Consider the following 57,671-nt stretch of genomic DNA (forward strand, 5'->3'; position numbering starts at 1 on the left):
GGCCTGAGAAGAAGAGAACCATCAACGTGAAGATGATGACTAGAATCACTTCCCACTTGGTAAAGAACTCGATAAGCCGGTTCTTGACCGACATTTCGTCGATGAGTCGGCTTTTTGCAACTAAATCCTGTCTATCAGCCATAGCCTACCCCCTCCTCTGTGCCAGCAATTTGGCACTCTTGCGTTGGTCGGACAGGGTATTCAGAGCCAGGGCGACCAGAATGATCAAGCCTTGGACGAAGGTCTGCCAGAATACCGACAAGTAGATTACCGGAAGCGCATTGGTGACCACTCCCAGAAAGAGGGTGCCCAAGACCACACCGATGATGCCCCCGGCTCCACCGGAGAAATTCACGCCTCCAAGCACGCAGGCAGCCACTGCCTGCATCTCGAAGCCGGTGGCCATCTCATTGACGGCCGAAGCATACCGGGCCGTCCACAAGGCCCCGGCAAGGCCGCAGAGCGTTCCACTGATGAGAAACACCACAACCCTGACCCGGTTCTCATTCACTCCTACGAACTTTGCCGCTGTGGGGTTGCCTCCGATGGCATACACCTCACGCCCGGTTCGGGTATAGCGACTGAAATAGTACAAGACGGTAATGACCACAAAGGCTATCCATAGGAGATACGAGAGCCCGAGGAAGGTGGTGCGGGGAAAGCCGATGTAGGAAGGAGACATCTCATGGGCGGTGACCCAGGTGCCCTTGCTGAGCAGAAAGGTAAGACCGCGATAGATGTTCACCGTTCCAAGGGTGGTGATGATCGGAGGAATCTTGCCGTACGCCACCAGTACACCATTGAAAAGGCCCATGAGAAGCCCGATGCCCATGCCCACCAACAGAAGGACAACCGGAGGCACCGATGCATACGATTCGTTGATCATGCCACAGGCCATGCCGGTGAAGGCGATGATGGAACCGACCGAAAGGTCGATGCCGTTCGAAAGGATGACGAAGAACTCACCGATGGCAACAATCGAGAGAATGGCCATATCGTTGAGGATTCGATTGATATTCTCCCCTGAAAGGAACTGGGGGGAACGGATGGTGATGGGAACCAAGAGGACCAACAACAGGAGCATCAGGGTCAGCTCCCTGCGCTCGAGGGCCTTTTTCAGCAGGGAGGATGGAGAGCGTTCAAGCATGGGCGGCCTCCTGGGCAACAGTGGCAATGGCGTAACGCATGACCGTCTCGGCAGTACACTTTTGAGCATCGAGAATGGCGGTCTGATAGCCTTCATGCATGACCAGAATCCTGTCGCTCATTCCCATTACCTCAGGCAGTTCACTGGAGATGAGGATGACAGCCACTCCTTTTGCAGCCATATCGCAGATGAATTGGTGCACCGCTGCCTTGGTGGCGACGTCGATTCCCTTGGTCGGTTCATCGAGAATGAGAATCTTGGGCTTTGTTCCAATCCATTTGGCCAGAACGACTTTCTGCTGGTTGCCGCCCGAGAGGGTCTCGGCATCGACATGGTAGCCGGCCGACTTGATCTCCATCTGGTTCCCATGCTCCAACACATAGGTTTTCTCAGCCTTGGAGCGGGTGACCATCCCCTTGAAGGAGAGAAGCTTGAGCACCGGCAGGGAGATGTTGTGCGTCAGGCTCATTTTCAGCACCAGACCCTGCTTCTGCCTGTCTTCAGGAACCAAGGCGATGCCCTTATGCATACTCTGTCTCGCACCTTTAGGCATAAAAGCCTTGCCCTCGAGATACATGGTACCTTCACTGGCCTTGTCAATGCCGAAAATGGTACGGACGACCTCACTGCGGCCGGCGCCCACCAAGCCGAACAGTCCCAGGATCTCCCCTTCATGCAGGGTGAAGGAGATGTGCTTGAAGGCACCGAGCTGGCTCAGCTTCTCGACCTTGAGTATCTCCTTGCCGAGAACCGGGGTGTGCTCGGGATAGAGCTGGTCGATCGAGCGGCCGATCATCATATTGATGATCTGGTCCTCGGTACTCTCCTTGACCTTTCCTTCGCCGATATACTGTCCGTCACGGAAGACGGTGTAATAGTCACAGATGGTAAAAATTTCATCAAATTTATGGGAGATGAACAGAATTGCTTTCCCGCTCTCCTTGAGGGAGCGAACAATGCGGAAGAGATCTTCAACCTCACGTCCTGTGAGGGCGCTGGTCGGCTCATCCATGATGACCAGTTTGGCATCGAGGGAGAGCGCCTTGGTAATCTCAACCATGTGCCGTTTGGCAACGCTGAGGTTCTTGACCAACGTATCAGGGTCGATATCCAGCTGCATTCGTCCAAGCAGTGCCTTGGTCTGTTCGGTCATTGCCTTCCAGTCAAGCTTCTTGGTCTTGGGATTACGCAGATGGTGCCCCATGAAAATATTCTCGGTGACGCTGAGCTCGGGAAACATCGAGGCTTCCTGGTGAATGGCTACGATTCCGGCCTGCTGGGCGTCGATGGCGTTCTTGAAGGAGATTTCCTTCCCTTCTAGCAGAATTTTCCCGCCGGTGGGGATATATACACCGGTGAGGATTTTCACCAAGGTTGACTTCCCCGCCCCGTTCTCACCGATGAGCGCATGCACCTCGCCCGAGCGCAGGGACAGCTTCACATCGTCCAGGGCCCGGATGCCGGGAAATATCTTGGTCAGATTGGTTACTTCCAACAATGCGTCCGGCATTGTTCCTCCTTATGCAAGCAAAACAGATGGCTCCCACCGAAAGCGGCAGGAGCCGAAGATGATGATTCTTAGAAAGTGAACTGTTCTACGTTGTCCTTGTTGAATACGTACGGATAGCCCATGAAAATGATTCCGTCCTTCTCAACCTTCATGGAGTTCATGCGGCCTGCGGGAATGGACTCGCCGGCAGCTCCCTTGACGGTACCGTCAATGAGGCCGTTGAGGATGTAGGTGGAGGTGTAGCCGAGGTCGACCGGATTCCACAGAGCCATCTGGCGGCAGGTGCCGTCGAGGATGTAACCCTTCATTTCCGAAGGCAGTCCAAGACCGGTGACTTCCACGATACCGGCCTTGCCGGCATCCTTGACAGCCTGTGCGGTTGCAAGCAGACCAACAGTGGTCGGGCAAATGATCGCCTTGAGGTTGGGGTACTTCTGCATCAAGGAGACAGCTTCACGATAGCTCTTGTCCGGGGCGTCGTCGCCATAGACGACTTCCACGAGCTTCATGTTGGCATACTTGGCATCCTTGATCTCTTCCTTCATCCAATTAATCCAGAGGTTCTGGTTGGTAGCCTGGGCGGAAGCGGAAAGAACAGCAACATCACCCTTGGAGCCGGTAAGCTCGGCGGCAAGCTGAATCTGCTGGCGACCGATGAGCTCGGCATTGCTGGGAAGCAGGTCGACGATGCGTCCGCCTACGTTGATACCGGAGTCAAAGCTGATGACCTTGATGCCGGCTGCCATGGCCTTCTTGGTGACGGGAATCAGGGCATCGGCGTCGTTTGCGCTGATGGCGATTCCGGCGACTCTCTGTGCAATGAGGGTCTCGATGATCTCGATCTGGCCTTCAGCAGTTGCCTGGGGAGGACCCATGTAGGTGGTCTTGATACCGCCAAGCTCGGCAGCAGCTTCCTGGCTGCCCTTGAACACTGCATCAAAGAAAGCATTTCCCATGCTCTTTACGAGAATGACAATTTCCTTCTCCGATTTTACTGCCTGTTCCTTGGCTCCCTGGGCGAAAAGACCAGTGACGACCAAGCTGGCGATGAGTACAAACAACAACGCTTTCTTCATACAAACTCTCCTTTTGCGATATCATTCCGGCAGTACCGGAATCTATTTGTACCTGGGCATGCCAGGGCAAACAGCACGATTCGATATAGCTGGTTGCTATATCTTATCTATAAGTGTGACAGCTTTTTGGAATTCCGCAATAACTGTATAGTCATTTTTTAGCACTATTTTATCATGCCGTGGGATTGCCCGACACTTCGACCGGAATCAAAACGAAAGGGATATGAAATTATAAAGCCAGCAAATGAAGGTCGGTTGATACGTCACCACGCATCCTTGGCAAACAGTCGTGATCCTAGAATCCCTACAAATGTTTGCTGCAGCAGAATGCCGATGACAACAGGCAAAGCTGTTGCCGCGTCGAAATAGGTGGTTGCCAGCACCAGGGCTGCGCTGATGTTGCGCATTCCACCTGTAAAGGTCATCGAGACCACCGATGATCGGTCCTCATGTACTCCATATCGACTGAGTGTGTAGATCAATGTAAAACCCAAAGCTATGACCACAAGGTTCATGAGGATGAGTGGTATGTATGCAACCGAGAACTCGAGCATCCCCGAAAGGGTTGCGACATGCAGGATGATGACCAACAGCATGCAAACCTTGGTGACTGGGTTGAGGTACACCCGTGCGTTATTGCATGCATCGGAGGCCGCGTGCTTGACCAGCATACCCAGGATCGAAGGGATGACGATCATGAACAAGAGCGAGACCATCATGCCCTGGAAATCCAAAGCAACCGATGAGTCGGCCAAAAGGCGGATCGTAAGCGGGGTCAATATCGGGGAAAGCAGGGTGTCGAGCAGGATCAAGGCCAGTGCCAGCGCAGCATCGCCTTTATGGATGGTGGTCCATACAAACGAGGTGACTGCGATGGGAATGGAAGAGAGCAGGATGAAGCCGGTTACATAGGAAGGGGAAGCGGGGAATGCAAGGGAGGCAAGCAGCTTTACCATCAGGGGAATAAGCACATGTGCACACACAAGCACCAAGACGATCGTCCGCAGCCGCTTCAAGGCCTTGGCCACCTGAGCGAAGCTGATCTGCAGAGCTCCGATGAAGGTGATGCAGGCAAAGAAAAAGGTCCCCCATCCCTTGTAAGCGGCGATACGGGAACCCAGGGCCAAGCCTATCACCACCCCGATCGGAGTGATGACGGGCATCGCCTTGTCACTGAGTGCATTGAAGGTGCTCAGCTTCATTTACGTTGAGGAGACCTTGGAACGGTACTTTTCCACTTCCCAGTTGCGGATGAAATCAATCATCGGCTCATCCATGAAAAGAGGTCCTCCGAAGCTCTGTGCATACACGCTTATCGCAACGCTGTCCAGAAAGAGGGGCATCGGCTTCTCGCCCAGCGAGAATACTCCCAGGTTCTGTACACATACAATCTTCGCCCTCCCGCCGTTTTGCGTTTCGAAAGCCTCGAAAGCCTTCGCCACATCTTCGTTTTCTCCAACCCAAAGCGGCTTGAACCCGGCATAGACGATATGGTCGGGCGTGAAGGAGGAGGAAACATCGACGAATGAAGCCTCGTCCTTGAGGCAGCGCTCATACTCCTTGTTCATGGCAAAGAGGATTCTCTCGCTTGTATAGCGACCGAGCACATGCTTTACAGCCTCAACCTTGGCCTGATCAGAAGCGACAGGTGTAAAATCAGGTTTTCGCACCAATACCGATTCTATACGACCCATCACGCTCTCATACTGAGAGGCAATCTCCTCAAGAGTTGCCCCCCCGACAAAAATGCCGTGGTTCTGCAGGAAAATCAGGGAACACACCGCTCCGGTCTGCTTGGTATGGACGGCCATCCTCTCTCGCACGATATTGGCAAGGATGAAGCCGGGCTTGACCAATTCAATCCAGAGGGCTTCAGGGAAAAGTCTTTCTACGGCGGATTTTCCTTCCTTGGCGCAGGTCACCCCGTTGACCATGGCAGGATGCAGATGCACCACATAGTCAAACGGCAGCAAAGCGTGAAGCAACGCCTCGACCGACGGGCGGGCGGTCTCGCCTTCCAGGCGGCAGGCCATCATGTCCTTCAACACCTCATCTTCCCGCGTATCGTCATCCTGACTGTACTGCTTGCACCATATGCCTTCCATTTTGGCAAGGTCCATGCGTACAAAGCCCGATTTTCCAATGGTTCCCAGTGCATGCCCGCTGGCCTTCACATACATGACTCCCTGCTCCTTACAGGAGGTGTTTCCACCTCCAAGCAGGACAAATGAAGCATCCGAGCCATACCGGCGCGAATGCTCGATCAATGTTTGCAAACTCATGACCGCTCCTTCAGAACGCTCTCTTCGTAGTCGCTGATAATGTCGATCAGCTTGCTCTCCTGCGGAGCATTGAACCGGGTGCAGAACTCATTCCAAACCGCGCCGAAGGGCAATACGCTCTGCAGCTCCAGCAGTGCCATCGTTGCATACCCGTTTCCCGACTCCTCGTATTCTATCAGCTGGTCGATCGGCTCAAGCAAGGCGAAAAGCAGGGCTTTACGCATGGCGCGGATACCGGTGACCCAGGCCCCGATGCGATTGATCGAAGCATCAAAGAAATCCAAGCCGATGTGTGTGGATTCAAGCTTGCCGCTGCGAACCAACTCCTCGGCAACCATCTTCACCTTGTCGTTGAACAACACCACATGGTCGCTGTCCCAGTGCATAGGCCTGCTTACATGCAGAAGCACCTCGTCATCAAAGAGAAGAATGGAAGAAAGCTTGTCGGAAATATCCTCTTCAGTGTGAAAATGCCCCATATCGATGCACAGCATCTTGTTGTTTCGCGCAGCATAGTTCATATAGAACTCGTGCGAGCCCACTACGAAGGATTCACTGCCGATGCCGAACAGCTTGGTCTCCAATGCATCGCGCATATACTCTGAGGGATACTCGGTTTGGAAAATCTCGTCCAGGCTCTCTTTGAGAATCGAGCGGTATCCGAACTTGTCCACGGTATGGTTCTTGGCCCCGTCGGGCACCCAGGTGTCCAGAATGCAGGGAGAACCCATCTGCTGTCCGATCCAGGATGCAATCTTTCTACAGCGCTTGGCGTGCTCGATCCAGAAACGGCGTATTCTCTCGTCCTTACTGGAGAGGGTATACCCGTCGTCGGCCATCGGGTGGCTGAAGAAGGTGCCGTTGAAATCAAAGGCAACCCCTACTTTCTTGCCCCACTCCACCCAACCTTGGAAATGTGCTTCCTCGATCTGGTCGCGGTCGACGAAGGCCGAACCGAATTCGCCATAGCTTGCATGAAGATTCACCCGGTGGGTGCCGGGTACGAGAGAGAGCACTTTCTCCAGGTCCGAACGCAGCTGCCCAATGGTTTTTGCCTTGCCGGGATAGTTGCCGGTGGTTTGAATGCCGCCGCCGCCCAGTTCAGCATCGGGTCGTTCAAAGCCCCCTACATCGTCGCCCTGCCAGCAATGGATCGAGATGGGAATTGCCGCAAGCTGTTCCAATACCTCATCGGTATTCACGCCATACTCGGCGTATATGGTTTTGGCTACTTCATACTCTGACATGATAGGCCTCCTCAAGTACGTTGCACTATATACAATAGTGTGACATTTTTCTAAAGATTTACCTTGACAGAATAGTCAATTTCTAGCACGATTTTATCATGTCGAGTTTCACCCTGTCCGAATCCATGTTCTTCCGGGAAAACCGTCTTCCCATCAAGGTGCTGCTTCGGGACCCGGAAATTCCCTTCTCCTTGCACAGCCACGATTTCTATGAGCTTGTGGTAGTGGTTTCAGGGAAAGGCACCCATCTCTTGTCCAATGACAGCCGGCATTTGCAGGAAGGCATGGTATTCTTCATCAAGCCGGGGACGGCCCACGGCTATACGGATATTGACAATCTCGTTCTCTACGATGTCCTGATCGGGCGTAAAGCCCTCAGCGGTCACCTCAGCGACCTGAGCGAGGTTTCCGGCTTTCAGGAAGTCTTTTTACAAAGCAATGGTGAAATACCTTTGGTGCGAATGAACTGCCACCAGATTGCGGAAATCATCGCCCTGGTCAGTGCAATAAAGGAAGAGTCAGAAAAACTGGATTACGGCAACGGGGCTTCAGCGATGGCCTACTCCAAGCTGCTTCAGCTCTTGATCCTCATCAGTCGCTTCCACACCGCCCGAAAAGGAGGCGTGTTCCAGCCCGACCAACGCCTGGAGCGGGTCATCGCCTTCATGGAACAAAATATCGACCGGAGTCTTTCATTGGAGGAGTTGGTCGCCTATTCCAACATGAGCGCGAGCACGCTCAACCGACAATTCAAGCTCTCAACCGGCTGGTCGCCGGTAGATTTTCACATCCACCGGCGCATCGCCTTTGCCTCCACATTGCTGCTCACCACAAACCTGAGCATCGAGCGCATCAGTGAAAAAACAGGCTTTTCCGATGCCAATTACTTTGCCAGGCAGTTCAGAAACCACATGCAGATGAGCCCGAGGCAGTATAAACAGCTGTGGACGACCCCCCATCCTTGATCAGACCACTACGCCTTTCTTGAGAATGATGTTTGCGTACAGCGCCGATTCCCCGGTAGCTACGACGGCATACGCCTTGCGGCTGCGCTCATAGAAGGCAAACCGTTCCAGATGTTCAAAGCCCTTGAATGCAGGATCGCCGGCCTTGGCTATGGTCTCATACGATGCCCAAATCGGAGTTTGGACAGTGTCGCCGGCAACCTTCTCCATCAAGAACGCATTGGGGGCATAGCTGTCCAAGGGGAAAAGTTGAAGGACGGCCTTCAGAATTTCTTCGACACCATGACCGTCGAGGCGAACCACACGACTGTTCATCGAAGCAGCGGGAAAGTTTCCATCACCGATGACCAATTCATCACCGTGACCCATCTCCATGAGAATCTTCAAGAGTTCGGGACTCAGAATGGAAGGAATAGTTTTCAGCATAGGACGCTCCTGTACAATTTGGATTGCAATTGCCTCAATCGTGTGCCATACTACACATGATGTAAACGATTACATTCCTATCATATACCAAGGGGGACAATATGGCAAATATATCTGGAATGAAAAATGTAGGTCCTGAGAAGCGTTACGCTTCCTCACTTCCCAAGATCGGAATCAGGCCGGTTATCGACGGAAGACAGAGGGGTGTGCGCGAGTCGCTTGAAGATCAGACCATGAACATGGCCAAGGCGGCTGCAAAGCTGATCAGCGACAATGTGTTCCATGGAACCGGAGAGCGTGTTGAATGCGTCATCGCCGACACCACCATCGGCCGCGTCCGCGAGAGTGCAGACTGTGCCGAGAAGTTTGCCAGGGAAGGGGTTGCAGTAACCTTGACCGTTACCCCCTGCTGGTGCTATGGAACGGAAACTTTCGACATCGATCCGATGACCATAAAGGCTGTCTGGGGTTTCAACGGCACCGAACGGCCGGGTGCCGTGTACCTTGCGGCGGTACTTGCCGCCCATACCCAGAAAGGCCTGCCCGCGTTCGGCATCTACGGTCGCGATGTGCAGGACAACAGCGACACATCCATTCCCGATGATGTTTCAGAGAAAATCCTCCGTTTCGCCCGTGCAGCCCTTGCAGTGGCTACCATGAGAGGCAAGAGCTACTTGTCCATCGGCGGCATGTCAATGGGCATCGCAGGTTCGCTGGTCGACCAGGACCTGCTGCAGAGCTATCTGGGCATGAGAACCGAAGTCGTCGACATGTGCGAGATCGAACGGCGCATCGCCGAAGAAATCTACGACCCCGAGGAGTACAAGAAAGCCATTGCATGGGTTCGTGAGAACTGTATTCAGGCCGAGGATACCGTCAACGCTCCTGAAAACCGCAGAAGCGAAGAGCAGTTGAAAAAGGATTGGGAATACTGCACCAAGATGACCATGATCGGCCGCGACCTCATGATTGGAAACAAGAAGCTCGAAAAGCTTGGATTCAAGGAAGAGGCTCTCGGTCACAACGCCCTGTTTGCAGGCTTCCAAGGCCAGAGACAGTGGACCGACCACTGGCCCAACGGTGATTTCATGGAGACCATGCTCACCACCAGCTTCGACTGGAACGGAATCCGCGAGCCCTACATCATGGCCACCGAGAACGACCACCTCAACGGCATCGCCATGCTCTTCTGCAAGCTTTTGACCAACCGAGCGGCAATCTTCAGCGATGTTCGCACCTACTGGAGTCCCAATGCCGTCGAGCGTGTGACCGGTTGGAAGCCAGAAGGCTTGGCCAAGGATGGATTCATCCACCTCATCAACAGCGGTGCCACGACCTTGGATGCCGCCGGGCAGATGAAGAACAAAAAGGGCGGGAGCGAGATGAAGCATTATTGGGAAATCACCGAGGAGGATGTAAGAAAGACCCTCGAGAATACCCGCTTCAGTGTTGCAAACTGCGGCTATTTCCGCGGCGGCGGATTCAGCTCCACCTTCCTCAGCGAGGGGGGCATGCCGCTGACCATGGTTCGCGTCAATCTGGTCAAGGGCGTCGGCCCGGTACTGCAGCTCGCAGAAGGCTGGACCTGCGAAGTCCCCGAGCAGGTTTTCGATACCATCAACAAGCGGACCGACCAGACTTGGCCGACCACGTGGTTCGTGCCCAGGACCGATGGCAAGGATGGTCCGTTCAAGGACGTATATTCGGTGATGGCGAACTGGGGAGCCAACCATGGCGCACTCAGCTACGGACACTTCGGCGCCGACTTGATCACCCTCTGCTCGATGCTGCGCATCCCTGTATGCATGCACAACGTTGAAGAGGACCAAATCTTCCGCCCCAGTGCCTGGTCGATGCTCGGCATGGACAAGGAAGGAGCAGACTTCCGCGCCTGCTCCACCTTCGGCCCGTTGTACGGCAAGTATTGATCAGCGTAACACTTCGTGTGCAGGGTCGGCGGTTGTGCCGGCCCTGTTTTTTTCGAAGGTGGTCGAAATGCATGCTTTTGCCTGTACAAGCAGTACAACCAGGATTATGCTACACAACTGGAGAAATGTATGGAAACAATGATTACTGCATGGAAGGAAGACCTTGCCCGTCAAGGGAAAACCGAGCAACAAATTGAGATTGTGGCGCAAGAGCAGCAGGCATCTGCTTCACAATTGCAGGAGTACCTTGATCAAGAGGAAGCAGAGCTGGTCTCCCTCAAGCGCATGGGCGCAAGGTTTGAGCTGGTAAGCCAGGCAAATGGTGCAACCTTGCACACCAAGGCTCTGATCCTGCTGGCCATCCAGTTTGCCATCTCCCGACTGCCCTCTCTCTTCGGCTTTCCCGTCACCGACGCCTCATTACCCTATTACCTGCTGAATGTCTCATTCCTTGTCTTTCCCTTCATGGCAATCTATCTCTCCCGTAATTGGAACAAGCAGATCCTCATCTACCTTGGGGCGCTTGCCTTGCTCTGCCTTGTGGTGAATCTTCAGCAGGCGAACAAGGCTGTCGTCAAGGAAACAACCTTCATTCTCAGCTCCCTTCACCTGCCTCTGCTCGGAATCCTCAGCCTCGTAATGTTTCAAACACCACAAACATTCAGCCAAAAACTCAGCCGGCACCTGCGCTTCATCGGCGAGGCAGGCTTACTCACCTTCCTGCTCTGCTGTGCCACCTTTGTGGTGATGATGCTCTCGGTCACCCTCTTTGAGACGATAGGCATCCGGATCGAGGATGGCGTGGCTCAGTTCCTGGTCACATCAATCCTGCCGTTGCTGCCCTTGCTTGCCGTGCATCTGGTCACCGTCAAGGGCCGGAAGCTGGGACAGCTGACCCGTCTGCTCGCCTCACTGTTCCTGCCGGTATTCACTGCAGTAATGCTCATATTCCTTGCATTCATGGTGCTCGAAGGAACAGCCGTCAAAGAAGATCGCACGCTGCTGCTCGCCATCGACCTGCTGCTTGCATTGCTGCTGTTGATGATTCTCTATGCAACGGACCTTCTGGAAGAAGAGCAGAACTCCCGCTTCTGGCGCATGATGGTCTTGGTCTCATCCATAACGGCGCTTGTACTTGACTGCGTCGCCTTGGCGGCCATCGGCACGCGCCTGCTTTCCTATGGAGTGAGTGCGAACCGCCTGGCCGTACTGGCCGAAAACCTACTCCTCTTTGCCAATTTGGTGGCTCTGGTGGTCACCTTGGGGAGGCGACGGTCGACGGCAAGAATCCAGGCAGTGTTCCTTTGCATCTATGCTGCTTGGTTTTCCTGTGTCATCCTGTTCTTCCCCATCATCTTCTAGAGGCTCAGAATCTCCTGCCACACCCGCTCATCAATGGGAATACCCTCCCTGAGGTTCTCCTCCTTGATGCGGGTGCGCAACTGGCCGGGAAAGCGTACCGCAGCCGCTCCATCCGCCACCTCGGAATTCTGAAGATCCTCAAGACTTGCATGAATTTCCGCCTCAATCCGATCGCGGTCGGGAAGAGCTGAAAGATGTATTGCCATGAAAATCTGGCTGACCGAACTCTCCTTGCCCATCCGGCCCAATTGACGGGTGGTATTGCCTCCGCTGAGGGCGCTTACAATGAGATCGAGGGCAAGGGCAAGGCTGGTTCCCTTCCAGAATCCGATGGGCAGAGGCCGCTTTGAAGAGAGAATCTGCTTCGCATCGGTGGTAAGATTTCCATCCCGGTCGTAGCCACCTGGAACCGGAAGGCTCTTGTCCTCACGGGCATAGGTCTCAAGCTTGCCATAGCTGAACAGGCTCATTGCAGCATCGACGAGCACCGGCCCGTCCTTTGCAGGAATGCAGAGCACCAAGGGATTGTTGCCGACCTTTGCATCGATGCCGCCCCAAGCGGGCATCAAGGGCATGGTATTGGTCCAGAGTATGCCGATGCAGTCCGCTTCGGCGGCCATCAGGCCGTAGGTTCCCGGACGCATCCAGTGATTCGTATGAGCCAAGGCGACACAGCCGATGGTATGCTGCTTTGCAAGTTCAACGGCACGCTTCATGGCAGCATGGGCATTGAGATTTCCCACCCCCTGCCTCCCGTCCCACCGTTCAAGAGCACCAAAAGAGGCAACCAACTCGGGTTTTGCGTGCACATCGATGAGACCGTCGTCGATCATCCGAATCATGAACGGAAAGCGATTGGCCCCATGAGTGTAGACACCTTCGGCCGAAGTCTCCCCGACAAGGTGTGCGCATAGCTTGGCATCCTCTGCATGCATGCCGCGCCCGACCAATACCTTCTCAAATTGTTTCACCAGTGTTTCAAAGGGTATCCGCATCATTAGGTTTCTTCCTCCCATATCACGATATCCTGTACATCACGAAGATAGACCACACACCCTTTGACCGGGCATTGATGGATCCTTCTCATCGCCTGCATATAGGTCTCTACCTGGAATCGGTGGACCTCTTCATCACGGAACCTGTCGGTCTTGAAGTCGACAACCAGATAGTGGTCATCCCGCTTGACCAACAGGTCGATCGAACCTTCAGCCACCACCTCTCTGCCCTCATGCTCCACCACCGAGAAAAATCCCACCTCACTTGAGACCGAGTAGGGCTCAACTTCTTTTTTATACCATGAACTTGAAAAGAATGCATCGCAAAGCATTTGAGCATCCGCGATCACCTGCTTGTGCATCGAGCCGCTCAGGGAGGGAGGAAGCAACGCCTCAGGATTGACTGCTTTATCATGTTGTACCAACGCTTCACACAGAGCATGAACGAAGGTTCCGAAATCAGCAGCCAATGCTTCACCAAGCAACGCATCGGAAGGCAAGACAGGCAAGGCTTTGGCTGTTTCCGAGAAAATCGGCTCATGAAGGCTGGTTACCGCATAGCGAATCGGTCTGAGGTCATATGGCTCGTTCTGCTGGGCATACCAAGTACCTGCTGTTTCGATCCGCCTTGCAAAAGCCCCTTCATCCTCGCCTCCTTGGTCGTACAGGAAGGACTCTGCGATGGGAGCAATGCGTTTAACCGTTACAATTCCCTGCTCACATGCCGGATCATCAATGTCGATCCCCAACGCTTGGCAGAGCATGAGAAGCAATGTCGAGGCCCTGCCGTCATCTGCAAGGGATCGGTTGTTCCTGGAAAAACATCCACTGACCACCAGATGGGTTTCTGCACGCGTGAGGGCAACATACAAAAGCCTCTTCAGCTCGGCGCGGTTCAATTGGGCTTCGGTTCCCTTATCCAGCAATTGTCCGGCATGCCGGGCTGCCTCAATTTGGGTCTCACTGACGGAAAAAGGCACCGACAGATAATGAGGGATGGGGATACCTTGGTAGGTCGAAATCAGATCCTCCTCCGCCTTGCCCTTCGAGCCGGTATTGGCAACCACCACGATGGGGAATTCCAAGCCCTTGGACTTGTGAATGGATAGGATCTGAACCCCTTGCTCCTGCTCCTTGAGGATGTCCAGATCGTTGATCTTCTCGTTCTGGGCAAGATTATCTCTCAGAAAATCCACAAATTGGCTGAGACTCTTGCCCTGTTGCTGCTGCATCTGGGCAAGACGGTGCAGAAACGTATAGTGCTCGACATACACCTGATAGGAAGGTTTTGATACCAGACTGAGATAATATCCGCTCTCATACCAGAGCAAGGAGACCAAAGAGCTCAAGCTTGCAGTAGCACTGGCTTTCACCAGTCGCTCATAGAATGCTTTCAGGGCTTCCAAGCGATCTCGATCCTCCGATCCAATCGTATCAGGAGCTGCAAACAAGGCAGTATCCAAAACAAGGGTCATTGCCAAGTCGCTGAGATTGCAGAACGGAGAGCGCAGCACCGTCATATAAGCATGCCGGTCCTCCGGGTAGAGCACCAGCTGAAGCATGGCGTACATATCGTTTGCAGGAGCTTCGAGCATCAAAGAGCGGGCCGCCTGGACTGTATAGGGAATGGAAAACCTGCGCAGCGCTTTCTCAAAACTCAGCTGGCTGCCGGTGGTTCTCAGAAGCAAGGCGATATCACTGCTTTCCGGTCTTCGGGGCCCCTCTTTCGATGGAATGAGATAGGAGTCGGTATGCAGCATTTCATCAATCAAGGCAGCGATGGCAAACGCTTCTGCCTCGGCATCGGCGGCGTCATCCTCATCGGTCTTGGCCTCATACGGCTTGACCAGCAGGGTACACCTGCTTTGGATGCCTTCTGAGGCAGCACGATAGCCCAAGGCTGAGAAGTCAGCCTCAAAGCTCTCGCCATCGTTATGCATCACCGCCGGAAACAGCGTATTGAACCACTGGATCAAAGCCGGCTCGCTTCGATAGTTGGTATCGAGTTGGATGTGGCGGCCGCCTATCGCTGCAAGTTCCGAACTCAGACGCTTGAACACGCTTACATCCGATCCGCGGAAGCGATAGATCGACTGCTTCTCATCCCCGACGAAAAAGAGCTTGTCCACCTTCAAATCCGATGGCAGGGGAACTGTGTCCACTTCCCTATCCATTCGCTCGGAAAGCAGGTAGAGCAAATCCTTTTGTTGTTCGTTGTTGTCCTGAAACTCGTCAATCATAATGTACTTGTACGCCTGCTTGTAGTATCGGCGCAAATTCTTGTTCCGCTTGAGAATGTCTACGGCAAGAGAGGAGACATCGGAAAAGGTCAGCACCCCGCTTTGCCGTTTCTGCTTTTGATACGAGGCAATATACTCGTTCATGAAGTGAAGGACAGCCTCAAGTTTCGATTCACCCAGCAGAATGGAAAGGGCGATGCAGAGTTTCTTTCTCAACTGCACCAGCATATCAAGGGTGTCCTTGATGTATAGCAGCTGTTCAGCCTTCCCCCCTCCGGGCTTTCGGAAATATCCTAGATTCGAGCACAGGATGCGATGCGTCTCTGCAAGATTGGAACTACCCTCCAACGAGGATCGAAGCAGCAGGGCAGCGTCTCTGGCAGTCTGAACGGTCTTGGAAGAGTCGGTCAGGTTCGCGTAGCTATCCAGAAGTGTTGTGAAGGGCAGCCAGCTCTGGTCATACACAGAGCGGACGGCAGAGAGAATCTGCTGCTTCGCATCGGAAGGAAGCACTCCGGGAAGGCAGTAGCTGTAGCTGGCCAGTCGGACCAGTACCTCGTCAATCAGCTTGTCGGGAGTGTACAAGCCGCTGAGGAGCCGAGCACCTTCCTGCTGCGGCCAAGTGTCAAGCAATTCAGTGGCGCACCGTCGGGCATTTCTAAGGTTCTGCTCATCATCGATGATAAAATCCTGGGCGATGCCGTAGTAAAGGGAGTCACTTCGCACAATCTGGCTGCAGAAGCTGTCGAGGGTGGATATGGAGGCTTCACTAAAACCGGCGAGCTGGCGTGCAACCTCACTATCATTACGGCAGGAAAGCAGGTGGTGATGAATACGCTGGTGCATCTCTCGAGCCGCTTTTCGGGTAAAGGTGAGGGTGAGAATCTGATGTACCTCAGCCTTTGCTTCCAACACGAGACGCAAAAAACGGTAACTGAGGACGGTCGTTTTTCCCGACCCCGCCCCTGCACTTACCACACAGTTGACGTCACAATGCACAGCCTCAAGCTGATGCTTATCCAGATTTGCCTTGCTCTGCAGCAAAAAGTCCTCAAATTTGCTCATCGGGTTGCAAACCTCCTTCGACAAAGCGGGCGGTAGTCACAACCACTGCAGTGTTGCTTGGATGGCGTAGCCATAAAGGCACCACCCTCAAGTGCATCGGAAATGGAGCTCAAACATCCATCAAGCAGCTCCTCTCCGAGCAGAGCTTCTTCACTATCTTCATACGTCCAGAGACTTCGGTACCGCTCTTCCTTGATGCTGTAATACGCGGCATGGGAAGCATCTGCTTTGAGCACCTGCTGGACCAATACCCGATAGAGCGGCAGCTGATAGGATTCAAGCGGCTCCTTGAGTCTCGTCATCGGTGCCTCTCCTTTCTTGTAGTCGATGACTGCATAGTGCCTGCCATCGGGGGGATTGAGACAGATGATGCGGTCGATGCGTCCATGCAAAAGCATGGCATCACGCTCAAAGGAGAGCTCATGCTCGAACAGAATCGATTGGGTGTGGCTGAACAGCTTTGCTTCCTGCTCGAGAATGGCAAGCACCTTCTCCCTGTACTCGGCGATGATCCAGCTGCGGATCGAAGGAGTGGGGCCTTCACTGCCATATAGCTCGGTGAGCGTGCTGTCGAACAACGAAGCAAGCTGATTGCGATACTGATCAAGCAATGCAGGATCAAAGTTCCCAACTGATGAGAAGAACCGTTGATAGACCAGGTGCAGCAGGTTCCCGATCATCAGATGGTCGACCCGCTGTACGTCAAAATCCTCTTTTGTGACCTTATAGAGGTAGTGAACAAGCCACGCATACGGACAGCGGTTGAAGAGATCTATTTTAGTAGGGGACAATTCAAGCAGTGCTTTTCCCTCACGCTCCTCAAGAAGCCGACTCACCAAGGTTTTTGGAATCGGATGGCGGGTGTAATCGTCTCTGCGCGGCAGGAGGGAGGTTCTAGAGGCTTGCAGGAAAAACCGTATCTGACTGTCCAAAGAGCGAGCCACCGCTCGCTGATTTTGGCTGTAGAGTTCCAGCTCTTGCAAATAGGGATCCTCAGAAAGGTTGGGACTTGATTCATGATTGAGCAGCGCATCCTCCTCCATGAACAAAGACGGTGGCAGCATCTCACCTTCATACCGCTTGGCATGGCAGGAGAGAGTGACCCTTCCATCGCCCAAACTAGCAGCAAGCAAGTTGGCCCTGGTGGTATCGATTTCCTTGCGATATGATTCCTCAATCTGAGAGGGAAGAAACGCAAGAGGCCTTTCAATGGTAGCGGCACTCTCCCCGTCCAGAGCAAGTATGAAGAGATGGTCTGCGATTACCGTCGCTGCCTGCGGCCAGGCATAGACGGCGATACCGCCTTTGCGCTGTTGCGGTACGTAGAGTTTAGTCTGAAGATAGGAGAGCAGGTAGGAAAAAAGGTTTGGATACACTACGAGCGAACATCGCTGCATGGCACTCTTGATGTGGTCGATGGCATCGAGGCAGAAGGAGTATACATCCTCACCCTCGGTACCCTTCCACTGCTCGGGTGTGAAATAGGTATCCTGGAAGTGGTTGAGCTTGCGTCTGAGCATCTCAATGTCATTTGCAGTTACAATGTCGATGATGCTCTGCTTCAGGCCGCGGTACCAGGAACGCAGGTCATTGTCTGCAAGCATTTGTGTGAATTGATCGTGTGTTTTCAACGAGCCATGGACGATTGACTTGTCCACCGCACGCCTGAGGAAGCGGTGATGCAACTCGCGGTCCTTATAAGGGATGCCGGGGTCGAGCAACAGGGACTTCAGGCTCTCCAGGCTGAATTGATTGTCATAGACCTCCTGCAGGCGCTGAAGGAACCTGCCGCTGGGGTACTGCAGGGCAAGCTTGCCCTCCCGGATGACCAAGGGAACATCGTACAACGCCGCCTCTTCCTCAAGCACGGGCAGCAGGATGTCCGAAGCTGCACAGCCGATGACGATGGAATGAGCGGAAACTCCTTCAGATAGCAGGCTGCGGATCCTGCGCAATGTTGTCTTGATTTCCATCACATGGTTGCCAAAGACTTCCAAGGTGGCAAGCTTTACCGCCGGAGTCGGACGCAAGGTCAACCAAGCTGGACAACCCAATGAAGTGAAGAGGTCTTGCGCCCCTCCGATGGTGTCGGTAAACAAAATGCAGTACCGTTTGGAAAGGTCCCAATCACCGCTCAGGCATGGCTGTGCATATCGTGGTTCGAAGAGCGAGTGTTCGGCTAGAAACTGCTGATACAGCTGGTAGAGCAAAAGCAGATCCCGCTGCATCTCATCGGCGAGCAAGGGGAGAGCCTCTGCTTCGATGGCTTCTCTCAGTGAGGGCAGAATCGAGGAAATATAGCTGATGAAACGGCCGTTTGCCTCCGGATATCGCGGATTGACCAAGCTGGGCAGGGCAAGCCCACCAGCAAGCATTTGGTGTACGAACAAACTTCTTATCAGGGAATTGGCGGGGACAAGGTGTTCTTCGTGCTTAAGAAACATCGAGCGGAAGGTATCGAAGGAGATTGCACGCTCGGAAAGTATTGCACGCTTGTTGCTGTGCAAGGCGTAGTCGACCAGATATGAGCGAGCCGCCACTTCGGTGGGAAACACACACACAAATCCTTCATCAAATGCTTGTTGTACGTAGCTACGTTTACTGCTCACCATGCATTGCAGTATACCATGATTGTGTGTAGGATAAGCCTGTGTGATGAAAAAAGCGATGAAAAATCTCCCTAAACACAGTGAAGTCGACACTACCTATGAAGCTAAGCCGTTGGCTTTCGCCTTGTCCATGGTACTTTCCTTGCTTATGTGGCTTTTGCTGGGCCCTTCGCTTTCCCGCCTGCTCCGACCACTGGGTATCCCCTACCTCACCGCCAATGCTCCATTTCTTGCAATGGTCGGCGGTTTCCTGGCATCCAAGCAGATTTTGCTCAAGCAGCCGCTGAAAAGCCTTCTCACCGACCACCCCGTGTTCCAGACATCGCTGTTCATCAAATCTTTTCTCATCTATTTCCTATCGGCGACAGCATTCCTGCTGGTTGACGTCCTGCTCAACCCGCATTACTACCAGCCGATGACGGGCTCGTCTCCATCGACATACCTGTTGATGCTGCCTTTGGTCCTTCTCCTCACCCCCCTGCAGACGAGTGCAGAGGAACTGGTGCTGCGCATGCTCCCGGTAAGGGCAATCAACAAGGGTCGGTTGAGTCGGGATTCAAGATTACAACTGGTCACCAGCTTGGTTTCAGCACTCCTGTTCGCCGTCCCCCACCTCGGCAACCTCGAACTGACAATCGCCTCGAACCGCTTGGTGGTCGTCCTCTACTATGCCCTCTTCGGCTTTGTGGTCACCTACCTGTGCTTGAAACACAGGGGCTTTGAAATTGCTCTGGCAATCCATGCGGCGAACAACCTCTTCATCGCCTTGGTCTGCAACCACCCATCATCCTCCCTTCCCAGCCTTCCGCTGCTCGAGACAAGCAGGCCGATCGGAACCGTATACGACCTCCGCCAGCTGTGCATCAGCCTAGCCTTGGTAGCATTACTTACCAGAAACCAAAAAGAAAGCTGACAACCAATCACTCCTATGGTATGGTACAAACCATGTATTTCAGAATAAAGGAGTCCTTATGCGCAGCAAATCCACTATATTGATCAGCATCGTTCTCATCTCAAGCACGTTGCTGTGGGCAGGCAATCTGCAGAAAGTCCATCCGCTTGACAGCCCCTTGTACCGTAATCTTGCCACCCTGTACATCCTGCAAGGCAAAGCCCTGCCTTCCACCTCCCTTCCCTATAATGAGGATGAGGCCAAACGGCTGCTCGATCGAATAGACAAAACCAACCTTACAAGCGAAGCCGAACTGGCATTGTACGAGGCAATCAGGAAGGAACTGCAACCAAGCAGAAAGCAAGCAGGAAATTTAGGCTACGATATCAATCTCGATCTCACAACCGAGGTGTATGCTCATATCAATACCTCCGATTTCACTGCAGAACAAGACTGGACGTATGGCTATGGAGAAAGAAAGAGCTTGGGGAACCTCAGTTTCGAAACCTGGCCCGTTGACTCCTTCTACAGCTATTTCGAGCTCTCGCTGATGAACAATTTCGGGGTAGTTTCACAACCCGGATATGATCCTACAAATCCCAATACCCAGCCCAATACGCTGTATGGAAAGTCACCCCTCACCACCAACATCATCATGGTCGAACCCAACAGGATTGAGAACATCGACCTCAACTTCCCCTACCGGGCCTTCGTCAGTCTGGGCTCTGAGCATTGGAACATACAGGTGGGAAGGGACAAGCTGAGCTGGGGGGCCGGCAAGAGCGGAAACCTGATGGTCAGCAACAACATGCCCTACCAGCAGTTCGGCAGGTTCACCACCGGTTTCGACCGCTTCAAGTACACCCTGCTCTCCTCGTTCTATACACATCCCCAAGTATACACTTCCAATTATATAGGAGCCAACGCCCAGGACATTTTGGCCGACGGCATCAAGATGTTCTTGGCCCACAGGGTTGAGTTCAGGTTCCTTCAGGACAAGCTTGGATTGGCTGTCAGTGAGTCAATGATGTATCAGAGCGCAACAGGGTCGATTGACCTGCGCTTTCTCAATCCCGTGGGGTTCTACCACAACCAGTACATCAGGGGCAACTCGAACTCCATGCTGGTTTTCGAGGCAGACTACACCCCGGTCAAGGCATTGAACCTCTATGCCCAACTGGCCATCGACGAGATTGCCTTTGGTGAGGATGTACCTCCTGCAGCCAACTCAAAACCCAATGCCTTCGGCTATCTGGCAGGATTGCAAGGAGCTCTTGGAATTGGTAAGGGAGTTTTCACCTACTCGCTGGAGGGTGCCTATACCGATCCATTCATGTACATGCGCGAGCAGTACGATCCAACTACCAAGCAGTTCGGAGTCGGCTACGATGTCATCGTACGGGTGCTCTCCCACAGTATGGAGAACCTGCGCTACTGGCAGGGCTACCCCTACGGAGGGGATGCCATCGTCGCCCAGCTGAACCTAGGGTACGAAAAGCCCGGCAAGATTCGACTGGAAGCGTCGACGATGTTCATGGTGCATGGAATCCTGGATATCAACAGCACGTGGACCTTGTACAATGGCTCGGGGACCATCGTAACCACTCCTACAACCGAGAACCCCTTCGACAACACGGAAACAGGGTCCATTTCCTACACCCTGCTTCCCACCTTTCTTGCCGAATATTCGCTGAACGATAACTTCAGCGGCATGGTGAACATCGCCGTCCCGATGATCTGGAACAAAGGCAATGACCCAAAAGCCTTCACCTATGATGTACAGCTGAGCCTAGGAGTAACGTACTCGATCTAAAGGCGGAATTCCCTTGCCTTGATACAGAGATGGACAATCTTGCTTTGTGGTTGTATCTTTATACCGTAGCAATGATTGTCCTCTTACAGAGAGAAAGGGGGATGCATCGTGAGAGTGCAGAAACATTCGGTTTTCAGCTTCCTGGCCCTGTTGTGGTTCGTAGCCTCTTCTCTGGTCGATGTCCTTTTTCCAAAGGAAATCTATTTATCGCCTGAACTCTATGCCACCTTCTACCCCAACGATGTCATCAATCTCTTCCTGGGCGGTGTTGCGTTGCTGCTGTCTACACTCAAGACAGTAAGAAAGAGTAGATTCTTCCTTCCTTTCCGATCAGGTATGCTGCTCTTCATCCTGTACAATGCAATTGCATCGGCCTACGCAAACACGAACGGCATGGACATCGTTCTGCTGCTCCTTGCAATTGCAGCGGTGCTGACACTGGTTGAGGCTGAAGAGTACCAAAATCTGCTTACTCTGGGATTCTCCCCTGGCCATGCAAAACGCTATGCATCCCTGCTCATCGTCATGGCCGGCCTCTTCATCCTGCGGGCAGCACTGCAGCTTTTCGGCAAAGAGGTTTCTCCCGGTGAGAAAGGGGTATCCCTTGCAGACGTCCTGCTCTGCACGCTGTGGCTTGCCAATGGAATCGGATTTCTCAGAAATGCTGCTAAATGCTTTATCGCAGCCTTCATCTGCTATATCCACGGCAGCCTGCTGTTTCTCTCACTTTTATTGCTTTTCATACTCCAACCGCTTCTATTGGGGACAGCATTCCCATTTGTTGACTTTGTCGTAATTGCAATGATGAGCACAGCCTTCTTCATACCCTTGGCACTCTTGGCTAAGGAGATGCAACAGCTCCCTTGAGAATAATGAAAGGTTTACACTCTTAACGCAACAGAGGCCACCGCAGTTGCGATGGCCTCTGAATACATTGCAATACTAATCTTACAGAACGCGGAAAGCGTCACGACCAGCGTACTTGGCGGTATCACCGAGGTAGTCCTCGATGCGCAGCAGCTGATTGTACTTTGCAAGACGGTCGGAGCGGCTCATGGAACCGGTCTTGATCTCACCGGTCTCGAGGGCGACTACGAGGTCGGCAATGAAGTTGTCCTCGGTCTCGCCGGAGCGGTGGGATACGACGGAAGTGTACCCGTTGCGCTTTGCAAGGTCGATGGCTTCAAAGGTCTCGGTGAGGGTGCCGATCTGGTTCACCTTGATCAGGATGGAGTTGGCTACGCCCTTCTCAAGACCCATCTTCAGTCTCTCGACGTTGGTTACGAACAAGTCGTCACCCACGAGCTGAACGCGGTCGCCGATACGGTCGGTGAGCATCTTCCAGCCTTCCCAGTCGTCCTCGGCCATGCCGTCTTCGATGCTGATGATCGGGTAGCGGTTGCTCCAGTCTTCCCACAGGTCAACCATCTGAGCGCTGGTCAGCTTCTCACCGGTGGTCCACTTGAGGGTATAGGTCTTGGTCTTCTCGTCATAGAGCTCGGAAGCGGCGGGGTCAAGGGCGATCATGAAATCACCATCGCGACCGGCGGTGTAACCTGCCTTCTTGATGGCTTCCATGATGACCTCGAGGGCCTCTTCGTTGGACTGCAGGTCGGGAGCGAAACCGCCCTCGTCACCTACAGAGGTATTGTACTTCTTTGCCTTCAGAACAGCCTTGAGGTTGTGGAACACTTCGGCGGTCCATCTCAGGCCTTCGCGAAGGGAGGGGGCTCCGATCGGCATGACCATGAATTCCTGGAAGTCCACCTTGTTGTCGCTGTGAGCACCACCGTTGAGGATGTTGGCCATCGGAACGGGAAGTGTGCAGGCGTGGTAGGCGCCAAGATACTTGTACAAAGGCAGGCCGAGGTAATCGGCGGCTGCACGGGCAACGGCCATGGAGACACCAAGGATTGCATTGGCGCCAAGCTTTGCCTTGTTGGGAGTACCGTCAAGAGCAATCATGGCACGGTCGATGGCGACCTGATCCAGAGCATCCATACCTTCAAGCTCGGGAGCGAGGATGTTGTTGACATTGTCGACAGCTTTCAGAACGCCCTTACCCAGATAGCGGCTCTTGTCCCCATCACGGAGCTCGACTGCTTCGTGAACACCGGTGGATGCTCCGGAGGGAACCGCTGCACGGCCCATGGAACCATCCTCAAGAATGACATCTACTTCTACGGTGGGATTACCACGTGAGTCAAGGATTTCCCTGGCTTCGATAAATTCAATAATGCTCATGAATACACTCCTAGTTTCGTAATTAAAATCACACTAAATATATTCGTATCTTTTAACGCTAATGTCAAGGCAAGCGACTTTCTTGGATTTCGTATCCTGCAATGCTTTTCATGAAATCCGACATGCAGCACAAGCATGAGAACCTGTCTGCTTTTAGCAAAAAAGCTGTCGATAATGTGTTGGATCTGTCTACTTCGGGAAACGCATGAGCAAGTGCACAGCGCTTGATCGCCTCCCTTGAAAAAGCAATAACCGACAGAACATTGAATCCCGAAGGATTTGAACCAGTACGAACGTGCAAGGTCAGACTCCATCGCTATTACAGAATCCATATCAAGCGGTTCACACTCTACTATGTTGTCCTCGATGGCACTATGGAAATACGTAGATTCGTATGGCCAAGACGAGACTACTCGAAGCTCCTCTAGCCAGATGAAAAAACAGGCGGTATGATACAAGCCATGGAAACTGTTGCCTACCACATGCCACCGCTTACCGAGGATCTGCTTGGGTCGATCATCTTTGCCATGGAGGACCAAGTCAGTGATTATTTTCTCGATCTCAAAGACGGATCTTTGATCAGCGAGGAAGAGATGCGTTACCTTGAGGAGGATGAAGAGGCGGAGGAGAGCTTTTCTGATGAGCGCTTTGTCTCAATTCCCGATTGGGAGCCCTCGGATGGCTTTCATCTGATGGAAATGTTCGCCAATCGCGTACGCAACCCCCTGTATAGAGAACGTCTGCTCTCTTGCTTGAACAGCGGCAAAGGGGTCTTCCGTAAATTCAAGGATGCCCTTGGAGAACTGCCGGTTCTGGAGAGAAAGTGGTTCTCCTTCAAGGATGAACAGCTCAAGCGTGTAGTTATAACCTGGTATCGGGAGCAGGAGGGAACGCTGGGGTTGCTGAAACTGAAGGAGGATGTGGAGGACCTGACGGAGGACATCCTTTTGGAGGATTTCACCTTCGAAACCTTTGAGGGAACCCCCTCCAGCGAAATCGAAGCCTTCATACAGATAATTCTCGAGGAACTGGAGAACGGCAGGGAACAGGAAGGCCTTGCAAGCCTGTTGCTTTCACGCAGGTTCGAAAGCGAGATGCCCCAGCACTACCAGCTTGCACGAAGTCAGGATGGTAATCTTGCGGCCATGCTCGCCTACATCCCGCTTACCGATGCAGTGGTGGAGGTTCCTTTCTTCGCGGTGAAGCAGGAGTGCCGGGGCTTGGGCCTTTTCCGATTATTGTTCGACGCCTTCAGCCGCCAGATGGCACGCTTTCACTACCGCACGATCATCGTCAATCTTGCAGGATCAGCGGTCTCCTTGGAACGGATATTCTCCCCCTTCTCAGCCCAGACGGCCACCAAGCAGATGGTGCTTTCAACAAGTACGTGGAACAGCAACCACCCCAGCAGCGAAGAAGCTTTTCTCTAGGGTACTACAAACGATGCCCCTCTTCGGGTACACTGAAGTATCTGGGAGGATCTACTACTATGCGCGTCACCATCTGTGAAGACAAACACGACATGGGCTATCAGGCTGCCAAGCTCGGCATTTCCCTTATCAAGGAAGCAATCGAGCAGAAGGGCCGGGCGGTTGTCGTTGTAGCCACCGGACTCAGCCAATTCTCCCTCTACGCACATTTGGGAGATGCCGACCTTGATTGGAGCAAGGTCGAGGCTTTCGGCCTGACCGAGTATGTGAACCTGCCTGACACCCATCCTTCAAGCTTTCGCTACTACCTCAAGACCCGCTTCGTCAAGAAAGTGCAGAACCTCGGCTCTTTTTATGCGATCAACGGCGATGCCGAAAACCTGCATGCAGAAGTCGAGCGTCTCAACACCCTGATACGGGAAAAAGATGTCGATGTCGCCTTTTTAGGCATCGGTGAGAACGGGCATATCGGTTTCAACGACCCTCCGGCGAACTTTGAGACCAACGACCCCTACATCATCGTCGACCTGGAGGAACGTTGCCGCCGTCAGCAGGTCAGCGAGGGCTGGTTCCCCACCCTCGACGAAGTTCCACAGAAAGCCATCACCATGTCGGTGCGCCAGATTCTCAGGGCCAAGAACCTGATCTGCTCGGTTCCCGACCAGCGCAAGGCACGGGCTGTGGCCATGTGCCTGTACGACCAGATTTCCGTCTATGCACCCTGCGCGGCGCTTCGCACCAAGAAGGAGTGCACCCTGCTCTTGGATAAAACCTCATCCATGCTGATCATGGGAGACAGAAGGTAGCAAATCTGCTGAAAAATCCTACAAAAGAAGAAGAAAAATCGCCGTCCTCTTGCATCTAATATATTAGTATGCTAGAGTATTAGTATAAACATAGTATGGAGGCAATCACCATGATGCATATGTCACTTCGTTGGTTCGGCTCAAAGCACGATACCGTCTCATTGGAAAAAATCAAGCAGATTCCCGGCGTAGAGGGAGTAATCACCACCCTGTACGATATACCCGCAGGCCAGGTATGGCCGCTTGCACGCATCCAGGCTCTTAAGGCTGAAGTAGAGGCATCGGGCTTGAAGATATTGGGCATCGAAAGTGTCAACATTCATGACTCCATCAAGATCGGCAGTCCGGACCGCGAAGCGTACATCGCCAACTACATCGAGACGCTGGACAATTTGGGCAAAGAGGGCATCACCACCGTTTGCTACAACTTCATGCCCGTCTTCGACTGGACCCGCACCGATCTGTTCAAGAAGCGCCCCGACGGCTCGACCGTTCTTGCCTACGACCAGAAAATCGTTGATGCAATCGACCCCGAGGTATTTTTCAACCAGACCAACTCCAGTGCACAGGGCTTTGAGATGCCTGGTTGGGAACCGGAGCGCCTTGCAAAGGTGAAGGACCTGTTCGAAGCCTACAAGGACGTCAGTGAGGAGAAGCTTTTTGACAACCTGGTGTACTTCCTCAAGGCCATCCAGCCGACCTGCGAGAAATGGGGCATCAAGATGGCGATCCATCCCGATGATCCGGCCTGGCCCGTATTCGGACTGCCGCGCATCATCACCAGCAAGGAGAAGATCCTGAAAGTCATGAAAGCTGTGGACGCCCCCTTCAACGGGCTCACATTCTGTGCAGGTTCCTTCGGCACCAATCCGAAGAATGATCTGCCGGGCATCATCCGCTCTCTTCCTGGAAGAATCCACTTCGCTCACATCCGCAATCTCCACCACTTTGAAAGCGGTGTATTTGAAGAAGCGGCACACCTGTCCAGCGACGGCTCCTTTGATCTGTATGAAATTGTAAAAGCGCTGCATGACATTGGCTTTGAAGGTCCTGCCCGCCCCGACCACGGTAGAATGATCTGGGGAGAGGTAGCCATGCCTGGATATGGCTTGTATGACCGTGCTTTGGGAGCCTCCTACATCCTTGGGTTGTATGAAGCCATCCAGAAGAACGAGCAGAGGCAGTAAAGATGGCGACCATTGTCCGAGTTACAGCATCGGAGGAGATTTACCAGACGCTCCGTTCGGAAATTCTTTCCCTTCGGTTCAAGCCTGGCGAGGAACTGAATCTGCAGCTGCTGTCCACGCAGCTGCAGGTCAGCCGCTCTCCTGTTCGCGATGCATTGATGCGCCTTTCAAGCGACAACCTGGTCGACATCTTCCCCCAGAAGGGAACCAGGGTCTCCCTGATCAACCTCAAGCAGGTGGAAGAGGAGCGCTTCTTGCGTAAAAGCCTGGAAGAGAATGCGGTAAAAAAGTTCATCTATCAGGGAAGGCCCGAGCATTTTTCAGCAATGGATAAAGCTATCGAGAGCCAGATCGAGGCCATGAAGAGCAACGACTTCATCACCTTCCTGGACGAGGACGACCGATTCCACTCCACTATCTTCAATGCCATCGGCATGCAGAGAATCTGGTCGATCATCAAGGCACAGGGAGGCAACCATCACCGCATCCGCCTCCTCTCCTTCTATGAGAAGAATGTCCTTTCCAACATTATCGAACAACACAAAAACATGGTGGAAGCCCTCAGATCCAAGCAATTGGATGTGATGCTCAACCTCGAGGACAAACACTTGTCCAAACTTCTGCAGGAAACCGAGTGCATGGTCGGACGCTATCCCTCGTATTTCAAGCAGGAGAACGGCTACAGCGGCCTGCAATTACGGGTTGCCAACCAATAGGAGTCATAGATGAAACTTACTGATTCAGGATTGCAAGAAAGAAGCAGCTGGGAAGCCAAAGGCTACACACTCCCATCCTTCGACCGTGCTGCCATGCAGCAGGAGACCAGGAAGAATCCCCTATGGGTTCACTTTGGTGCGGGCAATATCTTCCGGGTTTTCCCTGCAGCCCTGCAGCAGCAGCTGCTTAATGAGGGCTTGAGCAAGGCCGGCATCATCGTAGGTGAAGGCTTCGACTACCAGATCATCGACAAGGTGTATGCCAAGCACGACAACCTCACCCTCATGGTGACACTGAAGAGCGACGGCTCGATCGAGAAGGAAGTCATCGCCTCGGTGGCCTACGCCTATAAGTGTGACCCGCAGTTCGAGGAGGAGTGGAAGTTCTTCAGCGAAACCTTCACCAAGCCCAGTTTGCAGATGGTGAGCTTCACCATCACCGAAAAAGGCTACTCACTGAAGGGCGGCAACGGCGCCTATTATCCCCAGGTCGTCGAGGACCTGGCAAACGGCCCGTCCAAGCCGATCATGTTCCTCTCCAAGCTCACCGCCCTGGTCTATAAACGCTATCAGGCCAAGGCTGGAAAACTCGCCTTGGTGAGTATGGACAACTGCTCGCACAACGGCCAGAAACTCTACGATGCGGTGATGGAAATCGCCCGCATCTGGGAACAGAACGGCCTGGTCGAGAAGGGTTTCTGCAGCTATCTGGACAACAGCGTCTCCTTCCCTTGGTCGATGATCGACAAAATCACCCCGCGCCCGGACGCCAAGGTGGAGGCAATGCTCAAGGCCGACGGCTTTGAGGACACCACGCTTGTCATCACCGACAAGAACACCTACACCGCCCCCTTCGTAAACGCAGAACAGTCTCAGTACCTTGTCATCGAGGACCTGTTTGCCAATGGAAGACCCGCCCTTGAAAAGGCCGGTGTCTACTTCACCGATCGCGACACCGTCAACAAGGTGGAGCGGATGAAGGTGACAACCTGCCTCAATCCCTTGCACACCGCCCTTGCAATCTTTGGATGCCTGTTGGGGCACACCCTGATCAGCGAGGAGATGCGGGATGCCGAGTTGAAGAAGCTCGTTGAAGGCATCGGATATACTGAAGGAATGCCGGTGGTCGTCGACCCGAAGATTCTCGATCCCAAGGCTTTCATCAGCGAGGTCCTGAACACGCGTTTCCCCAATCCGTTCATGCCCGACACCCCCCAGCGCATTGCCACCGACACGTCCCAGAAGCTTGCCATTCGTTTCGGTGAGACGATCAAGGCATACGATGCCGATCCCAAGCTTGAGGTGAAGAATCTGAAACTCATCCCGTTGGTATTCGCCGGATGGCTGCGCTATCTGATGGCCATCGACGATGAGCTGAACAGCTTCACTCCCAGTTCCGATCCACGTCTTGCTGAGGCGCAGGCCTATGTGAAAGACATCAGGATCGGAGACAAGCCAACGGTTGAGCAGCTCAAGGGACTGCTTTCGGATGCAACGATCTTCGGTGTCGATTTGCTCGAGCTTGGACTTGCCGACTTGGTTGTTTCCTACTTCACCAGCCTCATTGAAGGCAAGGGTGCAGTACGCAGGACCTTGCAACAGTACGTCCATTGATGAATACTTCCCTTCAGGGGAGGATGTATGAATACTACTCATAAGCGCCTCGCTCTCGAGGCGCTCTATCTTATTGGAGGGACTGCGTTGGCAGGGTTTGCCGTCGCAGTCTTCATTACCCCGGCCAAAATCGCCAGTGGAGGCGTAAACGGGGTGGCGACCATCATCTACCACCTCAGCGGCTGGGATACCGGCTTTGTCATGCTCTTGATCAGCGTACCGCTCTTTCTGATCGGCATGTCGATCTTTGGAAAAACCTACGGGGCGAAAAGTCTTGCAGGAACCCTGCTGCTCAGCCTCTGGGTCAGTCTCTTCGGCCAGTTGACCGATTACAACGGCTTCCTTCCCTACATCGACCGTATGGACACCCTCCTTTCGGCCATATTCGGAGGAGTGTTGCTGGGCGGCGGCATCGGTATTGTCATGCGATCAGGTGCAAACACCGGAGGAACGGACATCATCGCCCAGATTCTCTCGCGCTTTACACCGCTTCCGTTGGGAACCGCACTGTTTCTCAGCGACGCATCGGTGATCGTACTGGGCGCGGTGGTCTTCGGCCTCGAACGGGCATTATTTGCCGTAATCACCCTCTATCTCTCAGGTCAGATGGTCAATTTCGTCGTCATGAACCTCGGCACCAAGTATGCAAAAACCGCCTACATCGTCAGTGAGCGTCACGAGGCCATCGGCAAGAGGATTATTACTGAACTTCACCACGGTGGAACGCTGATCAGCGGCGTTGGTATTTTCACCGGACGCGAGCGGACCATGCTGCTGGCGGTGGTGCACAACCAGCAGATCAACCACCTCACCCAGATTGTCCACCAAGAGGACCCGAAAGCTTTCATGTTCGTACATGAAACCTATCAAGCCCTGGGCGAGGGGTTCGTACCGATGCAGAAGTTGATCAAGCTAGAAGAAAAGCGGAGCAAGCAAAACCGTCCAAATCGCTGACAAGCTGATGGAAATGGAGCTCATGGCGCCCTCGATCTCACCGATTTCGAGGGCTTTGCTTGTGCCCAAGGCGTGGCTGCACGCCCCGATGCCGACCCCGTGGGCCACCGGGTCGGTGATACCGAATACTTTAGGCAGCACCGGTGCCAGCAGGTTTCCCGCAAGGCCTGTGATAATCGTCGAGGCGATGGTCAATGCCGGAATGCCGCCGAACTGCTCGGTGAGTGCGATTGCCACCGGAGTGGTGACCGACTTGGAAAGCAGACTGGCCAGTATCGTTCGGTCCAGGCCCAGAAGGTCGCAGCTGATGCGCACCGTCGCCAACGCAGCAACTGCGCCCGCAAGCGTTCCTAGAAGTACAGGAAGGAAGGAGCCCAGCAAGGTCTTGCGCTGACGATAGATGGTCAAGGCCAACACTGCAGTGACAGGGGCAAGGAACATGAGAATGAAGGAAGAGCCTTCCTCATATACTTCAACTGGGATACCGAAGGCGCTCAGAAAGCCTACGACCAGCAGCATGGCGATGATCAGGGGATTGGCCAGGGGCGTTTTCAGTTTCTTGTTCACCCACATCCCGATTCTGAAAGCTACGATGGACAGTGCTATGCCAAACAAGGGGGAGCTGAGAATCTCAAGCATGCCTCCTCCCTGCCAGTGCTTTCTGCACCCGGCCCACAAGCACCACCGTCCAGCTTGCAGCTGCAAAACAGGTGATGACACTGACGATATTGACGAGCAGCAACTGCCACCAGATGCTGTTGATGATGTCCATATAACGGATGATGCTCACCCCGGGGGGAATGAAGAAGAAGGTCATGTTGCGCAGCATGAAATCCGCACTTTCACCGAGGGCTTGCTCCTTGAGAAGCTTGGTTGAGAGCAGGACAAGAACCAGCAGCATGCTGACGACACTGCCGGGAAATGAGAATGGAAGGAGAGCGGAAATCAGATCTCCCACCAAACAAAGGCCAAAGATTACTGCAAGCTGGGTGAGGTATTTCATGAGCCTTTACCATACCCTATTGGAAGGCTTTCTGGGAAGAGGTAGTATGGACGGAGGAGGCAGCACATGAACAACATACTACAGAGTCTGCTCAGCAGACGCAGCGTTCGGAATTTCACCGACCGGCAGATACAGGATGAGGAGCTGGACTTGATTTTACAGGCGGCAATTCTTGCCCCGAACGGAAGAAACCAGGAGCCATGGCACTTCACAGCCTTGCAGGATGCAAAGAAACTGAGAAAGCTCGATGAGCTGGTCGTGGGCAAAGGCGCATCCTTCTTCTACTACGCCCCTACTTTGATCCTCGTATCCATCCAGGAAGGCAATGCTTATGAGAAGGAGGATACCGCCTGTGCACTGACCAACATGATGCAGGCCGCCCATGCCCTGGGATTGGGATCGGTGTGGTGCAACCGCATCAACGGCAATCATGAGCTCGATACAAAGCTGGGCGAATTCGGCATTCCCCAAGGCTATCGTGTAACCGGCACCCTGGCGGTGGGGTACATCAAGGGAGAGCTGCCGCCAGGAAGAATTCCCAAGGAAGGGACGATTACCATCGTCCGTTCGTAACCTCCCCATCGGTACGTGGTTCCTCTCCTAGAGAGCTGCCGGTTTTCAAGCCTGCAGCTCTCGGGTATACTCGGGTTCTTGAAGGAGAGGCAACGATGGCGAAGCAGAAAAAGACAAATCGTATACAAAAACAAGTGGGAAAGGCGAAGAAGCGGGGCAAGCGACTGCTTATACTGCTTACCGTCCTCATCGTGCTTTGGATCCTCACCCTGATTTTCGCCCCCAACGAGCAACCGTCACTTCAAAGCTCTTCCACCTACATACAAGATTTGGAACTTCCGCTCCATCAAAAGGGAGATCCGGTGGTAAGCCACCCGGGATACACCCTTCTCTATGACGAGGAGCATGAGCAGCCGCGCTGGGTGGCCTACCATCTCAGCCGCGAAGAGCTGTACGGCAGTCATGATCGGGGGGATGACTTCAGGGCCGATCCTTCCATCCTTACCGGCTCAGCAACACTGGACGATTACCGAGGCAGCGGCTATGATCGCGGCCACCTGATTCCTGCAGCCGACCTGTCCTGGTCTGAGGATGCTATGAGCGGTTCCTTTTATATGAGCAACATGAGCCCGCAGGTCGGTGATTTCAACCGGGGAATTTGGAGCAAGCTCGAAGCAACCGTACGCAATTTCGCCGATACCGAAGGAGCCGTATACGTAGTAACCGGACCGGTGCTCACCGACGGCCCGTACAAGACCATCGGCAAGAACAAGGTATCGGTGCCCAATGCCTACTACAAGGTGGTTCTCGACTATCAAGAACCTGAATACAAGGCCATCGGCTTCGTGCTGCCCAACGAGGGCTCCAAGAAGGACCTGCAGACATTCACAACGAGCATAGACGAGGTTGAGGAGCTTACCGGCCTCGACTTCTTCCACCGGTTGAAGGACACAGAAGAGAATGAACTTGAGGCATCGTTCGATGTTTCTCAGTGGGACTTCTCCACCTTCAGTGCAAGCGCAAAGGACCGCGAAGCATTCCAGGCAGGAAACCTACCTGCAAAGGTGCAGGACAAGCCATCAGGAATCTACTCGTTTGCAAAAGGTACGCTGTCGACCATTCTGTACGTAGTGAAGAAAGAGAGTGTGAACATCATCGAGCTCTTCGTTCCCAAGGCTACACTCAGAGAGGCTGCACCCTTCCTCTATTGAATCGAGGAGAAGAGCGAGGCGAAGCTACTTGCTTTGCGGTAGAATACTGGAGGGCGTAACAGAGGAGCTTCGATGCAGTGCCTGCCCCCATGGTACTCGACCTTGGTAAAGAGGTGCACCCACTCGTCATCAGGAAGCGTTACGACAACCGAATTGGCGCCGGCTTCCAAGACAGGAGCAACCAAGAGGTCCCGCCCCAAGAGGTAGGAATCCTTTACACTCATGAACGATTCCAGTTCATAGTGCAAGAAGATCGGTCTGATAACCGGAATTCCCTGGTCTGCGTTCTCGGCAACCAGATGCATCAGATAGGGCTTGAGCTGCACATGCACATCAGTCATCCGGGCAATTGCCTCGATGGTTTCCTGATCACTGTCAAACTGCCAGTTGTCCTTGGGTCGATTTCCCTCATGAGTGCGCATCAAGGGCGAGAAGGCTGCCTGTTCGGCCCACCGAATCAAGAGCTCCTTGCTGCGCTTCATGCCGTAGAGTGTGGTGTAGCCCCCGATGTCACTATGATTGAGGCCCATGCCGCTCATCGCAAGCGACAGGGTTGCCGTGAGGACTGAAGGAAGGCCGTCGTCCTCGGACCAATCCACATTCTGATCCCCCGCCCACATCATCGGGCATGAAGCAAGGCTCTGGACACATCCGGCACGCATGAAAAAGAGGATCTCATCACTCTTGCCGCACTCCTCTATCGCAGCCTTGTTGACCTCGGCCCAGTAGCCCGGCCACCTGTTGTGCTCGAGCATGGCGTCTTTGCCCCCTGCGAGCACCACATCGGTAGGAAGGTACTCTCCAAAGTCGGCCATCCAACCGGACAGGCCGAAGCCAATGAGCTCGCGCTTTATCACTTCCTTATACCAGGCAACCGCTTCAGGTTTGGTGAAATCCACAATGGCCGCATCGAACTCACCGAAGTCGACCAGGTAAACCGAACCATCCACCCGCTTTCCCAGCAAGTCCAGACGCAAGGCTTCCTCATAGAGCGGGTGATCGACAAGCACATAGGGGTTGATATACCCCAACACACGCACGCCTTCCTCTCTCAAACGTACAATTTCTCGATCCAAGCCCGGGTAGAGCTGCCGGTCCCACTGCCAGTTCCACCTCAGGCGCTTGCCGAAGCTGGTGTACTTCTCCCCTTCCCAATCCTGAAGCCACAGAGCGGCAACCTTGACAGAAGCGTTCTGCATTTTCTCAAGCTTCTCCAAACATGTCTGGGTTCCACCTTGCATTCCCAGGATAATGCCGTCGTACACCCAGGAGGGAAGGTATTGCTGTCTTCCAAGCAAACGGGAGATGTCCTGAACCACTTCCAACAGGGTGGGCTTGACCGATATCACAATACCTGCCGGGACATCCCAGAACTCAAGCTGGTGACAGCCGGGATTGGAGAAATCAAAGTCGGCATACCCATAGGTATCGGCATGCACGAAGTAACGTCGGCTTGAGACGAAGGTGGGCTGCGGGTAGAAGGTGGTGTGATAGTCCCCTCCTGCACGGTCGAGGCGGTCGGCCGTCCGGGTGATTTCAGTCTGCTTGTTTCTGCCCACACCCTGTTCCTGCGTCCAAAGGGGGTAGTTTTTCCCCCTGAGGTTGAAGTGGGAGAACTGCTCCCCGCAACCCCATACACACTCTTGTTCAGTGGCGAAGAGTCGAAGGGCCAGCCGGTTATAGGGGGCAGGGAGAGGGGAACAGCGCAGGTGCAGACGCCCGTCGCGCTCGCTCAGCTCCAGGGAGAAGGACGTTTGCCCTGCAGAGAACGTAAGCGTTGAAACTCCCCTTCCTTCGCTGTACGACTCACTGAGCAGATAGGAACCAAGGGGCAACGTAGTTATCGTCTCATCCTCGATGAAGTAGTTGCCCCGATACATGTCCACCGTCTCTTTCCCCTGCTTCAGGGTGATGAGTGGACAGCTGTCGCTGTGTTCGAGAATCTTGAGTTGGTTGTAGAAGACGGAGAGCCTGCCGTTCTGCTTGGAAAAGCTGATCATACCTACCCCTTCACCCCACCGGCGGTCAAACCACCGATGATCTTGTCATGGAGAAACACGTAGCCTACGATGCTGGGAATTATGGTGATGATCACCGCTGCATACATGCTTGCATAGTCGGTGATGAACTGGCTGGTGAAGAACTTGATGCCGAGTTGAATGGTCCTCGATTCGATCGAGGAGGTAAGCAGCATGGCCATCAGAAACTCATTCCAGCTGTAGATGAAGCAGAAGGTTGCCGCGGTGACAAGGCCTGAACGTGAGAGCGGGAGGATGATCACCGAGAATCGCTTGAAGAAGCCGCAGCCGTCGATGACACTCGCCTCCTCCAGCTCCCGGGGAATGGACTTCATGAAGGCGGTGACCAGAAAAATCGAGACTGGAATATTCACCGCAGTATAGACAAGCACCAGTGCAAGCAAGGTGTTGTACAACCCGCTCTTGGTGATGAAGGAGAAGTAGGGAACCATGAAGGAGATGACGGGAACCAGGACTCCGGCGGTAAATACAGTATACAGCACATCGCGGCCTCGAAAGCGTTCACGGGAAAGAATGAAGGAAGCCATGGCGGTCACGATGCTGTTGAGAATGACGGCGCTGGCTGCAACCACCACCGAATTGAGCAAGAGCCGTGGCAGGCTCGCCATGGCAAGGGCCTTGGCATAGTTGACCCACTGTAATTTCTCAGGCCAGCCGAAGGGGTTGGTCTGCAGCTCCAAATTCGTCCTCAGCGAGCTGACCAACAACCAGAGAAGGGGCAGCAGTGCTACGGCAAGCAGGGAAACCAGAAGAATCCACTTCAGGAGGTTGGCGATGATTTGAGCCGGTGCATAATAGTGTTTCATCATCATCTCCTATTGCGCCATCTCGCTCATCGGATCCGAAGAGCCGAAGATCTTGCGAAGGACGGTGATCACCACCGTTCCCATCAGTATCAGAAATACCCCGGCAGTACTGGCCTCGCTGTACCGCAGTGCATCCATTTTCAGATAGAGGTCGATTCCCATGGTGGTGGTGGCATACGCCGGGCCGCCGCCGGTCATCAGGAAGGTCGATTCAAAGTGACGCATGCCATAGGCCATGGCCAGCGTCATGGTAGTGATGAGGCTGCCCCGCAGCATCGGAAGAGTGATGTTCAATTCCTGCTGGAAGGTGCTTGCCCCGTCGATCTCGGCGGCTTCGTAGAGCGAGCGGGGAATATTCATTGCCGAGGCGAGCAGGATGATCATAAAATACCCGATATAGATGACAGTCTGGAAAATAACAGCAAAGAGAGCGGTATCGGGGTTGCCCAGCCAGTTTCTCTTCTCTGCACCAAACAAGGCACCCAGTATTGCATTCAAAGGACCCTCCACATTGTATATGGCTACCCAGACCATCGCCAAGGCGACGGTGGAGATGACGTTGGGAAGGTAGTAAATGGTTCTCAATGAGCGCCAGAAGTGAGGCTTTCGCACCAGGATCATGGCAACCAGGCAGGCCAGGGGAACTTGGATGAACCCTTGTGAAAGAGCCCATATCACATTGTTTCCCAGAGCCTTGCGAAAGGTTGGATCGCCGAGCAGCTTGGTATAGTTGGCAAGACCGTTGAATTTCATCGACCCGATTCCTCTCCAACTGGTGAAACTCGTGTAGATGGTAAAGAGGAATGGATAGATGAAAAAGAAGAAAAACAAGATGGAGACCGGCAGCAAGAACAAAACTCTCGCCCCCCAGACCCGACTTCGCTGTGTACCGACTGCTTGCATATCGTGCTCCTGATTAGCTGCATGAAATGCCGCCGTCTCGCGACGGCAGCACGACAGGATGTTTCTAGCGTTCGATCTTGCGGTCGACCAGAGCGCAGAACTCTTCTGCACTGATGCGTCCGAGGGCAAGAGCTCCGAGCTGCTGGGCAAACTCCAGCGTTACTTCTGCACCAAGGGCTGCTTCGAGGTCGAAGGCTGTGGTCTTGGCTGCGTCGGCAACATCATAGAATTGCTTCTGCAGGGCCTTGACCGGACGATAATCGGTCTTGATGGCGAACATGGCACCACTGGTCTCGGCAATCTTGGAGATGGAGGGTGCACTGGTCAGGAACTTGAGGAAGTCGACAATTGCTGCCTCGCGCGCCTTATCCTTTGAGGAGGCTGCACAGATGTTGGCCTGCAGACGGCTGATCATGAAGTCCTTGGTGGAACCTGCGGCAGGAAGACCTGCAATCTTGATGGAGTTGAAGAACGGAGTGGCGGCAAGGTCTGCACGGCCGGCATACCAAGGCCCGTTGGAGAAGACTGCGGTGCGACCGGCGAGGAAGTGACCGCCGCTTCCGCCTGCTCCCAGTCCGACTGCATCAGTGGTGGAGTATTCGACGATCATGCGCTTGGTCAGCTTGGCTGCCTCAACGAATGCAGGATCGGTAAAGCTCTTGTCCCATACATTGGTTCCACCCAAGGAGACGGCGAAATGGCTGAACCAGATCATGGAGGTCCAAGCATTGGTATCGCCGGTCATCTGACTGGTCGGGGTGATTCCGGCGGCCTTCAGCTTGTCAAAGGCGGAGAACATGCCCTCAATGGTGGTCGGAAGCTCGGAAATACCGGCTTTCTTGAAGGCATCCATGTTGTACCAGATCGGCAGGATGGCAGTCTCCATCGGCAACGATTTAAGCATCCCGTCGACGGTGGACTGCTCGATCGAGCCGGCATCGAAGCTCTGCTTCCAAGGAGTATCCATGACCTTTGCAAAATCCATGAGCAGGTTGCTTTGGTAGAAGGTGGCGGTAGTCGGATTGAACTTGATCGTGAAGATGTCAGCCGGTGCCTGACCTGCAGCAAGGCTGGTTCTCACCTTCTGCTCGTAGGCGTTGTAGTCGGGCTGTGGTTCAACGACGACCTTGATTTTGCCGGCATTCTTGGCATTGTACTCAGCCACCAAGGCTTCAACGGCGGGGGCCTTGCTGTCGTTTCCGACCCAAATGCTTGCCCAGCGCAGCTCGATCTCTTTGGCAGGCGCATTCTCAACCTGACCCTGGGCAACAAGCGGGAAGACCAGGCAGAGCATCAGCAGAAGGGCGATTAATCTCGATTTTTTCAACATAGCAATCTCCTTTGTATCCTATTTTTGCCTTACAGGCAAAAAGTTTGTATGGTAATGGATGAAAAAGGCATATGAATCTAGCAAATCACCTTCCAACCCTTGATCTTGGCAACCAATTCCAGGGCCCGGATATAGGTGCCGTACACCACCGATGAGTGATGGGCAAGACCGTTGTCCAGAACAAGGTTCAAGACATCTTTAACCGGCCTGTCGAACACCACTTTCATGTAGGTACCCTTGAGCAGCTTCTCCATCGGAATGGCCTTTGCCTTCTGCAGGAACATCCGATATCCACCACGGGCTGAATCGATGCGAAGCACTGAAAGCTCTCCGCTTTTAAGTACAAAGTCGGCGGTCACACCCTTGCCGCCGGCAAAGTAGGTGTCCAGACTGCGATTGCACACGCCGTCCCACAGGTTGCATGGGGCAACCCCGCAATGCCAAAACAGGGCGAAATCCTGTTCGAAATCAACTTGGGAGAAATCAAAAAGGAAAGGGGTTTCTGCTCCAAGGGCCTTGTGGGCGATCATCGAAAGGGCCCCGTCGATATCCCCTTCGCAGGCGAGTATCAGACCTTCGGACTGCAACAACGACATCGCTGCACAAGGAGAGACTCCGAAGTCCCGGGCGAACTCGGGCCAACAGCGGATGGCAAGGGCGGACAGGCCGTTTGCATGGTAGAATGCATCCAGCTTTGCAGATAGTCGGGAGACCTTGTCCAATTGGTATGCAGACAGTGTTGAGACATCAAAGGTGTCGGCAAGCTGCTTTCGCCTTCGTGAAACCTCTTCATCACGTACCTCATAGTTGTGCACTTCACTCAGTTCATAGTGATCGACCAAGGCACCCGTCTGTCCGAACAGCAGGTTGTCCTGTACCCCGACATTGAAGAATCCGTCGGCCCGGTAGCCGATGATGCCGATCTTCGATCCTTTCATCGCCTTGATCACCCGCAGGGCATCGATCCAATCCTGATCTACGGTATTCTGGATGATGACCGTGTAGTCATCGAACCCGCTCTTATAGAGGTTTGAGGCATTGAGGTTCACTCCGCACACTGAATTAAGCCGGATCTTCCCCCCGTTGTACGGCAGCTCGGGAAGTCCCCACAAAAGGACGGGAACCGCAAGCTCGCGCTTGAGCATGAGAACCAGATGGCCCAGATGGAACGTACCGGAGATGCAGATCAGCCCATCGACGTGCTCGCCGGCGAGCTTCTTGGCTGCTGCCAGCCCATCCTCCTGGCTGATCACCAGCTCATCAATGAAGCACCACTGGACCGCTTCGACGCTCTTCAAGTCTTCGCGAATCTTGGAATAGAGCTCCCCTGCTGCACCAAAGTCATAGGTTTTTCTGGCAAGGCACACGACTGCTATCTTGACGGGATGTTTCACGCTCTGCTCCTTATGGATGGAAGGGAGAAGGCCGAGCTTCACCCTATATAGTTACTTTCCATAAGTAAGTAAATACCACAATACTGTGTTCGTCAATGAAAACTTTCGTTTTTTTAGCGGAAGTACTCCTGCAACACCAAGTCGCTAGCTCCCTTTTGGGCGAGCAACGGATCGTAGGCGGTGGCGAAAATCCTCGGTTTCTCACAGCAGAAGGCATCGGGTTCGCTCATCAGGTGCTCGACCTGCTCACAGAGGGCCTGCGCGACTGTCTCACAACATCCTACGAAGAGGAATGATTTTGGTGCCAGCAGGCGGGTGAGAACCTTCATCGCAATTACCAGATACCCTGCAGCCCGTTCAATGGTTCGCTTTGCTGCCGCATCGCCTTCTTGCAGCTTCTCATCGAGCCCCTCGAACAGGGCCAACCGCAGTTCCACCGAATTCGGGTCGAGGTCCTGCAGATACGCCTGCAGACAACCACGACTGCCGCAGCTGCAGCGCGGGCCGTCGCTGTCGATGGGAATGTGGCCGCACTCGATCGTCTGGTTTTGGCTGTTCACATAGATCTCATCGTCATGGACAAAAGCCCCGTTCACCCCGGTTCTCAGCAGGAAGGTAAACATGCTGCCGCTATGATCGAATCCCCCGTAGCGGTACTCGCTGAAGGCAAGCGCGCTGCAGTTGTTGTGAATCATCACCGCAAGGCCGAGCCGGCTCGACAGCTCGTCAACCAGTGCAATATCCTTCATGCCCTCGATACGGGGATAGTAGCGCACCCGCTGTTGGGCAAGGTCCACCTGGCCGGGGGCGGCAACCCCAACCCCGATGACCTTCTTTTTGGGGATGGACAGTTCGCCGAGTATCCGGTTGATCTCACCTACAATGAGGTCGATGACCTGGCTTGCCCCAACCGACTCGGCAAGCGGATGCATGACCGAATAGATACGCTCTCCTTGGAAGTCGAAGACACCAAGGGATAGGAAGGCGGTCCAGAATTCGAGGCCCACCGTGTAGCGCGCATGCTTGGAAACCACATAGAGCACAGGTCGTCTGCCCTTCTTGGCCACCGTCTCCTCCCCGTTGCTTTGAGCGGGAACTATGAGGCCCTCCTCTTCAAGGGAGGAGAATATGCGAAAAATAGTAGGGGCTTTCAACCCGGTTTTTTGGACGACTTCCGATTGGCTGGTTCCCAGATTCTTGGAAGCGTGAATCAGCGAGAGCACCATATTCTGATTATGGACCCGCAAATCTGATGCCCTCAGTGGATTTCCTTGCATTGCACCCTCCCTTGTGGGACCAGTCTAATCCCATCGATGAAAAAAATCCACAAGAAGTGACTTTACAAGCTGGAAGGAATGGAATATATTTACTTTCACTAAGTAACTAAAAGAGAGGTATCTTCATGCTCACCTCGCAGGAACTGCAGCAACTCTCGGATTTTGCCAAGGAAATCCGCAAAAAAACCCTGTATGCCATTGGAAATCTCGGCGTCGGACACATCGGTGGCTCCCTCTCGATCGCCGACTTGTTGGCCCTGCTCTACGGCAAGGTGATGCGTATCGATCCCGACAATCCACAATGGGAGCAACGGGACTTGCTCGTATTGTCCAAGGGGCATGCAGGACCCGCCTTGTACGCAACCCTGGCGCTCAAGGGCTATTTCCCCTTATCCGAGCTGGACACCCTCAATGTGGGAGGAACCAACCTGCCCAGTCACTGCGACCGGACCAAGACGCCGGGCATCGACATGACCACCGGCTCTCTCGGCCAAGGCCTGAGTGCTGCCTGCGGCCTTGCGTATGCACGCAGAGTCGACGGCAATACGTGCCATGTCTATGCCATCATCGGTGACGGCGAATCACAGGAAGGACAGAACTGGGAAGCGGCGATGTTTGCTTCCCACTACAAGCTCGACCACCTTATTACCTTTACCGACAACAACAAGATGCAGATCGACGGATTGACCGAGCAGATTATGGGACTGGGCGACCTTGAGGCGAAGTGGAACAGTTTCGGCTGGTTCACCCAGCGGGTCGACGGGCATGATCTGAAAGCGATGGATGAAGCCATCGAGCGAGCCAAGGCACAATCGGGCAAACCCTCGATGATCATATTGGACACCATCAAGGGCAAAGGCGCTTCGTTCTGCGAGGGAAAGGTGACCAACCACAATATGAACTTCGATCTGCAAACCGCCAATGCGGCGATTGCCGAGCTGGGATAAGGAGGAAATGATGGAAACCAAGGAGATGCGTGCAGTCTACTGCGACACCCTTATCGAGCTTGCACAATCGGATGAGAGGATCATGGTGGTGGAAGCGGACCTCATGCGTGCAACCGGCACCATGAAATTCAAGGAAGCCTACCCCGAGCGTGCGGTGGACGTCGGGGTGGCCGAGGCAAACCTGGTGGGGGTGAGCTCAGGGCTCAGCGCCGGAGGGAAGATTCCCTTTGCCGCAACCTTTGGGTGCTTTGCATCACGCAGGGCGTTTGACCAGTTCTTCCTCTCGGCAAACTATGCCAAATTGAATGTCAAACTGGTGGGAACAGACCCCGGCATCAGTGCAGCATTCAACGGGGGAACGCACATGCCTTTCGAAGACATCGGTCTGATGCGCATGATACCGGGCCTGACCATCGTCGAGCCGTCCGACCCCGTCAGCCTCAAGGCACTGACCAAAGCAGCGGCACAGATTGAAGGATGCGTGTACATGCGCCTGCACCGAAAGGCAGTCGCTGCGCTGTACGAAGAGGGAGAATCATTCACCCTGGGCAAAGGCAAAGTGCTTGCCGACGGAAGCGACGTCACCATCATAGCCCTGGGGGCCATCCTGGTTCCCGAGGCCCTCAAGGCACGACAGTTGCTCACGCAGCAAGGGTATGAGGCTGCAGTAATCGACATGCATACCGTCAAACCCTTGGATGAGGAGCTCATCCTCTCCTATGCCAGGAAAACAGGGTGCATTGTGACGGCTGAGAACCACCAAACGGCCGGAGGATTGGGAAGTGCAGTTGCAAACTTCCTTTCTCAAACCCATCCCACCCCGATGGCGATGGTGGGAATCCACGATGAATTCGGTCAGGTAGGCACACAAGCCTGGCTTGCTCAGCACTACCGTCTCACAGCAGAAGAAATTTCACGCAAGGCTCTTGCACTGATCAAGGGCAGGAAGGAGTGACGTATGACCATAGCAATTGCAAGCGACCTCAGCGGCTTTCCCCTCAAGAAGGAGTTGGTCGAGCATCTGAAAGAGAGCGGTTACACCGTCCTTGATTTCGGCATCGAAAACGAGAACGCTCCCCAGCCCTACTTCATCCAGGCCCCCAAGGTAGCCAAGGCGATCCAGGAGGGAAAAGCGGAGAAAGGGATTTTGGTCTGCGGGACCGGACAAGGAATGGCCATTGTGGCAAACAAGCACAAAGGCATCTACGCTTGTGTGGTGGATGACATTTTCAGTGCAGAGCGATCGAAGATCGTCAATAATGCCAATGTCATCACGCTCGGCGGTTGGATCACAGCCCCCTTTGCGGGGAAGCAGATCGTCGATGCATGGCTTGCCATGAGTTTTACCCAGAAGATGGAGTTCAAGAAAGACTTCCTGACCAACGCCTTCGCCCAGGTCCAGGCGATCGAGGAGGAGAACCTCAAATGATTGAAAGCCTGCAGAGTACTGTTCACATCCTCAGCGTATCCGATCTGGACGCCGACACACTATCACAGATACTCACCTTTTCAGCGAACAAGGCAGGCAGGCCCACCGTCTGTGCAGTCATAGACAACGCACCCATTCCCGCCAAGGATGTACTGCTCAAGGATCTGGAGCGCCATGCAATCGTACACCGGTTCGACCAAGTGCAACCGAATCCCCGGACGGTGGATATCATGCGCATGTATGAAGACCCCGAATTTGCATCATGCGATGTGGTACTGGGTATCGGGGGAGGCAGCACTCTCGACTCCGCAAAGGCTCTGGCAATGCTCGCTTCCAATGGGGGGAGTCTTGCCGAGTACCTTGGGAACAAGCCGCTGCGTACGATCACCGAACGTGCAAAAACTCTCGTTCTGATCCCGACCACCGCCGGTACGGGATCGGAGGTGACCAAGGTCGGCGTCTACACCGATCCCCTTGGAAGGAAGTACACCCTCGGCTCGCCCTTGATGAGCGCCCGCACGGCAGTCTTGGCTTCCTCGCTGCTGGAGGGCGTTCCCCCATCTCTCTGTGCTGCTACAGGCTTGGATGCCTTGGACCATGCATTGGAATCAATTTGGAACAAGAATAGTACCCCGTTGACCAAAACAATAGCCCGTAATGCTGCTATTGAGATACTTGAAACACTGCCAAAGCTGTATCAGGCCATCAAAAAGCAGAGTCCCGACAAGCAATCTCTCATCCGATCGATGCTCGCCGCATCCACGAAAGCAGGAATTGCCTTCAACCTTACCGGAACAGCCGCCGGGCATGCCATCTCTTTCATTCTCAGCGAGGAGTGGCATGTTCCCCACGGCCTGGCATGCGCCTTCACGTTGCTGGAAGTCTTCGATTGGGCGGTACAGGACGAGTCGAATCGAAAAGAACTTGCCCAAATAGGCAAGCATTTCCATCCGACTTTCGGAGATGACCAAGCCCTGGAAGCTCTGAGAGAAGACATTTCCTCCCTGATGCAAAGACTCGCAATACCAACCAAATTTGCGGACATCAAGGTGGATCTCACCGACCTATCGGTCTTTGATCGCTGCCTTGACGATCCGAAGCTGCTCAACCAGCTTCCGCCTCTGGGCAAGAAAGATCTCCATCGCATCATCGAGGCCAAGCGATGAGTGCCATCCTGGCAAGCGGAGTGGTCGTGTTGATCACCCACGCACTTGAGGCTGTAACCGGCTTCGGGTGCGCCGTCCTTGCCATGCCCTTTGTCAGCGCCCTGCTCGGGGTGAAAACGGCTGTGAAGGTTATTACCATCCTGGCATGGCTGTTGGCACTGTACCTTGCAGTACGCAATTACCGCAGGATCGACTTCAAGCAATATGCAATCATTACCGGATGCATGCTCGCAGGTCTTCCAGTGGGCATGTACCTCTTTCGCAGCCAGGATACATCCGTCCTTTCAATCATCCTGGCCGTCTTTATTGTGCTTGTATCGGTAAGCCAGCTGTACCGACTCCTGCATAAAGGAGAACAAGCCGAACTTCCTCAGGGAGGAAGGGCGCTTTTCTACTACCTGTTGCTTGTGCTGGGGGGCATCGTTCATGGCATGTTCTCCTCCGGCGGCCCCCTGGTGGTGTTGTACGCCACCCGCGCCCTCCCGGACAAGGGCTCGTTTCGAGCTACGCTCTGCCTGCTGTGGACGACGCTGAACACCATCATCATCGCAACCTACCTGGCTGAAGGTTCTCTTGATCAGGGCACGGTCAACACGACCGCCCTGCTCATACCCTTTGTTGCGGCGGGCGTCATCATTGGAGAACGGGTGCACGACAAGGTTGATGAGAGAAAGTTCTCCCTCATTGTGTTTTCCATGCTATTGTTGACCGGAATCTTCATGTTGGCATTTACGAGGTAAACCATGCACCCATCTTTCTATCGAGTTCCCGACGCACTGATCACTGAGAATCCCCATCGTATGATTCACCGCATCGACTCATCCCGTTTCAACCAATACGGGACGTTGCTGCCTGATCTGAAGGTAACAGACCTCATTGAAACAGCTCAAAAACTCACGGCAATTCCACAGGAGGGCAACGTCTATGTTGCCTCACTACCAGAATTGGAAGCCCTCGCCGAGACTGCAAGCCTGCAGTCCTACTTCAATGGACAGAGTATCCAGGTTGGATACTGCAACGGACGCAATATCTCGATCAACGGGGCCGAGTATCACAAAAGTCCCGAGCTGTTCATCGCTGTAACCGACTGTCTTCAATTCCTGACCCCGTTCAACCAGCTCAAGGATTTCAGAGCAGTGCATACAAATGCTGCAGAACTCTTCTACTTTCCCAAGGGCTCGGTGGCTCTCATCAAGGAGAAGGTGCTGCACCTTGCTCCGTTGTGTGTGCATCAAGAGGGATTCAAATCCATCATCGTCCTGCCAAAAGGAACCAATGAGCCGCTTGACACAGGTATTGTCCACAACCCGGAGAACGATGAGGACAAGCTGTTGTTCAAGCAGAACAAGTGGATGCTCGCCCATCCCGACCGCATCCAGCTTACCAGCCAAGGGGTGACGGTAGGACTTGAGGGAGAGAATCTCAGTATCAGGCCGCTGAACTAAAAAGGACCGGCCGAAACGGCCGGTCTGACGAGTAGGGACACTGAAGGCCGCTCTCAGGCGGCCTTCAGGTGAACATTACTTGGAAATGAGCATGGTCTTGGGATCGAGGCTGACCCCCATAGGCTTTTCGACCATCTCCCCATGAGCCTTCACTGCAGTCATGACTACCTTGTCACGCTCCTCATTATAGATAAGTCCGATCAGGACATCGATCAAGTCAACATACTTATGCATGGTATTGGGAACACCATACTTGTCATACACCACATCGGCACGAACAGGAGATACGCTGAACCACACCTCCAGATTCATGCTCTGGGCGAACTGCTTTATTTTCTTGACATCGTCCTCTGTTGCGATGGTCAGCTTGTACCCATCGAAGAGAATTGCGTCTGCTTTGAAAGAACCATGCTTGATCAAGGTTTCCAGACTGGAAAGCACCTTTTCAATGGTGACATTTTCCTGGCTGAAGTTCATGACCACACGGTTGGAGAGAATATTATTGTACACCGATGCTGCATCATCAAGACTGCGGCCTTCGGAAACTTCCCGGAAGACTTCCTTGTACCAATTGATGACGTGCTCGACATTGCCGGAGAAAGAGACGTGGATGACATGCTCACCCCTGAGCAGTTTATCGGTGGCCAGGTGTACCAGACATGCTGTTTTCCCAACCCCGTGACGAGAAACGAGGACCCCGAGGTTTCCACGACCGAGCCCGCCGCCCAGTGACTCATCAAAAACGCGAAGAGGACTCAAGTCGTTCAACTCTTGAATTTCCATATTGCTCACCTCCAAGTAGTATTTAGGTTCCCCCTTAGTATACTATGGAAATCGCCGATTGGGTACAAATTTACACAGAGGCCCAAAGAAGAACCCCCACAGGGAGGTATCTCCTTATGGGGGTTGTATTGTAATTTGAAGAGAAGCTTACTTCTGATCTCGCTTGCGCTTTTCCTGGTAATCCTTCTTCAGCTGCTCGGAAACACCGGAAGGTACGCGGCCGTACTTGCCGATTTCCATGGTGAACTCGCCCTTTCCCTGTGTCAGGGAGCGGAGCACCGTGGAGTAGCCGAACATCTCGGAGAGGGGAACCTCAGCGAGAACAGTACACATGGCATTGTCTTCGGTGGAGCTGACGATCAAACCACGTCTCTGGTTGATCGAAGCAAATACACCGCCCTGGAACTCGTTCGGGGCAACAACTTCGACCTTCATGATCGGCTCAAGGATGACAGGCTTCGCCTTCTCAAAGGCTTCGCGGAAAGCACCCAAGGCAGCGGTCTGGAAGGCTTGGTCTGAGGAGTCAACCGGGTGCCAGGCACCATCGTTGACCACAGCCTTGACTCCGATGACCGGGAAGCCGACCTGGCTGCCCTTCTTGACAGCGAGCTGGAAACCCTTGTCACAGGAAGGAATATACTCGGTCGGAATGGCTCCACCCTTGACCTCGTCCACAAACTCGTAGTCCTTGTACTCTTCGCCCTCGACAGGATCCGGAAGCGGCTCGAAATATCCGGCGACACGTGCGTACTGACCGGAACCACCAGTCTGCTTCTTGTGGGTGTAGTTGAAGTCGGCACGGGCTGTGATGGCCTCGCGGTAGGCAACCTCGGGTTGACCGACCTCGACCTCGGCCTTGTACTCGCGCTTCATACGCTCGACATAGACTTCAAGGTGCAGCTCGCCCATACCCTGGATGATCGTCTGATTGGACTCAGGGTCTACATAACTGCGGAACGTCGGGTCTTCCTTGGTAAAGCGGTTGAGAGCCTTACCCATATTGTCGGAAGCCTTCTTGTCCACCGGCTTGATGGCCAGTGAGATAACAGGATTGGGGACGTACATGGAGGAGAGGGAGTAGTTGAGTTTCGGATCGCAGAACGTGTCACCACTGGCGCACTCGATGCCAAAGAGGGCTGCAATTTCACCGCAACCGGCTTCAGTCAAGTCTTCCATGGCGGCAGCATGCATGCGGATCAAGCGACCAACACGGAACTTCTTCTTGGATCGGGTGTTGTAGAGCTCATCGCCCTTCTTCACCTTACCCTGATAGACACGAATGTAGGTAAGCTGACCGTACTGGCCGTCTTCAAGTTTGAAAGCAAGAATGACAGGAGGAAGATCGTCGTCGGACTTGAGGATGACCTCTTCTTCGTTCTTGTCCAGATCGAGAGCCCTGTTCACAACTTCGGTAGGATTGGGCAGGTAGCTGACTACTGCATCGAGCAATGCCTGGATGCCCTTGTTCTTGTAGGCCGAGCCCATGAATACCGGGCAGAGCTCAAGACGGATGGTAGCATCGTGAATCGCCTTGCGCAGAAGTTCAACAGTTACATTGTCCTCAAGCATGGCTTCCATCAGCTCATCGGAGCACATGGAAACACCGTCAAGCAATTCTTCACGCTTGGCAGTAGCTTCTTCCAAGAGGTGGGCGGGAATCTCTTCTTCGCGAACCTGGTCGGCGTTTGCTCCGGCATCGAAGTAGAGAGCCTTCATGGTCACCAAGTCAACGACACCTTCAAGACGTTCCTCAAGCCCGATGGGAATCTGCATCAAAACAGCATTCAGGCCGAGCTTCTCAACGAGCTGCTTCTTGACGCGGTACGGATTGGCACCGGTTCGGTCGCACTTGTTGATGAAAGCAATACGGGGAACATGGTAGCGCTTCATCTGCCGGTCGACGGTGATCGACTGGCTCTGCACACCACCTACGGAGCAAAGTACCAATACGGCACCGTCAAGTACGCGCAGCGAGCGCTCGACTTCAATGGTGAAGTCGACGTGGCCCGGAGTGTCGATGACGTTGATCTCCGTGCCTTTCCAAGTGACGTTAGTTGCAGCTGAGGCAATCGTAATGCCCCGTTCACGCTCGAGCTCCATGCTATCCATGGTGGCGCCAACGCCATCCTTACCACGAACTTCATGAATTTCGTGGATCTTATTGCAGTAGTAGAGGATGCGTTCGGAGAGAGTCGTCTTTCCCGAGTCAATGTGGGCACTGATTCCGATGTTCCTCAAGTTTTGCAAACTAGCCATTCTGTATAACCTCTATAAAATAGAATAAAAACGAATCCACAGGTATCCCTGCAGTTCCGAACAACACCCGATGAAAAGGTCTTTCTTCCTTTACACACATCAGGTTAGCTTCTGAAGGGATTGGAAGGGACAAAGAACTATCTCAGCTGTCCCACCGTACCCCGTGGATAATAGTATATCTGCTTATTTTGTGCAATCCCTTTTCCCAATACAATCCTTTTCCGACTCGACACTTGTGTGCTACAATGGCTCTGAGGTGTGCCATGGAAACGATTTTCACAAAGATTTTGAAAGGGGAAATACCCAGTGTTAAACTTCATGAGGACGAACTTTGCTTTGCCATCCTCGACATCAATCCAGTCAACAAAGGGCACCTGTTGCTGATCACCAACGAGCCCTATCCTGATCTGCAGTCATGCCCTGACGAAGTTCTCGCCCATCTGATAAGACTGGCAAAATTAGCTGATGCAAAGCTCAGGGAGCACCTGCACTGCGACGCCACCAACTTGGTTGTAAACAATGGCAGGGAGAGCGGACAGGAAGTACCTCACTTTCATCTGCACGTAATACCACGCTGGAAGGGCGATCATAAAAACATCCAGCTATCGAAAGAGACCTATACCGACGGCCAGATGGCCGAGTATGGAAAACAATTGGAGTTCTAGCTATGCGTGCATGCCATCACTGTCACACGCCTATCGACGCCATGACCGGCATCGGGTATTCGACGCTCTGCCCAACCTGCTCAAAAAGCCTGCACAGTTGCGTCAACTGTCGTTTTTACAGCCCCGGAATCTATCACGACTGCCTTGAAGGAGTGGAAGAGTATATCGAGGATAAGATGGAGGCAAACTATTGCGACTCTTTCATGCTTGGAGAGGACTCCAAAGAGGAAGCAAAGCGCAAAGAACAAGCCAAGGCACGGGCTGAGGCTTTCTTCAACTTCTAAGGACACGGAACACTATGAACAAACGCTGGTTACTGCCCATTCTTCTCGTCATTCTCCTCTTTACCGCCGGCTGCCAAAGCTATACAGCCCGGCAGGGAAAGTCTGCCATAACCATTCCTGCCGCCGACGAGGTGCAGGTGGTCACCAAGTACTCCACCTTGGAAGCAGAAAGACAAGCAATCCTCGAAGCCGAGCTTGCCAGGCAAGAATTCGAGCAGGAGGCCGAGGCAGCGAGAGTCAAAGCTGAGCAGGAAGCCTTGAGAGCACAACAGCAACGAGAGGTGGAAGAAAGGCGGCTGCTTGAGCAGCAACAGCTGGAGCAGAGCAGACAGCAGGCATGGGACGAAGCCCAGGCCACCATTGCCTCGCTGACTGAAAAGAATGCATTACTGGAACAATCCAAGAAGGACCTTGAAAGCCGCCTCGATACAACCCTCCAGGCATTGGCCGCGAGTAAAGGAGAGTCGGGATCCACCAGCGAACAGCTGGTTTCAACCATGCAGCAACTGGATGACCTGACCCAAGCCTACCAAACCCTTACCTATCATGCGAATGAGCTGGAAGGACTGTTGACCGAGCAACAGGTCATCAATCGTGAACTGCAACGCGTGCTCGCCGAAAACGAGGAAGCAAGGCTTGCCAATGAATCATCTATGCAGAGCCAGCATGCACTAGAGGTGCAAATCCTGCAGGCAACCATCCAAAATCTCGGAGAAGAGATGGCCATCCTGAAAATCCAGCTGGAAGAGAAAGCCTCGACCCTGGAAGAGAAACTCAGGCTTGAGCAGGAACGTGAAGCAGAAGCCAAGCGGCTTGCAGAACAAAAGCAACAGGAGCTTGCCCAGCGGGAAGCCGAACAGCAACGATTGGAGGAAGAGGAGAGAATCAGGGAAGCTGCGCTGCAGGCACAGTATCGACAGATTCCCCCATTGGCTTCCCTCACCTTCCCCAGAGTATATGCAACCGACACCCCCACCATATTGCTCACAGATCAAAGCCAGTTGCACGTCATGCTGCTCCCCCTCGATGATACCCCTTGGAGTGAGAAGGGTATGGCCTTGGAGGTCAAGAACAGCATCAAGGACCTCTCCTATCCTGTGATATTCCTAACAGGTCACATGCAGAATGTCATCGACGTGGTACGAGAGATCGGAGTGCATGCCGTATTGGTGGACGGGGGAGCCATCATCACCACGCTGCCTATCGTCAGCTCCAGCAAACATGGTGCCAGCGTGCAATTCAGCGAGAAGAAGACGCTCAGACTAGCACTCTCCTACCTGCCCGAGTATGAGGTGCTCTCCACCTTCGCATCCGGTGGTGATTGGAAAGCAATCCAAAAGGAGATCACCGGCTCACGACAGGAGAAGCTGAAAGCTATTATTGGTGAAGGTTCGATCACCGAGCCGACACTCATCGCTTCGAGTCTCTTCGAGCCTTCGCATCAGGATTGGAATACCTTCAGTCCGATTACCTATCGGCAAGTCGATTACCTCTGGCCGCTGACCACCCTGCTGGAAGATGAGCAGTTCTACGATGCCTATCGGGCAACGCACTTTTCCAGTGCAACCGATGCTGGAAACACATTCCTTAAAGGCAATCTCAAGGAACGTATAGACTATCTGTTCAGCCGCAAGCTGCTTCCTCTCTCCTCCTCCATGCTTACCATCGGAGGCGAGTCGGTCGCCGATGCGAACGGCATCGCACGCTACGGTCTCGTCGCTTCCTTCCTTGTCCCTTAGGGTTCGTCCACCACGACAGCTTCAGCCTCGATCGTCCGGGTGCTGAACTGTCGGTTGATCTTGCGGATGCGGTACGACCAGAGAATCATACCAAGACCTGTAGCAATAAGCACAACCCCGAAGAGCTTTATCAGCATGCTGCCGATTTGCTCGGGGAATACGAACAACAGAACCGCCACGATCAAGGAAAATACACCTTCGGAAAGCAGCCCTGAAATGGCAATGTCGCTCTTTCTCAAGAGCAGAGCATCAAGGAAGGAGATGACTGCAGAGAATACCAGCTCAACAGCGATGACATACAAGAGAATCTTCCAGCTCACATCGGCAGCAGCCAAAGGAACAATGACAGCCACCAAGCCCAGCCCCAGACTGATCAGGGCCTTGATGAGTGTAGCGGTCTTTGTCCGCTTACCCAGGTTGTAGCGTTTCAGTGAAAACAGGGAGGTCAAGCCCGACCCAGCCAAGAACATGCCAAGAATAGAGATGAAAATCCTGATGAATGAGTCCTGTTGGAACATCAAGAAAATACCCAGAATGGTAAGCAACGCCCCGAAGAGGGTTGAAAGCATCAAGTGGCGTTTAAGAAAACTATCCTGCATTGACAACTCCTTATTCCGGTATTGCACCACCGGAGGGTTTTTCTTTATGGTACAGACAAGCACAACCTAAGTAAAGGATGACAGAGCATGTACCGCTATCTTTTCTTTGACGCAGATGGAACCTTGTTCGACTTCGAACAGGCTGAGTACCAGGCTTTCGCCCTGATGGCACAAGAGATGGGCCTTCCCATCGAAGGCGAACACTTTTTGCAGTACAAAGCCTGCAATGCATCCTGCTGGAAGGAGTTTGAAAGGGGAACGCTGACACTGGATTCGCTGAAGACCAAGCGGTTTGAACGTTTCAGTGCAGAGACCAACCTCCCTTTGGATCCAGTTTTTGCTTCCCAAAGCTACCAACATCACCTTGCAGCACAGGGCATATTGTTCGACCACAGCCTGCCCGTACTCTCAACTCTCGTTTCACGGGGCTACACCCTCTTCATCGCAACCAACGGCATCGCCGATGTGCAGTGGGGCCGGTTCAAGAAAAGCGGCATCACACACTTCTTTCAGGATATTTTCATCAGCGAGGAGCTTGGCTGCCAGAAACCCGATACCCGGTACTTCACAGCAATGCTGGAACGCTCACAACTGAAGGAAAAGAAACAGCACTGCCTGATGATCGGAGACAGCCCGGCAAGCGACATACAAGGGGCGGTGGACAGCGGCATCGATTCACTGTGGTACAATCCCCACAACCAGGCACTACCTTCACCGCTGAAGGCAACATACACGGTGCATCGGCTTGAGGAGATACTGAACTTGCTTACAAAGCCTGTTTAATCGCCTTAAGTTCGACTTCCACAATCAAAAGGGTGTTGGGTTCAATGGTTTGCGTCCCGTCCTTCCCATAGGCAAGGTCTGGATGAATCCAGAAACGATATTTGGAGCCGACGTTCATGAGCTTCACCCCTTCGATGAATCCCGGTACCATGATCGCCTTCAACTGGAATGTTGAACTCTGAGAACGTTCATAGCTGCTGTCGATTATCCTGCCATTGGAAAGCATGATCTGGTAATCGACTTCGACAATGCTCTCCTCGGTGGGCATATCACCCTGCCCTTCAGCCAATACCTCATATTGCAGACCTGACTCCGTGGAATTGACTTTCTCTCGAGTGGCGTTGTTTGCAAGGAAATCCTCGGCGGTTTTCAGATTCTTTTCGGCAAGGACTTCAAGCTCCTGCTGGGCTATCTGAAGCATGTTGGTCTGCACTTCATACAGGATTTGGCTCATCTCCTCCTGGGAGAAGAACCCTTTCTGCTTTGCTGAATCCAAGGCACCCTTGGCGAAATACGAAGCATCCAGATTGCCAAAGCCCTGCTGTTGCAGTGTTGCATAGAGCATATACCCGTAGGTGTAGCTGAAGCGGTCATCCAAATCGACAGGCTTGATCAGGTCATTGATGAGATCAGTCTCTCGTATGATCGGTTTCTGAGTTGCAGCGGGTACACTCGGCGGTGCAACCTGGGGAACATCCTCTTTGGAACAACCGATAAGCAGGAGCATCAAGAGATAGGGTGCGAGGCGCACGGCCATATAATTCTTCACGGTTTGTCCTTCCGTTTTACATGATTTACCCCCCACCTTTCCATAAGGAAAGAAAAAGGCTCTTCAGTCACCCCAAGATGAAGAGGCTTGCAAGGGAGGCTTGCATACAGGAAACTGTACCCCACCTCCAACGAAACGTCCAGTAAAAAGAATGTAAACTAGACTAATAAGCGAAAACACTCCCCTGTTGGCTATCAATGGCCACGATGGCGGGGAATTTTTCAACCTCCAGAAGTAAAAGAGCTTCCGGCCCGAGGTGTTCGAATGCGATTATTCGGGCGGACTTCACCGTAGAGGCATAAAGTGCCCCACATCCACCGAAGGCCTGAAGGTATACAGCCTTGTTTCGCCTGATGGCATCAACCACACTCTGGCTGCGCGGTCCTTTTCCGATCATGACTTTCAAGCCATGATCAAGCAACAGTGGCGAGAAAGGGTCCATTCTCGCGCTGGTGGTTGGTCCGCAGGAACCGATCACCTTCCCTTCGGGAGCAGGCGAAGGACCCATATAATAGATGGCCTCTCCTTCAAGTGAAAACGGGAGGTCCTCATTGCGCTGAATGCATTCAAAGAGCAGACTGTGAACCTGGTCACGTCCCACATAGAGTTTTCCGGTTAAAAGGACCTGATCATATGCCTTCAGGCTGGCAATGTCTCCCTCGGAGAGCGGAAGCTGCAGTTCACGCATCCTCTCCCTCCTTCCATTCTACGACAGCCTTTCGGTCGGCCCAACAGTTGATCGATACGGCAAGAGGAAGACCTGCTATGTGGGTGCTCTCCTCTTCAATGGCGACATGCAAGGCCGTGATGGATCCCCCGAGCCCGCCGCTGCCGATGCCCAGGCTCTGGATTGCGGCGAGTATGTCCTGTTCCAACTTAGCATACCGCGGATCACTGTGAGAGAGACGAACGTCACGAAGCAGGGCGCGTTTGCTCAGGTATGCCGCCCTATCCATCGTGCCTCCCAACCCCACTCCGACAAAAATCGGCGGGCAGGGTTTACCTCCGGCCGTCTTGACTATCTGCTTGACTGCCTCCACTACCGCTTCTTTGCCGCCGGTGGGATTGAGCATCCTTACCGAGCTGCAGTTCTCACTGCCGAAGCCCTTGAGGAGAATCCGGATCTGAAGACCGTTGCCGTCGACACTGTTCCACCAGATGACCGGCGGCAGATTGGTTTGCGTGTTGATTCGGTCGAAAACCGGCTCCTTAACAATCGAGCGACGGAAATACGCCTGCTCCACCGCCATACTGCAGCCTTCCATAATGGATGCTTCAATCTCTCTGAGAGAGAGGGGACAGCTTCGCCCCACATCTGCAAAGACCAACAACAGCCCGGTATCCTGACACATCGGCAACCCGGTTTCCTTTGCAAGCGCAAGGTTTTTCAGAATTGCCTGCAGCACAGCCTTGGGCGCCTCGAACTGTTCCCTCTCAAATGCCGTTTGGATGGCAGCGAGCACATCCTCATCCAGTTCCACCACAGCATGCTTGAGAGCGTCTCGTATGCGTTCAGCGAGTTTCATCCATCTCATCCTTCCAATTCGGATCATAAAGCCACGGGCGGTCGGTAAAATAGGATCCGACCAGCTTGAGAAACAGGAGGACCACCGCAACACCGACCACCAGACCCATGAAATCGGCGGCCAGGTCGAGCCACTCACGTGTCCTTCCAAACCGTGGTTGCAGCAACTCCACCACTCCGCCGAGAATCAGGCCTGTCACCAAGGTGTACATGATCGACCGCCCCGCCCAACTGGTGATATGCAAGGTTGAGTGAACCTTTGTCCGGGACTTGCGTTGCTTGCCTGAGCCTGGTATCTGCAGTGTCGCCAAAAAGAAGGAGAACCCAAAGGCTGCATAAGCCGCCATATGGTCGCCCTTATCGGCAAACGGTATCCAAGAGATGTTTGGATAGGTCTCCTTGGGCATGAAGGAAAACACCATGATGAGGCTGACCACTAAAAGCGTGAGTACAATACCTGTTATTCGGACTATCCTTTGCAATGGAATCCTTCCACTCATACCAAATCCCCTTGTACCCAGCCATGTGTTTGCATACTACGCGTTACCTGTTCAAGAAACTGGTGCTTATCAGGAAACGACCGAGGAGAAACACGTCTATGACTAGGAGTTTCGCACATCATCCGCTCGATGACAACCGAGCCCTCCAGATGCCGGAGAAAGAAAATACAATCACTGACATGACGTTTCAGTGAAGCAGTACACACCTCTCCCTGCCGATGCCAAGCATCCAAGCGCGTCCCCGTACAGACATGCAGGTTATGGATTTTCACTGCATCACTGTGCACCCGATTAACCAACCTTGCCGTTGCAAGATAGTCATCACGTCCTTCATACGGGAGTCCAAGCATCACATGAGTACAAACACCGATACTGCGCAAATGTAACGCTTCTACTGCACGAATATAACATTCTGTGTCATGATTTCGCCCCAAAAGGTCCAGACTGCACTGGTTTGCACTCTCCAGACCAATCTCAACCCAGACCTTTTCCACTTGGTCGGTGTACGATGCCAACAGCTCAACAACCTGCTCGGACAAACAGTCGGGACGGGTGGAGACGATGAACTCCACGAATGGGCCGCAGGTCAAAGCGGCATCGAACAACGCCTTTAGGTTCTCGATGCTGTCGTAGGTATTGGTATAGGACTGAAAGTAAAGGCTGAATCGCTGGGCTTTATATCGTCGCTTTACAAAAGCCTTACCCCGCTCGATCTGGGATTGAATGAGACCGATCCGCTCTCCAAGCGATTTGGTTGCAACATTGCTCGCACAGGCAACGTCATCGCCGGTAAAACCCAATCTGCTCAAGGCGTGTTCTTCGGTGCGATGATAGACAGCCGAGCTCCCTCTTCCATCGCAAAAGGCACAGCCGCCTGTTCCATCACTATGGCGGTTCGGACACGAAAAGAGTGCATCAACCCCAATTCGATAGACACGACTTCCATACACACTGCCAAGGTGTCGTGCATAGCTTTGATACGGGAGCTCCATCAATACACTCCGACAGCGATGGTAACAAAACCCCCCAGACTGGCTCCGAAACTGAGCAGAACCTCCCCAAGGGGTGCCACCAGGCCCAGAACAACACCCAATCCCATATCCCAGACCATAGTGGAGAAGTAGCTGTCATCGGCAGGAGGAATGGCTGTATAAGGGTCGTAGGAGTCAAAGAAGCCGGTGCGCAAAATGACCTTGCAATAGGTGGGGTATCCAAGAACTTCGCTCAGGCGATGCTGCCAACTCAGTCCTGCATAGAGTGCATCACGTTTGAGTGACAGGGGGCTGTACCCGGGAATTCCTTCGACGATTCCCAGATCGGCGTAACTGTCAAGCAGGGGGAACGGCCTGCGGATCAGGGAGAGATGCAGGTCATACCCAAGGCTGTCCAGGTAGGAGAGGGCAAACCTCTGGTTCCATCCAAAGCGCATGCTGCTCAGCATTTGACCTAAATACCCGATGGAAAGAAGCGCATCCAACCTGATTCCGCTGGGAGTAAAACGGCTTCGCAGGCTGTTGTACAGCAAGCTTGCCTCCAATTCGGGAAAAGCGAGGAATGCATCGGGGAACTGGTTGTCGTGCAGTGAGACAAGGTGGTAGGACCCGACAAGTGAAGCCAGGCCGTATTCATTGAAACGGAGGTCCAGACAAAGATCGGCGTGGAAAGCCCGATCCAAAGGGGCTGTTCTGGCCGCGTTCACCACCGTACTCTTGGTGCTCAAGCTACCGCTGCCGTAGAACAGACCGAGTTTTACATCGACCTGCCCCCAGCTGGTAAACGCAAACGGATAACTCAGGG

Annotated in this window: 54 protein-coding genes (2 of these 54 running past the window's edge); 25 read left to right on the forward strand and 29 right to left on the reverse strand. The window is 53.5% G+C overall.

Annotation, left to right across the window (positions count from 1 at the left end; all coding sequences use genetic code 11):
• From MUG09_RS12290 to MUG09_RS12320, 7 genes are all read right to left on the reverse strand, one after another.
• Window positions 1-142 carry the beginning of an ABC transporter permease gene (locus MUG09_RS12290; RefSeq protein WP_244771725.1) on the reverse strand. The gene continues 896 nt to the left of window position 1, outside the view, so only the first 142 of its 1,038 coding nucleotides appear in the window; it begins with the start codon at window positions 140-142; its stop codon lies off the left edge, out of view.
• 3 nt (window positions 143-145) lie between these two features.
• Window positions 146-1,147, reverse strand: coding sequence for an ABC transporter permease (locus MUG09_RS12295; protein ID WP_244771726.1), 1,002 nt, complete (start codon window positions 1,145-1,147; stop codon window positions 146-148).
• Window positions 1,140-2,657, reverse strand: coding sequence for a sugar ABC transporter ATP-binding protein (locus tag MUG09_RS12300; RefSeq protein WP_244771727.1), 1,518 nt, complete (start codon window positions 2,655-2,657; stop codon window positions 1,140-1,142). The genes MUG09_RS12295 and MUG09_RS12300 overlap by 8 nt, the downstream gene beginning before the upstream one ends.
• Window positions 2,658-2,725: 68 nt before the next feature.
• Complete coding sequence (gene rhaS / locus MUG09_RS12305) at window positions 2,726-3,733, reverse strand: rhamnose ABC transporter substrate-binding protein (protein WP_244771728.1); 1,008 nt, start codon at window positions 3,731-3,733, stop codon at window positions 2,726-2,728.
• 263 nt (window positions 3,734-3,996) lie between these two features.
• On the reverse strand, window positions 3,997-4,935 hold the full coding sequence (locus MUG09_RS12310) for a bile acid:sodium symporter family protein (RefSeq protein ID WP_244771729.1): 939 nt from the start codon (window positions 4,933-4,935) through the stop codon (window positions 3,997-3,999).
• A complete protein-coding gene (locus MUG09_RS12315; protein ID WP_244771730.1) occupies window positions 4,936-6,015 on the reverse strand; it encodes a class II aldolase/adducin family protein in 1,080 nt (359 codons plus the stop codon).
• Window positions 6,012-7,262, reverse strand: a complete 1,251-nt coding sequence (locus tag MUG09_RS12320) for an L-rhamnose isomerase (RefSeq protein ID WP_244771731.1) — start codon at window positions 7,260-7,262, stop codon at window positions 6,012-6,014. The genes MUG09_RS12315 and MUG09_RS12320 overlap by 4 nt, the downstream gene beginning before the upstream one ends.
• Window positions 7,263-7,360: 98 nt before the next feature.
• Here MUG09_RS12320 and MUG09_RS12325 point away from each other — a divergent pair, with 98 nt between their 5' ends.
• A complete protein-coding gene (locus tag MUG09_RS12325) occupies window positions 7,361-8,227 on the forward strand; it encodes a helix-turn-helix domain-containing protein (protein ID WP_244771732.1) in 867 nt (288 codons plus the stop codon).
• On the opposite strand, the gene fucU is transcribed toward MUG09_RS12325, so the two are convergent.
• A complete protein-coding gene (fucU, locus tag MUG09_RS12330) occupies window positions 8,228-8,653 on the reverse strand; it encodes an L-fucose mutarotase (RefSeq protein WP_244771733.1) in 426 nt (141 codons plus the stop codon).
• Window positions 8,654-8,754: 101 nt separating this feature from the next.
• Between fucU and MUG09_RS12335 the strand changes: the two genes are divergently transcribed.
• Entirely contained in the window at window positions 8,755-10,581 is a 1,827-nt protein-coding gene (locus tag MUG09_RS12335) for an L-fucose isomerase (protein ID WP_244771734.1), read from the forward strand.
• A gap of 129 nt (window positions 10,582-10,710) precedes the next feature.
• Window positions 10,711-11,943 carry a hypothetical protein gene (locus MUG09_RS12340; protein WP_244771735.1) on the forward strand — a complete coding sequence of 411 codons (1,233 nt, stop codon included), beginning with the start codon at window positions 10,711-10,713 and terminating at the stop codon, window positions 11,941-11,943.
• On the opposite strand, the gene yiaK is transcribed toward MUG09_RS12340, so the two are convergent.
• From yiaK to MUG09_RS12355, 3 genes are read right to left on the reverse strand one after another with little or no spacing between them, the layout of a single operon-like run.
• A complete protein-coding gene (gene yiaK / locus MUG09_RS12345; protein WP_244771736.1) occupies window positions 11,940-12,941 on the reverse strand; it encodes a 3-dehydro-L-gulonate 2-dehydrogenase in 1,002 nt (333 codons plus the stop codon). The two genes, MUG09_RS12340 and yiaK, sit on opposite strands and share 4 nt — an antisense overlap.
• Window positions 12,941-16,243: a UvrD-helicase domain-containing protein gene (locus tag MUG09_RS12350; protein ID WP_244771737.1), complete on the reverse strand. Its 3,303-nt coding sequence runs from the start codon at window positions 16,241-16,243 to the stop codon at window positions 12,941-12,943. The genes yiaK and MUG09_RS12350 overlap by 1 nt, the downstream gene beginning before the upstream one ends.
• Window positions 16,240-18,855, reverse strand: coding sequence for a PD-(D/E)XK nuclease family protein (locus MUG09_RS12355; RefSeq protein ID WP_244771738.1), 2,616 nt, complete (start codon window positions 18,853-18,855; stop codon window positions 16,240-16,242). The genes MUG09_RS12350 and MUG09_RS12355 overlap by 4 nt, the downstream gene beginning before the upstream one ends.
• Before the next feature lie 43 nt (window positions 18,856-18,898).
• Here MUG09_RS12355 and MUG09_RS12360 point away from each other — a divergent pair, with 43 nt between their 5' ends.
• The 3 genes from MUG09_RS12360 to MUG09_RS12370 all read left to right on the forward strand — a co-directional run bounded on the left by MUG09_RS12360 (window position 18,899) and on the right by MUG09_RS12370 (window position 22,424).
• On the forward strand, window positions 18,899-19,765 hold the full coding sequence (locus tag MUG09_RS12360; protein ID WP_244771739.1) for a CPBP family intramembrane glutamic endopeptidase: 867 nt from the start codon (window positions 18,899-18,901) through the stop codon (window positions 19,763-19,765).
• A gap of 58 nt (window positions 19,766-19,823) precedes the next feature.
• Complete coding sequence (locus tag MUG09_RS12365; RefSeq protein WP_244771740.1) at window positions 19,824-21,557, forward strand: capsule assembly Wzi family protein; 1,734 nt, start codon at window positions 19,824-19,826, stop codon at window positions 21,555-21,557.
• Window positions 21,558-21,665: 108 nt separating this feature from the next.
• Complete coding sequence (locus tag MUG09_RS12370; protein WP_244771741.1) at window positions 21,666-22,424, forward strand: hypothetical protein; 759 nt, start codon at window positions 21,666-21,668, stop codon at window positions 22,422-22,424.
• An 81-nt stretch (window positions 22,425-22,505) separates the two neighbouring features.
• On the opposite strand, the gene eno is transcribed toward MUG09_RS12370, so the two are convergent.
• Window positions 22,506-23,801 (reverse strand): phosphopyruvate hydratase, encoded by a 1,296-nt coding sequence (gene eno / locus MUG09_RS12375; RefSeq protein WP_244771742.1) that lies wholly within the window; start codon window positions 23,799-23,801, stop codon window positions 22,506-22,508.
• A gap of 224 nt (window positions 23,802-24,025) precedes the next feature.
• On the opposite strand from eno, the gene MUG09_RS12380 reads away from it, so the two are divergent.
• From MUG09_RS12380 to MUG09_RS12410, 7 genes are all read left to right on the forward strand, one after another.
• Complete coding sequence (locus MUG09_RS12380; protein WP_280529366.1) at window positions 24,026-24,229, forward strand: hypothetical protein; 204 nt, start codon at window positions 24,026-24,028, stop codon at window positions 24,227-24,229.
• A 33-nt stretch (window positions 24,230-24,262) separates the two neighbouring features.
• The gene (locus MUG09_RS12385) at window positions 24,263-25,231 is read left to right on the forward strand and encodes a UPF0158 family protein (RefSeq protein ID WP_244771743.1); all 969 of its coding nucleotides are present in this window, start codon (window positions 24,263-24,265) and stop codon (window positions 25,229-25,231) included.
• 59 nt (window positions 25,232-25,290) lie between these two features.
• Window positions 25,291-26,037, forward strand: coding sequence for a glucosamine-6-phosphate deaminase (locus tag MUG09_RS12390; protein ID WP_244771744.1), 747 nt, complete (start codon window positions 25,291-25,293; stop codon window positions 26,035-26,037).
• A 113-nt stretch (window positions 26,038-26,150) separates the two neighbouring features.
• Window positions 26,151-27,224, forward strand: a complete 1,074-nt coding sequence (uxuA, locus tag MUG09_RS12395; protein ID WP_244775387.1) for a mannonate dehydratase — start codon at window positions 26,151-26,153, stop codon at window positions 27,222-27,224.
• 2 nt (window positions 27,225-27,226) lie between these two features.
• A complete protein-coding gene (locus tag MUG09_RS12400; protein WP_244771745.1) occupies window positions 27,227-27,940 on the forward strand; it encodes a GntR family transcriptional regulator in 714 nt (237 codons plus the stop codon).
• Between the two features lie 9 nt (window positions 27,941-27,949).
• Window positions 27,950-29,554, forward strand: coding sequence for a mannitol dehydrogenase family protein (locus tag MUG09_RS12405; protein ID WP_244771746.1), 1,605 nt, complete (start codon window positions 27,950-27,952; stop codon window positions 29,552-29,554).
• Between the two features lie 27 nt (window positions 29,555-29,581).
• Entirely contained in the window at window positions 29,582-30,508 is a 927-nt protein-coding gene (locus MUG09_RS12410; RefSeq protein ID WP_244771747.1) for a YitT family protein, read from the forward strand.
• On the opposite strand, the gene MUG09_RS12415 is transcribed toward MUG09_RS12410, so the two are convergent.
• Window positions 30,467-31,147: an LrgB family protein gene (locus MUG09_RS12415; protein WP_244771748.1), complete on the reverse strand. Its 681-nt coding sequence runs from the start codon at window positions 31,145-31,147 to the stop codon at window positions 30,467-30,469. The genes MUG09_RS12410 and MUG09_RS12415 overlap by 42 nt on opposite strands.
• A complete protein-coding gene (locus MUG09_RS12420) occupies window positions 31,140-31,511 on the reverse strand; it encodes a CidA/LrgA family protein (protein WP_244771749.1) in 372 nt (123 codons plus the stop codon). Before MUG09_RS12420 ends, MUG09_RS12415 begins: the two co-directional genes overlap by 8 nt.
• Before the next feature lie 66 nt (window positions 31,512-31,577).
• On the opposite strand from MUG09_RS12420, the gene MUG09_RS12425 reads away from it, so the two are divergent.
• Entirely contained in the window at window positions 31,578-32,084 is a 507-nt protein-coding gene (locus MUG09_RS12425) for a nitroreductase family protein (protein WP_244771750.1), read from the forward strand.
• 95 nt (window positions 32,085-32,179) lie between these two features.
• Entirely contained in the window at window positions 32,180-33,235 is a 1,056-nt protein-coding gene (locus MUG09_RS12430) for a DNA/RNA non-specific endonuclease (RefSeq protein ID WP_244771751.1), read from the forward strand.
• Here the strand turns inward: MUG09_RS12430 and MUG09_RS12435 are convergent.
• The 6 genes from MUG09_RS12435 to MUG09_RS12460 form a co-directional block, all read right to left on the reverse strand.
• Complete coding sequence (locus tag MUG09_RS12435; protein ID WP_244771752.1) at window positions 33,229-35,235, reverse strand: alpha-glucosidase; 2,007 nt, start codon at window positions 35,233-35,235, stop codon at window positions 33,229-33,231. The genes MUG09_RS12430 and MUG09_RS12435 overlap by 7 nt on opposite strands.
• Before the next feature lie 2 nt (window positions 35,236-35,237).
• Entirely contained in the window at window positions 35,238-36,080 is an 843-nt protein-coding gene (locus MUG09_RS12440) for a carbohydrate ABC transporter permease (protein WP_244771753.1), read from the reverse strand.
• Window positions 36,081-36,089: 9 nt separating this feature from the next.
• The gene (locus MUG09_RS12445) at window positions 36,090-36,983 is read right to left on the reverse strand and encodes a carbohydrate ABC transporter permease (RefSeq protein ID WP_244771754.1); all 894 of its coding nucleotides are present in this window, start codon (window positions 36,981-36,983) and stop codon (window positions 36,090-36,092) included.
• Window positions 36,984-37,047: 64 nt separating this feature from the next.
• Window positions 37,048-38,313 (reverse strand): ABC transporter substrate-binding protein, encoded by a 1,266-nt coding sequence (locus tag MUG09_RS12450; RefSeq protein ID WP_244771755.1) that lies wholly within the window; start codon window positions 38,311-38,313, stop codon window positions 37,048-37,050.
• Between the two features lie 77 nt (window positions 38,314-38,390).
• Window positions 38,391-39,707, reverse strand: a complete 1,317-nt coding sequence (locus MUG09_RS12455) for an L-fucose/L-arabinose isomerase family protein (RefSeq protein ID WP_244771756.1) — start codon at window positions 39,705-39,707, stop codon at window positions 38,391-38,393.
• Window positions 39,708-39,820: 113 nt separating this feature from the next.
• Complete coding sequence (locus MUG09_RS12460; protein WP_244771757.1) at window positions 39,821-40,984, reverse strand: ROK family transcriptional regulator; 1,164 nt, start codon at window positions 40,982-40,984, stop codon at window positions 39,821-39,823.
• A gap of 125 nt (window positions 40,985-41,109) precedes the next feature.
• Here MUG09_RS12460 and MUG09_RS12465 point away from each other — a divergent pair, with 125 nt between their 5' ends.
• From MUG09_RS12465 to MUG09_RS12490, 6 genes are read left to right on the forward strand one after another with little or no spacing between them, the layout of a single operon-like run.
• Window positions 41,110-41,931 carry a transketolase gene (locus tag MUG09_RS12465; RefSeq protein ID WP_244771758.1) on the forward strand — a complete coding sequence of 274 codons (822 nt, stop codon included), beginning with the start codon at window positions 41,110-41,112 and terminating at the stop codon, window positions 41,929-41,931.
• Between the two features lie 10 nt (window positions 41,932-41,941).
• Window positions 41,942-42,886, forward strand: a complete 945-nt coding sequence (locus tag MUG09_RS12470; RefSeq protein ID WP_244771759.1) for a transketolase family protein — start codon at window positions 41,942-41,944, stop codon at window positions 42,884-42,886.
• 3 nt (window positions 42,887-42,889) lie between these two features.
• Window positions 42,890-43,360, forward strand: coding sequence for an RpiB/LacA/LacB family sugar-phosphate isomerase (locus MUG09_RS12475; RefSeq protein WP_244771760.1), 471 nt, complete (start codon window positions 42,890-42,892; stop codon window positions 43,358-43,360).
• The gene (locus MUG09_RS12480) at window positions 43,357-44,526 is read left to right on the forward strand and encodes an iron-containing alcohol dehydrogenase (RefSeq protein ID WP_244771761.1); all 1,170 of its coding nucleotides are present in this window, start codon (window positions 43,357-43,359) and stop codon (window positions 44,524-44,526) included. Before MUG09_RS12475 ends, MUG09_RS12480 begins: the two co-directional genes overlap by 4 nt.
• Window positions 44,523-45,266: a sulfite exporter TauE/SafE family protein gene (locus MUG09_RS12485; protein ID WP_244771762.1), complete on the forward strand. Its 744-nt coding sequence runs from the start codon at window positions 44,523-44,525 to the stop codon at window positions 45,264-45,266. Before MUG09_RS12480 ends, MUG09_RS12485 begins: the two co-directional genes overlap by 4 nt.
• 3 nt (window positions 45,267-45,269) lie before the next feature.
• Window positions 45,270-45,971: a DUF4867 family protein gene (locus tag MUG09_RS12490; RefSeq protein ID WP_244771763.1), complete on the forward strand. Its 702-nt coding sequence runs from the start codon at window positions 45,270-45,272 to the stop codon at window positions 45,969-45,971.
• Between the two features lie 75 nt (window positions 45,972-46,046).
• Here the strand turns inward: MUG09_RS12490 and MUG09_RS12495 are convergent, their stop codons facing one another.
• Both MUG09_RS12495 and fusA read right to left on the reverse strand, forming a co-directional pair.
• A complete protein-coding gene (locus MUG09_RS12495; protein WP_244771764.1) occupies window positions 46,047-46,754 on the reverse strand; it encodes a hypothetical protein in 708 nt (235 codons plus the stop codon).
• A gap of 147 nt (window positions 46,755-46,901) precedes the next feature.
• Complete coding sequence (gene fusA / locus MUG09_RS12500; protein WP_244771765.1) at window positions 46,902-49,010, reverse strand: elongation factor G; 2,109 nt, start codon at window positions 49,008-49,010, stop codon at window positions 46,902-46,904.
• Between the two features lie 263 nt (window positions 49,011-49,273).
• On the opposite strand from fusA, the gene MUG09_RS12505 reads away from it, so the two are divergent.
• From MUG09_RS12505 to MUG09_RS12515, 3 genes are read left to right on the forward strand one after another with little or no spacing between them, the layout of a single operon-like run.
• Entirely contained in the window at window positions 49,274-49,675 is a 402-nt protein-coding gene (locus MUG09_RS12505; protein ID WP_244771766.1) for an HIT family protein, read from the forward strand.
• 2 nt (window positions 49,676-49,677) lie between these two features.
• On the forward strand, window positions 49,678-49,959 hold the full coding sequence (locus tag MUG09_RS12510) for a hypothetical protein (RefSeq protein ID WP_244771767.1): 282 nt from the start codon (window positions 49,678-49,680) through the stop codon (window positions 49,957-49,959).
• Window positions 49,960-49,973: 14 nt separating this feature from the next.
• Window positions 49,974-51,698, forward strand: coding sequence for a coiled-coil domain-containing protein (locus MUG09_RS12515; protein WP_244771768.1), 1,725 nt, complete (start codon window positions 49,974-49,976; stop codon window positions 51,696-51,698).
• Here MUG09_RS12515 and MUG09_RS12520 read toward each other — a convergent pair.
• The gene (locus tag MUG09_RS12520) at window positions 51,695-52,297 is read right to left on the reverse strand and encodes an HdeD family acid-resistance protein (RefSeq protein ID WP_244771769.1); all 603 of its coding nucleotides are present in this window, start codon (window positions 52,295-52,297) and stop codon (window positions 51,695-51,697) included. The two genes, MUG09_RS12515 and MUG09_RS12520, sit on opposite strands and share 4 nt — an antisense overlap.
• 87 nt (window positions 52,298-52,384) lie before the next feature.
• Here MUG09_RS12520 and MUG09_RS12525 point away from each other — a divergent pair, with 87 nt between their 5' ends.
• Window positions 52,385-53,080, forward strand: coding sequence for a YjjG family noncanonical pyrimidine nucleotidase (locus MUG09_RS12525; RefSeq protein ID WP_244771770.1), 696 nt, complete (start codon window positions 52,385-52,387; stop codon window positions 53,078-53,080).
• Here the strand turns inward: MUG09_RS12525 and MUG09_RS12530 are convergent.
• The 6 genes from MUG09_RS12530 to MUG09_RS12555 all read right to left on the reverse strand — a co-directional run.
• A complete protein-coding gene (locus MUG09_RS12530) occupies window positions 53,064-53,849 on the reverse strand; it encodes an FKBP-type peptidyl-prolyl cis-trans isomerase (RefSeq protein ID WP_244771771.1) in 786 nt (261 codons plus the stop codon). The genes MUG09_RS12525 and MUG09_RS12530 overlap by 17 nt on opposite strands.
• Before the next feature lie 163 nt (window positions 53,850-54,012).
• Entirely contained in the window at window positions 54,013-54,537 is a 525-nt protein-coding gene (locus MUG09_RS12535; RefSeq protein ID WP_244771772.1) for a FumA C-terminus/TtdB family hydratase beta subunit, read from the reverse strand.
• Window positions 54,530-55,375 carry a fumarate hydratase gene (locus MUG09_RS12540; RefSeq protein WP_244771773.1) on the reverse strand — a complete coding sequence of 282 codons (846 nt, stop codon included), beginning with the start codon at window positions 55,373-55,375 and terminating at the stop codon, window positions 54,530-54,532. The genes MUG09_RS12535 and MUG09_RS12540 overlap by 8 nt, the downstream gene beginning before the upstream one ends.
• On the reverse strand, window positions 55,362-55,874 hold the full coding sequence (locus MUG09_RS12545) for a VanZ family protein (protein WP_244771774.1): 513 nt from the start codon (window positions 55,872-55,874) through the stop codon (window positions 55,362-55,364). The genes MUG09_RS12540 and MUG09_RS12545 overlap by 14 nt, the downstream gene beginning before the upstream one ends.
• Window positions 55,871-56,866 carry a tRNA modification radical SAM protein MnmL/YtqA gene (mnmL, locus tag MUG09_RS12550; protein WP_244771775.1) on the reverse strand — a complete coding sequence of 332 codons (996 nt, stop codon included), beginning with the start codon at window positions 56,864-56,866 and terminating at the stop codon, window positions 55,871-55,873. Before mnmL ends, MUG09_RS12545 begins: the two co-directional genes overlap by 4 nt.
• Window positions 56,866-57,671 carry the end of a patatin-like phospholipase family protein gene (locus MUG09_RS12555; RefSeq protein WP_244771776.1) on the reverse strand. The gene runs 1,408 nt beyond the window's last position, so the window shows 806 of its 2,214 coding nt (coding positions 1,409-2,214); its start codon lies beyond the right edge, outside the window — the gene reads right to left on this strand; the stop codon is at window positions 56,866-56,868. The genes mnmL and MUG09_RS12555 overlap by 1 nt, the downstream gene beginning before the upstream one ends.

Source organism: Sphaerochaeta associata (assembly GCF_022869165.1).
Lineage (GTDB): Bacteria > Spirochaetota > Spirochaetia > Sphaerochaetales > Sphaerochaetaceae > Sphaerochaeta > Sphaerochaeta associata.

Coding starts and splice junctions, on each gene's coding strand:
- mnmL (WP_244771775.1), bottom strand. CDS start 56,866: ATGGAGCTCCCGTATCAAAGCTATGCACGACACCTTGGCAGTGTGTAT.
- MUG09_RS12410 (WP_244771747.1), top strand. CDS start 29,582: ATGAATACTACTCATAAGCGCCTCGCTCTCGAGGCGCTCTATCTTATT.
- MUG09_RS12440 (WP_244771753.1), bottom strand. CDS start 36,080: ATGAAACACTATTATGCACCGGCTCAAATCATCGCCAACCTCCTGAAG.
- eno (WP_244771742.1), bottom strand. CDS start 23,801: ATGAGCATTATTGAATTTATCGAAGCCAGGGAAATCCTTGACTCACGT.
- yiaK (WP_244771736.1), bottom strand. CDS start 12,941: ATGATGCGGATACCCTTTGAAACACTGGTGAAACAATTTGAGAAGGTA.
- MUG09_RS12310 (WP_244771729.1), bottom strand. CDS start 4,935: ATGAAGCTGAGCACCTTCAATGCACTCAGTGACAAGGCGATGCCCGTC.
- MUG09_RS12390 (WP_244771744.1), top strand. CDS start 25,291: ATGCGCGTCACCATCTGTGAAGACAAACACGACATGGGCTATCAGGCT.
- MUG09_RS12325 (WP_244771732.1), top strand. CDS start 7,361: ATGTCGAGTTTCACCCTGTCCGAATCCATGTTCTTCCGGGAAAACCGT.
- MUG09_RS12505 (WP_244771766.1), top strand. CDS start 49,274: ATGGAAACGATTTTCACAAAGATTTTGAAAGGGGAAATACCCAGTGTT.
- MUG09_RS12335 (WP_244771734.1), top strand. CDS start 8,755: ATGGCAAATATATCTGGAATGAAAAATGTAGGTCCTGAGAAGCGTTAC.
- fusA (WP_244771765.1), bottom strand. CDS start 49,010: ATGGCTAGTTTGCAAAACTTGAGGAACATCGGAATCAGTGCCCACATT.
- MUG09_RS12430 (WP_244771751.1), top strand. CDS start 32,180: ATGGCGAAGCAGAAAAAGACAAATCGTATACAAAAACAAGTGGGAAAG.
- MUG09_RS12365 (WP_244771740.1), top strand. CDS start 19,824: ATGCGCAGCAAATCCACTATATTGATCAGCATCGTTCTCATCTCAAGC.
- MUG09_RS12350 (WP_244771737.1), bottom strand. CDS start 16,243: ATGAGCAAATTTGAGGACTTTTTGCTGCAGAGCAAGGCAAATCTGGAT.
- fucU (WP_244771733.1), bottom strand. CDS start 8,653: ATGCTGAAAACTATTCCTTCCATTCTGAGTCCCGAACTCTTGAAGATT.
- MUG09_RS12540 (WP_244771773.1), bottom strand. CDS start 55,375: ATGAAACTCGCTGAACGCATACGAGACGCTCTCAAGCATGCTGTGGTG.
- MUG09_RS12475 (WP_244771760.1), top strand. CDS start 42,890: ATGACCATAGCAATTGCAAGCGACCTCAGCGGCTTTCCCCTCAAGAAG.
- MUG09_RS12470 (WP_244771759.1), top strand. CDS start 41,942: ATGGAAACCAAGGAGATGCGTGCAGTCTACTGCGACACCCTTATCGAG.
- MUG09_RS12485 (WP_244771762.1), top strand. CDS start 44,523: ATGAGTGCCATCCTGGCAAGCGGAGTGGTCGTGTTGATCACCCACGCA.
- MUG09_RS12525 (WP_244771770.1), top strand. CDS start 52,385: ATGTACCGCTATCTTTTCTTTGACGCAGATGGAACCTTGTTCGACTTC.
- MUG09_RS12320 (WP_244771731.1), bottom strand. CDS start 7,262: ATGTCAGAGTATGAAGTAGCCAAAACCATATACGCCGAGTATGGCGTG.
- MUG09_RS12360 (WP_244771739.1), top strand. CDS start 18,899: ATGAAAAAAGCGATGAAAAATCTCCCTAAACACAGTGAAGTCGACACT.
- MUG09_RS12295 (WP_244771726.1), bottom strand. CDS start 1,147: ATGCTTGAACGCTCTCCATCCTCCCTGCTGAAAAAGGCCCTCGAGCGC.
- MUG09_RS12465 (WP_244771758.1), top strand. CDS start 41,110: ATGCTCACCTCGCAGGAACTGCAGCAACTCTCGGATTTTGCCAAGGAA.
- MUG09_RS12520 (WP_244771769.1), bottom strand. CDS start 52,297: ATGCAGGATAGTTTTCTTAAACGCCACTTGATGCTTTCAACCCTCTTC.
- MUG09_RS12300 (WP_244771727.1), bottom strand. CDS start 2,657: ATGCCGGACGCATTGTTGGAAGTAACCAATCTGACCAAGATATTTCCC.
- MUG09_RS12400 (WP_244771745.1), top strand. CDS start 27,227: ATGGCGACCATTGTCCGAGTTACAGCATCGGAGGAGATTTACCAGACG.
- MUG09_RS12340 (WP_244771735.1), top strand. CDS start 10,711: ATGGAAACAATGATTACTGCATGGAAGGAAGACCTTGCCCGTCAAGGG.
- MUG09_RS12490 (WP_244771763.1), top strand. CDS start 45,270: ATGCACCCATCTTTCTATCGAGTTCCCGACGCACTGATCACTGAGAAT.
- MUG09_RS12415 (WP_244771748.1), bottom strand. CDS start 31,147: ATGCTTGAGATTCTCAGCTCCCCCTTGTTTGGCATAGCACTGTCCATC.
- MUG09_RS12460 (WP_244771757.1), bottom strand. CDS start 40,984: ATGCAAGGAAATCCACTGAGGGCATCAGATTTGCGGGTCCATAATCAG.
- MUG09_RS12355 (WP_244771738.1), bottom strand. CDS start 18,855: ATGGTGAGCAGTAAACGTAGCTACGTACAACAAGCATTTGATGAAGGA.
- MUG09_RS12495 (WP_244771764.1), bottom strand. CDS start 46,754: ATGGAAATTCAAGAGTTGAACGACTTGAGTCCTCTTCGCGTTTTTGAT.
- MUG09_RS12450 (WP_244771755.1), bottom strand. CDS start 38,313: ATGTTGAAAAAATCGAGATTAATCGCCCTTCTGCTGATGCTCTGCCTG.
- MUG09_RS12420 (WP_244771749.1), bottom strand. CDS start 31,511: ATGAAATACCTCACCCAGCTTGCAGTAATCTTTGGCCTTTGTTTGGTG.
- MUG09_RS12435 (WP_244771752.1), bottom strand. CDS start 35,235: ATGATCAGCTTTTCCAAGCAGAACGGCAGGCTCTCCGTCTTCTACAAC.
- MUG09_RS12480 (WP_244771761.1), top strand. CDS start 43,357: ATGATTGAAAGCCTGCAGAGTACTGTTCACATCCTCAGCGTATCCGAT.
- rhaS (WP_244771728.1), bottom strand. CDS start 3,733: ATGAAGAAAGCGTTGTTGTTTGTACTCATCGCCAGCTTGGTCGTCACT.
- MUG09_RS12515 (WP_244771768.1), top strand. CDS start 49,974: ATGAACAAACGCTGGTTACTGCCCATTCTTCTCGTCATTCTCCTCTTT.
- MUG09_RS12385 (WP_244771743.1), top strand. CDS start 24,263: ATGGAAACTGTTGCCTACCACATGCCACCGCTTACCGAGGATCTGCTT.
- MUG09_RS12510 (WP_244771767.1), top strand. CDS start 49,678: ATGCGTGCATGCCATCACTGTCACACGCCTATCGACGCCATGACCGGC.
- uxuA (WP_244775387.1), top strand. CDS start 26,151: ATGCATATGTCACTTCGTTGGTTCGGCTCAAAGCACGATACCGTCTCA.
- MUG09_RS12445 (WP_244771754.1), bottom strand. CDS start 36,983: ATGCAAGCAGTCGGTACACAGCGAAGTCGGGTCTGGGGGGCGAGAGTT.
- MUG09_RS12535 (WP_244771772.1), bottom strand. CDS start 54,537: ATGCGTGAACTGCAGCTTCCGCTCTCCGAGGGAGACATTGCCAGCCTG.
- MUG09_RS12545 (WP_244771774.1), bottom strand. CDS start 55,874: ATGAGTGGAAGGATTCCATTGCAAAGGATAGTCCGAATAACAGGTATT.
- MUG09_RS12405 (WP_244771746.1), top strand. CDS start 27,950: ATGAAACTTACTGATTCAGGATTGCAAGAAAGAAGCAGCTGGGAAGCC.
- MUG09_RS12425 (WP_244771750.1), top strand. CDS start 31,578: ATGAACAACATACTACAGAGTCTGCTCAGCAGACGCAGCGTTCGGAAT.
- MUG09_RS12315 (WP_244771730.1), bottom strand. CDS start 6,015: ATGAGTTTGCAAACATTGATCGAGCATTCGCGCCGGTATGGCTCGGAT.